At 71.1% G+C, this 57,671-nt stretch carries 44 protein-coding genes and 1 pseudogene (1 of these 45 running past the window's edge); 33 read left to right on the top strand and 12 right to left on the bottom strand.

What is annotated here, in order from left to right; translation table 11 throughout:
- Positions 1-415, bottom strand: the 5' portion of a protein-coding gene (locus tag ABZ016_RS15575) for a DUF350 domain-containing protein (RefSeq protein WP_003988209.1). The gene continues 8 nt to the left of window position 1, outside the view; the window shows 415 of its 423 coding nt (coding positions 1-415); its start codon is at positions 413-415; its stop codon lies beyond the left edge, outside the window.
- Between the two features lie 206 nt (positions 416-621).
- On the opposite strand from ABZ016_RS15575, the gene ABZ016_RS15570 reads away from it, so the two are divergent.
- Positions 622-1,500, top strand: coding sequence for an oxygenase MpaB family protein (locus ABZ016_RS15570; RefSeq protein ID WP_356917133.1), 879 nt, complete (start codon positions 622-624; stop codon positions 1,498-1,500).
- Between the two features lie 91 nt (positions 1,501-1,591).
- On the top strand, positions 1,592-1,957 hold the full coding sequence (locus ABZ016_RS15565) for a transglycosylase family protein (RefSeq protein WP_356917132.1): 366 nt from the start codon (positions 1,592-1,594) through the stop codon (positions 1,955-1,957).
- 45 nt (positions 1,958-2,002) lie between these two features.
- Here the strand turns inward: ABZ016_RS15565 and ABZ016_RS15560 are convergent, their stop codons facing one another.
- Positions 2,003-2,950, bottom strand: a complete 948-nt coding sequence (locus tag ABZ016_RS15560; protein ID WP_356917131.1) for a methionyl-tRNA formyltransferase — start codon at positions 2,948-2,950, stop codon at positions 2,003-2,005.
- Between the two features lie 196 nt (positions 2,951-3,146).
- On the opposite strand from ABZ016_RS15560, the gene ABZ016_RS15555 reads away from it, so the two are divergent.
- The 8 genes from ABZ016_RS15555 (at position 3,147) to ABZ016_RS15520 (ending at position 23,242) form a co-directional block, all read left to right on the top strand.
- On the top strand, positions 3,147-4,502 hold the full coding sequence (locus tag ABZ016_RS15555) for a lysine N(6)-hydroxylase/L-ornithine N(5)-oxygenase family protein (protein WP_356917130.1): 1,356 nt from the start codon (positions 3,147-3,149) through the stop codon (positions 4,500-4,502).
- A gap of 92 nt (positions 4,503-4,594) precedes the next feature.
- A complete protein-coding gene (locus ABZ016_RS15550) occupies positions 4,595-5,653 on the top strand; it encodes an iron ABC transporter permease (RefSeq protein ID WP_356917129.1) in 1,059 nt (352 codons plus the stop codon).
- Complete coding sequence (locus ABZ016_RS15545) at positions 5,650-6,753, top strand: iron ABC transporter permease (RefSeq protein ID WP_356917128.1); 1,104 nt, start codon at positions 5,650-5,652, stop codon at positions 6,751-6,753. The genes ABZ016_RS15550 and ABZ016_RS15545 overlap by 4 nt, the downstream gene beginning before the upstream one ends.
- A 40-nt stretch (positions 6,754-6,793) precedes the next feature.
- Positions 6,794-7,657, top strand: a complete 864-nt coding sequence (locus ABZ016_RS15540) for an ABC transporter ATP-binding protein (protein ID WP_356917127.1) — start codon at positions 6,794-6,796, stop codon at positions 7,655-7,657.
- 91 nt (positions 7,658-7,748) lie between these two features.
- Complete coding sequence (locus tag ABZ016_RS15535) at positions 7,749-8,807, top strand: iron-siderophore ABC transporter substrate-binding protein (RefSeq protein ID WP_356917126.1); 1,059 nt, start codon at positions 7,749-7,751, stop codon at positions 8,805-8,807.
- Positions 8,808-8,809: 2 nt separating this feature from the next.
- Complete coding sequence (locus ABZ016_RS15530; RefSeq protein WP_356917125.1) at positions 8,810-10,597, top strand: ABC transporter ATP-binding protein; 1,788 nt, start codon at positions 8,810-8,812, stop codon at positions 10,595-10,597.
- 59 nt (positions 10,598-10,656) lie between these two features.
- Positions 10,657-21,555: an amino acid adenylation domain-containing protein gene (locus tag ABZ016_RS15525; RefSeq protein ID WP_356917124.1), complete on the top strand. Its 10,899-nt coding sequence runs from the start codon at positions 10,657-10,659 to the stop codon at positions 21,553-21,555.
- Complete coding sequence (locus tag ABZ016_RS15520; protein WP_356917123.1) at positions 21,542-23,242, top strand: ABC transporter ATP-binding protein; 1,701 nt, start codon at positions 21,542-21,544, stop codon at positions 23,240-23,242. The genes ABZ016_RS15525 and ABZ016_RS15520 overlap by 14 nt, the downstream gene beginning before the upstream one ends.
- Before the next feature lie 3 nt (positions 23,243-23,245).
- Here ABZ016_RS15520 and ABZ016_RS15515 read toward each other — a convergent pair whose 3' ends face one another.
- A complete protein-coding gene (locus ABZ016_RS15515; protein WP_356917122.1) occupies positions 23,246-24,346 on the bottom strand; it encodes an alpha/beta hydrolase-fold protein in 1,101 nt (366 codons plus the stop codon).
- Positions 24,347-24,439: 93 nt separating this feature from the next.
- Here ABZ016_RS15515 and ABZ016_RS15510 point away from each other — a divergent pair, with 93 nt between their 5' ends.
- Positions 24,440-24,640, top strand: coding sequence for an MbtH family protein (locus ABZ016_RS15510; RefSeq protein WP_356917121.1), 201 nt, complete (start codon positions 24,440-24,442; stop codon positions 24,638-24,640).
- Between the two features lies 1 nt (position 24,641).
- Here ABZ016_RS15510 and ABZ016_RS15505 read toward each other — a convergent pair whose 3' ends face one another.
- Positions 24,642-25,619 carry a D-glycerate dehydrogenase gene (locus ABZ016_RS15505; protein ID WP_356917120.1) on the bottom strand — a complete coding sequence of 326 codons (978 nt, stop codon included), beginning with the start codon at positions 25,617-25,619 and terminating at the stop codon, positions 24,642-24,644.
- Between the two features lie 98 nt (positions 25,620-25,717).
- Positions 25,718-26,635 (bottom strand): nitrogen assimilation transcriptional regulator NAC, encoded by a 918-nt coding sequence (nac, locus tag ABZ016_RS15500; protein WP_356917119.1) that lies wholly within the window; start codon positions 26,633-26,635, stop codon positions 25,718-25,720.
- A 274-nt stretch (positions 26,636-26,909) separates the two neighbouring features.
- Here nac and ABZ016_RS15495 point away from each other — a divergent pair, with 274 nt between their 5' ends.
- From ABZ016_RS15495 to ABZ016_RS15470, 6 genes are all read left to right on the top strand, one after another.
- On the top strand, positions 26,910-27,698 hold the full coding sequence (locus ABZ016_RS15495; RefSeq protein WP_356917118.1) for a 5-oxoprolinase subunit PxpA: 789 nt from the start codon (positions 26,910-26,912) through the stop codon (positions 27,696-27,698).
- Positions 27,695-28,408: an allophanate hydrolase subunit 1 gene (locus ABZ016_RS15490; protein ID WP_356917117.1), complete on the top strand. Its 714-nt coding sequence runs from the start codon at positions 27,695-27,697 to the stop codon at positions 28,406-28,408. Before ABZ016_RS15495 ends, ABZ016_RS15490 begins: the two co-directional genes overlap by 4 nt.
- Positions 28,401-29,390, top strand: coding sequence for a biotin-dependent carboxyltransferase family protein (locus tag ABZ016_RS15485; protein WP_356917116.1), 990 nt, complete (start codon positions 28,401-28,403; stop codon positions 29,388-29,390). The genes ABZ016_RS15490 and ABZ016_RS15485 overlap by 8 nt, the downstream gene beginning before the upstream one ends.
- A 73-nt stretch (positions 29,391-29,463) precedes the next feature.
- A complete protein-coding gene (locus ABZ016_RS15480; RefSeq protein WP_356917115.1) occupies positions 29,464-30,774 on the top strand; it encodes an MFS transporter in 1,311 nt (436 codons plus the stop codon).
- Positions 30,775-30,806: 32 nt separating this feature from the next.
- Positions 30,807-31,550 carry an SDR family oxidoreductase gene (locus tag ABZ016_RS15475; RefSeq protein WP_356917114.1) on the top strand — a complete coding sequence of 248 codons (744 nt, stop codon included), beginning with the start codon at positions 30,807-30,809 and terminating at the stop codon, positions 31,548-31,550.
- A gap of 4 nt (positions 31,551-31,554) precedes the next feature.
- Positions 31,555-32,790: an aspartate transaminase gene (locus tag ABZ016_RS15470; RefSeq protein ID WP_356917113.1), complete on the top strand. Its 1,236-nt coding sequence runs from the start codon at positions 31,555-31,557 to the stop codon at positions 32,788-32,790.
- On the opposite strand, the gene ABZ016_RS15465 is transcribed toward ABZ016_RS15470, so the two are convergent.
- On the bottom strand, positions 32,774-33,970 hold the full coding sequence (locus tag ABZ016_RS15465) for an IS110 family transposase (protein WP_356917112.1): 1,197 nt from the start codon (positions 33,968-33,970) through the stop codon (positions 32,774-32,776). The genes ABZ016_RS15470 and ABZ016_RS15465 overlap by 17 nt on opposite strands.
- Positions 33,971-34,203: 233 nt before the next feature.
- Here ABZ016_RS15465 and ABZ016_RS15460 point away from each other — a divergent pair, with 233 nt between their 5' ends.
- From ABZ016_RS15460 to ABZ016_RS15445, 4 genes are all read left to right on the top strand, one after another.
- Positions 34,204-34,878, top strand: coding sequence for a 4-carboxy-4-hydroxy-2-oxoadipate aldolase/oxaloacetate decarboxylase (locus ABZ016_RS15460; RefSeq protein WP_356917111.1), 675 nt, complete (start codon positions 34,204-34,206; stop codon positions 34,876-34,878).
- Positions 34,879-35,053: 175 nt separating this feature from the next.
- Positions 35,054-35,899 (top strand): LLM class flavin-dependent oxidoreductase, encoded by an 846-nt coding sequence (locus tag ABZ016_RS15455; RefSeq protein ID WP_356917110.1) that lies wholly within the window; start codon positions 35,054-35,056, stop codon positions 35,897-35,899.
- A gap of 215 nt (positions 35,900-36,114) precedes the next feature.
- The gene (locus ABZ016_RS15450) at positions 36,115-36,903 is read left to right on the top strand and encodes a hypothetical protein (RefSeq protein ID WP_356917109.1); all 789 of its coding nucleotides are present in this window, start codon (positions 36,115-36,117) and stop codon (positions 36,901-36,903) included.
- A 26-nt stretch (positions 36,904-36,929) separates the two neighbouring features.
- Positions 36,930-38,711: a PQQ-binding-like beta-propeller repeat protein gene (locus ABZ016_RS15445; RefSeq protein ID WP_356917108.1), complete on the top strand. Its 1,782-nt coding sequence runs from the start codon at positions 36,930-36,932 to the stop codon at positions 38,709-38,711.
- Positions 38,712-38,730: 19 nt separating this feature from the next.
- Here ABZ016_RS15445 and ABZ016_RS15440 read toward each other — a convergent pair.
- The 3 genes and pseudogenes from ABZ016_RS15440 to ABZ016_RS15430 form a co-directional block, all read right to left on the bottom strand.
- Positions 38,731-39,254 (bottom strand): annotated as a pseudogene (locus ABZ016_RS15440) (acyl-CoA thioesterase domain-containing protein); the annotation flags it as partial.
- 12 nt (positions 39,255-39,266) lie between these two features.
- Positions 39,267-39,596 carry an AzlD domain-containing protein gene (locus ABZ016_RS15435; protein ID WP_356917107.1) on the bottom strand — a complete coding sequence of 110 codons (330 nt, stop codon included), beginning with the start codon at positions 39,594-39,596 and terminating at the stop codon, positions 39,267-39,269.
- Positions 39,589-40,281 carry an AzlC family ABC transporter permease gene (locus tag ABZ016_RS15430; RefSeq protein WP_356917106.1) on the bottom strand — a complete coding sequence of 231 codons (693 nt, stop codon included), beginning with the start codon at positions 40,279-40,281 and terminating at the stop codon, positions 39,589-39,591. Before ABZ016_RS15430 ends, ABZ016_RS15435 begins: the two co-directional genes overlap by 8 nt.
- Before the next feature lie 268 nt (positions 40,282-40,549).
- On the opposite strand from ABZ016_RS15430, the gene ABZ016_RS15425 reads away from it, so the two are divergent.
- Genes ABZ016_RS15425 through ABZ016_RS15415 form a run of 3 tightly spaced genes read left to right on the top strand, consistent with a single transcriptional unit; the run spans position 40,550 to position 46,050 of the window.
- A complete protein-coding gene (locus tag ABZ016_RS15425; RefSeq protein ID WP_356917105.1) occupies positions 40,550-42,871 on the top strand; it encodes a Tat pathway signal sequence domain protein in 2,322 nt (773 codons plus the stop codon).
- Between the two features lie 24 nt (positions 42,872-42,895).
- On the top strand, positions 42,896-44,785 hold the full coding sequence (locus ABZ016_RS15420) for a glycoside hydrolase family 97 catalytic domain-containing protein (protein WP_356917104.1): 1,890 nt from the start codon (positions 42,896-42,898) through the stop codon (positions 44,783-44,785).
- A gap of 32 nt (positions 44,786-44,817) precedes the next feature.
- Complete coding sequence (locus tag ABZ016_RS15415) at positions 44,818-46,050, top strand: glycoside hydrolase family 88 protein (protein WP_356917103.1); 1,233 nt, start codon at positions 44,818-44,820, stop codon at positions 46,048-46,050.
- Between the two features lie 13 nt (positions 46,051-46,063).
- On the opposite strand, the gene ABZ016_RS15410 is transcribed toward ABZ016_RS15415, so the two are convergent.
- Positions 46,064-47,341 carry an alginate lyase family protein gene (locus ABZ016_RS15410; protein ID WP_356917102.1) on the bottom strand — a complete coding sequence of 426 codons (1,278 nt, stop codon included), beginning with the start codon at positions 47,339-47,341 and terminating at the stop codon, positions 46,064-46,066.
- Positions 47,342-47,537: 196 nt separating this feature from the next.
- Here ABZ016_RS15410 and ABZ016_RS15405 point away from each other — a divergent pair, with 196 nt between their 5' ends.
- The gene (locus tag ABZ016_RS15405; RefSeq protein WP_356917101.1) at positions 47,538-48,275 is read left to right on the top strand and encodes an NAD(P)H-binding protein; all 738 of its coding nucleotides are present in this window, start codon (positions 47,538-47,540) and stop codon (positions 48,273-48,275) included.
- Between the two features lie 10 nt (positions 48,276-48,285).
- Here ABZ016_RS15405 and sigJ read toward each other — a convergent pair whose 3' ends face one another.
- Together sigJ and ABZ016_RS15395 are read right to left on the bottom strand one after the other, a co-directional pair.
- Positions 48,286-49,200: an RNA polymerase sigma factor SigJ gene (sigJ, locus tag ABZ016_RS15400; RefSeq protein ID WP_356917100.1), complete on the bottom strand. Its 915-nt coding sequence runs from the start codon at positions 49,198-49,200 to the stop codon at positions 48,286-48,288.
- 115 nt (positions 49,201-49,315) lie between these two features.
- Positions 49,316-50,995 (bottom strand): NAD-dependent malic enzyme, encoded by a 1,680-nt coding sequence (locus tag ABZ016_RS15395; protein ID WP_356917099.1) that lies wholly within the window; start codon positions 50,993-50,995, stop codon positions 49,316-49,318.
- Positions 50,996-51,155: 160 nt separating this feature from the next.
- Here ABZ016_RS15395 and ABZ016_RS15390 point away from each other — a divergent pair, with 160 nt between their 5' ends.
- The 8 genes from ABZ016_RS15390 (at position 51,156) to hypA (ending at position 57,637) form a co-directional block, all read left to right on the top strand.
- Positions 51,156-52,730: a hypothetical protein gene (locus ABZ016_RS15390; RefSeq protein WP_356917098.1), complete on the top strand. Its 1,575-nt coding sequence runs from the start codon at positions 51,156-51,158 to the stop codon at positions 52,728-52,730.
- 1 nt (position 52,731) lies between these two features.
- Positions 52,732-53,820 (top strand): hydrogenase expression protein HypE, encoded by a 1,089-nt coding sequence (locus tag ABZ016_RS15385; RefSeq protein ID WP_356917097.1) that lies wholly within the window; start codon positions 52,732-52,734, stop codon positions 53,818-53,820.
- 64 nt (positions 53,821-53,884) lie between these two features.
- Complete coding sequence (locus ABZ016_RS15380) at positions 53,885-55,678, top strand: nickel-dependent hydrogenase large subunit (RefSeq protein ID WP_356917096.1); 1,794 nt, start codon at positions 53,885-53,887, stop codon at positions 55,676-55,678.
- Positions 55,671-56,213: a NifU family protein gene (locus tag ABZ016_RS15375; protein ID WP_356917095.1), complete on the top strand. Its 543-nt coding sequence runs from the start codon at positions 55,671-55,673 to the stop codon at positions 56,211-56,213. The genes ABZ016_RS15380 and ABZ016_RS15375 overlap by 8 nt, the downstream gene beginning before the upstream one ends.
- Positions 56,210-56,806: a DUF5947 family protein gene (locus ABZ016_RS15370; RefSeq protein ID WP_356917094.1), complete on the top strand. Its 597-nt coding sequence runs from the start codon at positions 56,210-56,212 to the stop codon at positions 56,804-56,806. The genes ABZ016_RS15375 and ABZ016_RS15370 overlap by 4 nt, the downstream gene beginning before the upstream one ends.
- A 42-nt stretch (positions 56,807-56,848) precedes the next feature.
- On the top strand, positions 56,849-57,055 hold the full coding sequence (locus ABZ016_RS15365; RefSeq protein ID WP_356917093.1) for a hypothetical protein: 207 nt from the start codon (positions 56,849-56,851) through the stop codon (positions 57,053-57,055).
- Positions 57,056-57,078: 23 nt separating this feature from the next.
- Positions 57,079-57,273 (top strand): hypothetical protein, encoded by a 195-nt coding sequence (locus tag ABZ016_RS15360; RefSeq protein ID WP_356917092.1) that lies wholly within the window; start codon positions 57,079-57,081, stop codon positions 57,271-57,273.
- 7 nt (positions 57,274-57,280) lie between these two features.
- Positions 57,281-57,637: a hydrogenase maturation nickel metallochaperone HypA gene (gene hypA, locus ABZ016_RS15355; RefSeq protein ID WP_356917091.1), complete on the top strand. Its 357-nt coding sequence runs from the start codon at positions 57,281-57,283 to the stop codon at positions 57,635-57,637.
- The last annotated feature ends 34 nt before the right edge of the window (positions 57,638-57,671 follow it).

Here is a 57,671-nt window from a genome sequence, read left to right as displayed (position 1 = left end):
TGGAAGCCGAGAGGATGGCCGACACGGCGAGATTGCAGGACGCCGTCACCCAGACCGCGGGGTGCGGCTCCGGCTCGACCAGGGCCGCGCCCAGGCGCCCCGGCGTGATCAGGTCCACCACCAGGAACGCCACCGCCATCATCACCAGACCCAGCAGACCGAACGCCGCGGTCGAGACCAGCCCCTTGCCGAAGTCCTCGTACGTCGTCCAGATGGACGTGAAGACGATGCCGCCGATCCCGAGCAGCGCGGAGCTGAGCACCATGGCGGCGTTGCGGTTGCGCTCCTCCCATATCTGCCGGCCGAGCTTTCCGGGCGTCAGCACGTCGACCAGGACGATGCCGAGGACCAGCAGGACCAGCCCCAGCCCGCCATAAGCGGTGGCCCTGCCAAGCCCGTTGACGATGTCGCTCATGGGTGCGCGGCTCCGTAGCGTGAGAGATCGTGAGTGATCGCGGTCAAGGAGAAGCAAAATGTAACGCACCTGATCGTCGCCCTGGCCGGGCCCCTGGCAGCTCGGGACCCCGGATGTGCGTGGGAACGCCTGCGTGAGGGGAACCGGGTCAGAAGAGCAGTCACATGCGGGCTGAACCCCGCCGTCGCCCAGGTCAGGAGGGCGCCATGACCAGGAGAATCGTTCCGGCAGGCGGCCCCTCGCTGCGTGACCGGCTCGGCAACGAGATCTTCTCCCGTGTGGCGGGCCCGGACGGCACGGAGAACCGAACGCGGATCCACGGCACACCCGGCCCACGCTGGTTCGGCCCCGAGCGGCCCGTCAGGCGGGTGCACGGGGACGCCGCGATGTTCATCGGCGGCCTGTCGGCCCTGCTGCTCCAGTCGCTCCATCCACTGGCCATGGCCGCCGTGGCCGGGCACTCGGGCTTCCGCGGAGATCCGTGGGGACGGCTGCAGCGGACCAGTACCTTCCTGGCGACCACCACCTACGGGCCCGCCCGGAGCGCTCAGGAGGCCTGCCACCGCGTGCGGGCCGTCCACGAGACGGTGCGCGGCACGACCGCCGACGGTCAGCCCTACTCCGCCGCCGACCCCCACCTGCTGTGCTGGGTGCACGTCGCCGAGACCGACAGTTTCCTGCGCGCCCATCAGCGTTACGGGGCGCATCCGCTCGACGACGAGGAATGCGACGGCTACGTGGCAGACATGGCGCGGGTCGCCACGGCGCTCGGCGTCCCGGACCCGCCGGCGGACGTCGCCGAACTCACCGCGCGCCTGGCCGCCTACCGCGGCGAGCTGCGCGCCACCGGGGAAGCGCGCAGCTCGGCCCGCTTCCTGCTGCTGAATCCACCGGTCCCGTTCCTCGCCCGCATCCCGTACGGCGTCATCGCCGCCAACGCCGTGTCCCTCCTGCCGCTCTGGGCCTCGCGTGCCCTGTGGCTGCCGCGGCTCCCCGCACTTGAGGGCCCGTGCGTGCGCCCGCTCGGCTCGGCGGTGACCGCGGGGATCCGCTGGGCCCTGACACCGTCCCGCGAGGCGGCATAGCGCCGGTGTCCGCCTGGACGGTGCAGCCTTTTGGCCCAGTAGTCCTCGCTCTCAAATCGCCACTGGTACAAGGCGGTGCAACGGTCTATCTATGATCTCGTCACAGAACGCTGAAACGATCAGTACGCGCGACGGCCGCCGACACAGGCTGAGTCCGGCACTCGTCCTGCTGGTGACCGCCGCGATATTGGGTGTTGCCACCAGAGCCGAGGCCCTGCCGCCTGCTCCGTCCGCGACCGACTGGGACGCCATCGCAGAGTGCGAGTCCAGTGGCAACTGGAAGGCGAACACCGGCAACGGCCACTACGGCGGGCTGCAGTTCACCCAGTCCAGCTGGGTCGCCGCCGGTGGACGGAAGTACGCCCCGCGCGCCGACCTGGCCACCCGCAAGGAACAGATCGCCGTCGCCGAACGTCTCGCCGCCTTGCAGGGAATGTCCGCATGGTCCTGCGCGTGAGTGCGCGCTGACCCGCGAACACTCCCGGCCCGCCGCCTCCGCCGCTCAGGGACGGCTGGTGAGGTAACCGCCCATGGAAGTGAAGTACTCCGTCGCGCCCAACTCCCGGCCGTCCTCCGTCCGTACGCGTGTGATGGCCAGGCCGTGGTTGCGGCCGGTGCGGGCGTCGGCCCCCGCGACGACGACCACACCGTCGCCCTCCCGATAGAAGATGCGGCCGGGCGTGCCGCCGTAGCGGCCCTCGGACACCACGGCGGCGAGGACCTCGAGTCGCTTGCCCTTGTGGAAGGTGTAGGCGCTGGGGTACGGCTCGGACTGGGCGCGGACCAGTCGCTGGAGGTCCTCCGCCGGCCAGGCCCAGTCGATGCGGCTGTCCTCGAGGGACCGCTTGTGGAAGAAGCTGGCCTGCGACCGGTCCTGCGCGGTGAACTCCGTCCGCCCCTCGGCGATGAGGGCGAGCGCGCCGGTGGTGACCGGGGCGATGAGGTCGACGGTCTTGTGGAAGAGGTCGGTGGCGGTGTCCGCCGGCCCGACCGGCACCGCCTCCTGCCGGACGATGTCGCCGGCGTCGAGTTCGTCGTTCATCATGTGCGCCGTGACGCCGACTTCGGTCTCGCCGTTGATCAGTGCCCAGATCAGCGGGGAGAAGCCGGCGTACTTCGGCAGCAGCGAGTCGTGCACGTTCAGGGTGCCGTGGCGCGGCAGGCCGAAGATGCGCGGCGGGATCCAGGTGCGCCAGTTGTTCGCCACGATGATGTCCGGGTCGGCCTCCTTGAGGCGCCGGAACAACTCGTCGTCATCCGGACGGTTGCGGATCACCACCGGGACGCCGTGTTCCTCCGCGAGGTCGGCGACGGAGTCGTTCCAGATCTTCTCGTACGCGTGCTCGCTCTTGGGGTGTGTCACCACGAGGACCACGTCGTGTTCGGAGTTCAGGAGGGCTTGCAGGGTGCGATGCCCCCAGGTCTGGTAGCCGAACATGACGACCCGCATGGGCTTCCTCCTCGAGGCAGGGATGAACCGAGGGCAAGTAAAGCAAGGCTAGCCTTAGTACACAACAGCCCCTTGTGGCCGCGCACTTGAGAGCTTAGGCTCACCTAAGTTTCTCGGTCTGCCGCTCCGTCGGCGTGCCCGCTCCGCGTACTTTCCCCACGCCTGACAGGCGACTGCCCCGCACGATGGGAGAGACATGTCACGGGTTCTTCCTGGTGACGCAACACCGGTACACGACCTCATCGGCATCGGCTTCGGGCCGTCCAATGTGGCCATGGCGATCGCCGTCGGCGAGCACAACGCACGGGTCGGAAGGCAGGAGGTGATCACCGCCCGCTTCTTCGAGCAGCAGCCCTCCTTCGGCTGGCACCGCGGCATGCTCATCGACGACGCGACCATGCAGGTGTCCTTCCTCAAGGACCTGGTGACGCTCCGGAACCCGGCCAGCGAGTTCAGCTTCCTCTGCTATCTGAAGAGCAAGGGGCGGCTGGTCGACTTCATCAACCACAAGAACCTCTTCCCGCTGCGGGTGGAGTTCCACGACTACTTCGAGTGGGCCGCGGCCCAGGTCGAGGGCATGGTCTCCTACGGTCACGAGGTCGTCGGCGTCACGCCGGTCGTCCGCGACGGTGCCGTGGAGCACCTGGAGGTGACGGTCCGGTCGGGGGAGGGGCTCATGGTCCACCGGGCCCGCAATCTCGTCATCGGTACCGGCCTGCGTCCCCTCATGCCGGAGGGCGTGGAGCGCGGCGACCGTGTCTGGCACAACTCCGAACTCCTGGCGAGGGTCGGTGAACTGGAGGGCACCGCGCCCTCCCGGTTCGTCGTCGTGGGCGCGGGTCAGAGCGCCGCCGAGAACGTCGCCTACCTGCACCGCCGCTTCCCCGAGGCCGAGATCTGCGCGGTCTTCTCCCGCTACGGCTACAGCCCCGCCGACGACAGCAGCTTCGCCAACCGGATCTTCGACCCCGCCGCGGTCGACGAGTACTTCGCGGCGCCCGAGAACGTCAAACGCCGGCTCATGGACTACCACGGCAACACGAACTACTCCGTGGTGGACATCGACCTGATCGACGACCTGTACCGGCAGATGTACCGGGAGCAGGTCCTCGGCACCGAGCGGCTCCGCTTCCTCAACGTGTCACGGCTCACCGACGTCAAGGAGACGCCGGACAAGGTCCGTGCCACCGTGACCTCCCTCGTCACGGGCGACGAGACACCGCTCGACGCGGACGTCGTGGTCTTCGCCACCGGCTACAGCCCCGTCGACCCGCTCGGGCTCCTCGGCGAGGTCGCCGACCACTGCCTACGGGACGACGCGGGCCGCGTCCGCGTCGAGCGCGACTACCGCATCGCGACCGACCCGGGCCTGCACTGCGGCATCTATCTGCAGGGCGGCACCGAGCACACCCACGGCATCACGTCGTCCCTGCTGTCCAACACCGCCGTCAGGGTCGGCGAGATCCTGGACTCGCTGCTCGACCGGAGCCTCAAGTCCGCCGCTGCCGAGGCCCGGACGGTGGCCGACGGGACGGGCAGCACCGCCCGATAGCCCGCCTGCTTGCGGCGAGCCTCCAACAGGCCTGAGCGTAGGCGACGTTGGAGCTCATTCCTTCCAGAGTCAAAGGGACAACGTACGTCGACATGGGCACGACCGCAGTCGAGCGCCCCGCGCTCAAGGCCACCACACCGGCCCGTCGGCGACGGGTTGTGGGTCTGTGCACGCTGGTGGTGATCCTCGTGATCGCCGGAGCGGTGTCGCTGGCCGTCGGCGCGCGCGCCTTGAGCCCCGCCGAGGTGTGGCACGGGCTCTTCGCCGCACCCGACTCCGACGGGCAGCACACCGAGATCAGGCTCATCGTCCAGACCGTACGGGTGCCCCGGACGGTGCTCGCGATCGTGGCGGGCATCGCCCTGGGGGTCGGCGGGGCGTTGATCCAGGGGTACACGCGCAACCCGATCGCCGACACGGGTCTGCTGGGGGTGAACACCGGGGCCTCGTTCGCCGTGGTGTCGGTGATCGCGCTGTTCGGACTCACCGACCCGTTCCAGTACGTCTGGTTCGCCTTCCTGGGGGCAGCGGCGGCCGGTGTCGTCGTGTTCGGGCTGGCGAGCATCGGCAGGGGGGCCGGCAACCCGCTGACGCTCGCCCTGGCCGGGCAAGGGGTCGCGGTGTTCCTCGCGGCGATGACCACGGCGGTCGCGCTGTCGGACAAGGAGTCCCTGAACGCGCTGCGCTTCTGGCACGCGGGCTCGGTGGCCGGCGTCGGCTTCGACGTCATCTGGCCGGTGACCGGTTTCATCGGGGCCGGGCTGGCGTTGGCGCTGACCACGCTGCCCGCCATCAACCTCCTCAACCTGGGTGACGACGTGGCCCGGGGTCTCGGGGTCAACATCGCCCTGAGCCGGACCGTCGGCATCACCGCCATCACGCTGCTGGCGGGGGCGGCGACGGCGGCCTGCGGGCCCATCGCGTTCCTCGGGCTCATGGTCGCGCACGTGGCACGCCATCTGACGGGGCCGGACTACCGCTGGCTGGTGCCGTACGCCGGACTGCTCGGCGCCGTCGTCCTGCTGGTCTGCGACATCGTCGGCCGGCAGGTGGTGCGGCCGGGCGAGCTGGACGCGGGTGTCCTCGTCGCCCTCCTGGGCGCCCCGTTCTTCGCGGCGCTGGTGTGGCGCGGAAAGTTCAAGAACGTATGAACGGGATGGGTGTGAAGCCGAACGGAGCGGGTGTGAAGCCGAACGGGGCGGACGTGAGGGCAACGGTCGCTCCGGGCCTGCGGTTCGCGGGTGTGTCGTTCGTCTGGCGGCCCTGGATCGTCCTCGTCACCCTGCTGCTGGCGGCGGCGGCCTTCCTGGTGTTCTGCCTGTCCATCGGCGTCGGCGACTTCCCCATCGGACTGCCCCAGGTGATCGCCACACTCCTCGGCCGGGGAGAGCAGGTCGACGAGTTCGTCATCATGGACCTGCGGATGCCGCGGGCCCTGGCCGGGCTCGTCGTCGGCGTCGCGCTGGGGGTGTCCGGGGCGATCACACAGTCCGTCGCACGCAATCCGCTGGCCAGCCCCGACATTCTCGGGATCACCGGGGGCGCCGGTGCGGTCGCCGTGTTCCTGGTGACGGTGTCCGGCGGGGCCGCCTCGGCGATCGTCGACTCCGTGGGCCTGTCCGCGGCGGCGCTCGCGGGCGGGCTGGGCACGGGGCTGCTGGTGTACTTCCTGGCGTGGCGGCGCGGGATCGACGGTCTCCGGCTCATCCTCATCGGCATCTCGGTGAGCGCCGTGATGGAGGCGATCACGACCTGGCTCCTGGTCACGGCCGACATCAGGGACGTGGCCCGGGCTCAGGCGTGGCTGGTCGGCTCGCTGGACGACCGTTCCTGGGACGAGGTCCGCATCGCGATCTGGGGCACGCTCGTCCTCCTCGTGGTCGTGGCGTGTGCCGCCTTCCAGTTCAGGCCGATGCACCTCGGGGACGACGTCGCGGCGGGTCTGGGCGTCCGGTACACGCGGGTGCGCGCGGTTCTGTTGCTGTGCGCGGTGCTGCTGGCCGGTGTGGCGGTGAGCGCGGCCGGCCCGGTCCCGTTCGTCGCCCTGGTGGCGCCGCAGGTGGCCATGCGGCTGGCGAGGTGCCCGACGCCGCCGATGGTGGCGTCCGGTGTGATGGGAGCCCTGCTGCTGATCGGCGCGGACCTGATCGCGCGCACGGCGCTGCCGATCAGCCTCCCGGTCGGAGTGGTCACCGCCGTGATCGGCGGCCCCTTCCTCGTCTATCTGCTGGTGCGGGCGAACCTCAGATAGCCGGTGCAAAAGATCAGGAAGTACGAACGGAGGGGGACTTGTGGGCGCTCAGCACACAACAATCGAGACGGGGCCCGAAGTCGTCGAGGCCGCACGGCTGGCGGCCGAGGGCGTCACGGTCGGGTACGGCGCCCGGACGGTCATCGAGGATCTCGACGTGGCGATCCCGTCGGGAGTCGTCACCACGATCATCGGTCCCAACGGCTGTGGGAAGTCGACCCTGTTGCGGACCCTGTCACGGCTGCTCAAGCCCGCCAGGGGCACAGTCGTGCTGGACGGCGACGACATCGGCAGGCTCCGGACCAGGGACGTGGCGAAGAAGCTCGGCCTGCTGCCGCAGGCGCCGGTCGCGCCGGACGGGCTGACGGTGTCGGACCTGGTCGCCAGGGGCCGCCATCCGCATCAGAGCTGGCTGCGGCAGTGGTCGTCGGACGACGCCGCCGTCGTGGAGCGCGCGCTGGCCATGACCGGGGTGTCCGACCTCGGCGACCGCCCGGTGGACTCCCTGTCCGGGGGACAGCGTCAACGCGTCTGGATCTCCATGACGTTGGCCCAGGGCACCGACCTGCTGCTGCTGGACGAGCCGACCACCTACCTGGACCTGGCGCACGCGATCGACGTGCTCGACCTGGTGGACGACCTGCACGAGTCGGGGTGCACCGTGGTCATGGTGCTGCACGACCTCAACCTGGCCGTGCGCTACAGCGACAACCTCGTGGTGATGAGGGACGGTTCGATCCTGGCGCAGGGACACCCGCGCGACGTGATCACCGCCGAGCTGCTGCACGAGGCGTTCGGACTGCGCGCCCAGGTGATCGACGACCCGGTCGGCGACCGGCCGCTCATCGTGCCCATCGGCCGCACTCACGTTCAACTGCCGCAGATCGCACCAATGTTGGAATAGTTAGGCTAGGCTAACCTCATCCGCTCACGCTAAGGTTTGCCTGCCCTTAGACGGGGGTGCAGTGGACAGCGCGAAAGCAAGGGGAAAGCGGATGCTCCTCACCAGAACGACGCGGACGAAGCCCTGGCGGCGGTGGGCGGCCGTCCTGTCCGCCGCCACGCTCGGCGTCGGTCTCCTCGCGGGATGCGGCTCCGACTCGTCCGACTCCGCGGACAAGGCGAGCGGCGGCAACTCCACCGCCGCCGGTGGCGCGTTCCCGGTCACGGTGGAGCACGCGTTCGGATCCACGGAGATCACCAAGGCCCCCGAACGGGTCGTCACCGTCGGCTACACGGACGACCAGACCGTCCTCGCGTTCGGCATCAAGCCGGTCGGCATGGTCGACCAGTACCCGAACCCGGCGGGCAAGAGCCCCGACATCAACACCCAGTGGCCCTGGGTGAAGGACAAGTGGGGCAGCACCCGGCCCGAGGTCGTCATGAAGAACGGTGACTCAGGCCCCAACTACGAGAAGATCGCCGCCCTGCGCCCCGACCTCATCATCGCGGTCTACTCCGAGGTCGACCGGTCCGCCTACGACAAGCTCTCCAGGATCGCTCCGACCGTGGGCCGCACCAAGGCCGAGAAGGAGCCTTTCAGTGCGCCCTGGCAGGACAACGCCCTGCAGATCGCCAAGGCCCTCGGCAAGGCACAGGAGGGCGAGAAGATGATCGCGGACGTGCAGGACCAGCTCGCCACGGCCAAGAAGGAACACCCCGCTTTCGGCAAGGAAACCGCCGTCGCGCTGTCCTGGTACGAGAACTCGGTGGCGCCGTTCACCTCCACCGACGTGCGCGGCCGGTTGGTGTCGGGCATCGGCTTCCAGTACCGGACCGAGATCGACAAGGTCGCGGACGGCAGCTTCTACACCAAGCTCTCGCCCGAACGCATCGACCTGGTCGACGTCGACCGCATCTTCGTCATCAACGACAAGGCGGACACGACGGCGCTGAAGAAGTTCAAGCTGTTCACCAACCTGGACGCGGTCAAGAACGGCAAGGTGTCCTACCTGCTGGACAGCGAGGGCCCGGCCGTCGGCGCGGCCATCTCGCAGGGCACCCTGCTGTCCATGCCGTACGCGATCGACGAGCTCGTCAAGTCGGTCGGCTAGGTGTGAGCGTCACCGACACGCGCGTCGCCCCGGCGACCCTGCGCACGGCGACCGGACGCGAGGCCACCCGATGGGTCGCGGCGCACTGCCGCGAAGCGCCCTGGCTGACGGTCGCCACCGTGCTCACCACGGTGGCCGGGTCGGCGCTTCAGGTCCTCCCCGTGCTCCTGCTCGGCCGTGTCGTCGACGGGGTCGTCGCGGGCGCCTCCCGATCCGTCCTGGTCACGATCGGGGCGCTGATGGTGGCAGCGGCCCTGCTCGGCGCGGCGGCCATCGCGGTCTCGACCTACCTGATCGGGCGACTGGGCGCGGACCTGCTCGCGCGACTGCGGGAAGGCGCCGTCCGGGCGGTGCTCGGGATGCCGAGCGCGCGGGTCGAGCAGGTCGGCCGGGGAGACGTCCTCTCCCGGGTCGGCGACGACGTGGCCGTCATCTCCAAGGGCATCCGTACCGCTGTCCCCACGGTGTTCTCGGCAGGCGTGCTGGTCGTCGTCGCCACGGTCGGCATGTTCGGGCTGGACTGGCGGCTCGGCCTGGCCGGCGCCGGCGCGCTGCCCGCGTACGCGCTGGCCCTGCGCTGGTACCTCCCCCGGTCCGCTCCGCTCTACCGGAAGCAGCGGGCCGCCCAGGCCGATCGGGCACAGGCCCTGATCAGCGGCCTGAACGGCATCGACACGGTCCGGGCCTACCGCCTCGAGGGCGCCTTCCGGGAGAAGGTCACCCAGGAGTCGTGGCGGGTGCGCGACCTCGGCATCGAGGTGTTCCGGTTCTTCGGCCGGTTCGTCGGCAGGGAGAACCGCGCCGAGTTCATCGGGCTCTCCCTGATCCTCCTGGTGGGATACGCCCTGCTGGAGGCCGACGCCGCGAGCCTCGGCGAGGTGTCGGCGGCCCCGCTGCTGTTCCACCGGCTGTTCGTCCCGCTCGGCGCCATCATGTTCACCTTCGACGAGGCACAGAAGTCGGGCGCGAGCCTGACCCGGCTCGTCGGGGTGCTGACGGAGCCCACCGAGGACCGGCTGGTCGGCGACGAGACCGTCGAGCCTGCGGACGCCGGCCCGTACCCGGTGACGGTCGAAGGACTGACGTTCCGCTACCCCGGCGGCGCGGAGCCGGTGCTACGGGACGTCAGCCTGACGATCCCGGCCGGCGGCTCGCTCGCGCTGGTGGGGGCGACGGGCGCGGGCAAGACGACCCTGGCCGCGCTGATCGCGGGCATCGGCACCCCGCAGGCCGGATCGGTGCGCGTCGGGTCGACCGACCTCGCCGCTCAGGACGAGGCCGGGGCGCGCGCCTTGGTCAGCATCCTGACGCAGGAGACCCACGTGTTCTCCGGCCCGCTCGCCGACGACCTGCGGCTGGCCGCACCGGAGGCGACCGACGCCGAACTGAAGGACGCGCTGCGCACGGTAGGGGCGGACGGGTGGGTCGACGCACTGCCCGACGGACTGAACACCACGGTCGGCGAGGGCGGGGAGCGCCTGGATGTCACCAAGGTCGCCCAGATCGCCCTGGCCCGGCTGGTGCTGGGCCGCGCGCCGGTCGTGGTGCTCGACGAGTCGACGGCGGAGGCGGGCAGTGAGGGAGCCGCCGAGCTGGAACGGGCCGTGCTGGCCGCCTGCTCGGGCCGCACCACGTTGTTCGTGGCCCACCGGCTGACCCAGGCCATGGCGGCGGACCGGATCGCGGTGCTGGACGCGGGACGTGTGGTGGAGCAGGGAACGCACGAGGAACTGGTGGCACTGGGCGGCCGGTACGCACGACTGTGGCGCGCCTGGCGAGAGGGCAGTTGAGCAACCCCCGAAGTGAGTCGGTCCGGCTCTCCCACGGTGGAAGGAACGCGGAGTCTTCGATGATGCAACCGAGCGCTCGTCACGTACTGCTGTCCCCCGGGCAACTGGCCGCCGTACGCCGGCGAACCGGCGATCATTCCGACCGGACCATCGCCGAGGCGTCCGCCATCGGACTGTCCTACTGGGCGACCGGCATCGGCCCCGACGGCATCGACCTCACGCCCGGCACCCTCTTCACCGAGGTCCTCGGGTGGGTCGGCAACGGCGGCGACGGACCCGGAGGCTGGGAGGTCGGTGCCGACGGCCGGAGCATCACCGTGCCGGACGGGATCGCGCTCGCCGACGCGCAGCTCGCACTGGACGACCTGGCGGACTTCCCGGACCGGCCCCTCGGGACCATCGGCCCGGCCGGCGAGGCGGCGAGGCTCGCGGCCCTGGCCGAGTGGAACGACACCCGGGCCGACCGGGTCCGCCCGACCCTCGTGGAGATGTTCCACCAGCAGGCGCGGTCCAGGCCGGACGCCATCGCGGTCGTCGACGAGCGGCGAACACTGACTTACCGTCAGACTGCTGAGCTCGCAGGACAGCTGGCCCACCATCTGATCGGACGAGGGCTCACCGCCGAACAGGTCGTCGGCATCTCCCTGGGCCGCTCCGCCGAGATGGTGGTCGGACTCCTCGCCGTGCTCCAGGCCGGCTGCGCGTTCGTGCCGCTCGACCCCCAGTGGCCCGCCGCACGCCGGGCCGTCGTCATCGAGGACGCCCGGGTCGTGGCGCAGCTCGGCGACTCGGGCGGGCACGACCCGGACGAACCGGAAGCCGTGACCGTCGACCTGGAGGACTGGAGGTTCGGCTCGTACCCGACCGAAGGCCCCGAGGTCACCGTCCACGGCGACTCCCTGGCGTACGTGATCTTCACGTCCGGGTCGACCGGGCGGCCCAAGGGGGCGATGATCCGGCACGCCGCGATCAGCGAACGCCTGCTGTGGCAGGTCCACGAGATCCTGGGCTTCGGCCACGACGACGCGTCCCTGTTCAAGGCGCCGCTGTCCTTCGACATCTCCATCAACGAGATCTTCCTGCCGCTGGTGAGCGGCGCCCGGCTGGTGGTGCTGCGGCCCGGCGGCGAACGCGACCCGCACCACCTGCTGAGCGTGATCGCCGAGCAGCGCGTCACCTTCACCTACCTGGTGTCGTCCATGCTGGACGTGCTGCTGGAGATCGCCGGCGACTCCGGGAAGCTGAACAGTCTGCGGCACGTGTGGTGCGGCGGCGAGGTACTGACCCCGGAGCTGTACGAGCGGTTCCGCGCCAGGCTCGACATCCCCATGTACCACGGCTACGGCCCGGCCGAGACGACGATCGGCGTCAGCCACGTCATCTACCGGGGAGCGGCGGAACGCCTGTCCACGTCGATCGGCAAGGCCAATCCCAACACCCAGCTGTACGTACTGGACGACGAGTTGCGCCCCGTCCCGGTCGGAGCCGGTGGCGAACTCTACGTCGGCGGATTCCTCCTCGGTCGCGGATACGTGGGCGCTCCCGGCCTGACGGCCTCCCGGTTCGTGGCGAACCCCTTCGCCGACGACGGCTCCCGGCTGTACCGCACCGGAGACCTCGCGCGGTTCGCCCCGGACGGATCACTGGACTTCCTCGGACGGGCCGACAACCAGATCAAGATCCGCGGCATGCGGCTGGAGATCGAGGACGTCGAGATCGGTCTGGCGGAGCACCCCGGCGTACGGCACACCTGCGTCGTCGCGAAGAAGAACACGGCGGGCGGCACCTACCTCGTGGGGTACGTCATCCCGGCCGCCGGACGCGAGGACCTGCGCGCGGACGAGGTCAAGACGTGGGCCGCCGCCCACATGGTCGAGTACATGGTGCCCGCCCACATCGTCGTCATGACGGAGTTCCCGCTCACCGCGAACGGCAAGCTCGACCGGAACGCCCTGCCCGAGCCCACCACCACAGCCGGCGAGCTGAGCCGGCCCGCGACCGAGAACGAGCGCGCGGTCGCCGCCGCGGTCGCGGCGGTGCTGCGACTCGAAGAGGTCGGTGCCGACCAGGACTTCTTCCAGCTCGGCGGAGACAGCATCCTGGCGATCTCGCTGCTCAGCGCGTTGCGCGACACCGGCCTCCACGTCACGGCACGGCAGATCTTCACCCACGGCACGGTGCGGGCGCTGGCGGCGGTGGCGAGCCGCGAGGACACCGCCACGATGGACCACCGCGACGTCGCCACCGGTCCCGTCGTCGGCTCACCCGTCGTGCAGTGGCTGGGCGAGACCACGGACGCGATCGACGGCTTCGTCCAGTCGGTCGTCCTGAACACCCCGGCGGACCTGACCGCCGGCGCCCTCGACGAGATCCTCACCGCGCTGCTGCGCCGGCACGACATGCTGAGGGCCAGGCTGGTGCGCGGCGACCGCTTCGGCTTCGACATACCGGAGGCCGACCGAGCCGCCGCGCCGTGGCAGGAGAGCGACCGGCCGCTCGACGAGTGCCTCGCACGCGCCACCGACGAGCTCGACCCGACGAACGGTGTGATGCTGCGTGCCGTCTGGCGCCGCGCGGCACGGCAACTGGTCCTGGTCGCCCACCATGTGGTGATCGACGGCGTGTCCTGGCGGATCCTGATGGAGGACCTGGCCACGGCGTGGCGGCAGCTCACCTCGGGCACACCGGTCGAACTGCCCGCGGTGGGCACGTCGTTCCGGCGCTGGACGCAGCTGCTGGAGCGTGCGGCGTTCGACGCGGACAGCTCCTTCTACCGGCGTCCCCTGCCGGGAGCCGACGAACCGCTCGGCAGACGTGCCCTCTCCGCGGCCGACACCGTCGCAACGGAACGGACCCGCACCGTCTCGGTCGGCCCGGACGTCACGGCCGCCCTGCTGGGCGAGATCCCCGCCAAGTTCCACGCGGGCGTCAACGACGTCCTGCTGACCGCGCTCGCCGTCACCCTGGCCCGCCGGCGCCGCGACCTCGGGCAGGCGCAGACCTTCGCGCACATCGAGCTCGAAGGCCACGGCCGCGAGGCGCGATTCGTGGCGGACTCCGCCGGCTATGAACCAGAACTGTCCCGGACCGTGGGCTGGTTCACCACCTTGTTCCCGGTCATCGTGGATCCCGGTGCGGCGGCCGACCTCACGGCCCCCGAGTACCTGGCCGCCGCGCTCAAGAGGGTCAAGGAAGATCTCGCCGAGGTACCGGACAACGGCGTCTTCTACGGCGCCCTGCGCTACCTGACGCACACCGAGTTCGACGCGCCGGCCCCGCAGGTCCTCTTCAACTACCTCGGCCGCTTCGACGCGGGCACCTCGGGGGACTGGCGACCCGCGCGCACCACCGGCCAGCTGGGCGAGAAGCGCGACCCGCGCATGCGTCTGCCACGCCCCCTGGAGTTCAACGCCATCGCCGAACCCGCCGCCTCGGGCGGGTACGAACTGGTCACCACCATCTCCTGGCCCGACGGCATGTTCTCCGACGAGGACGTCGCGGCCCTCGCCGGCTACTTCCGGGCGGCCCTGACCGGACTGGCCGCACTCGACCAGGGCGGCCACACGCCCAGCGACTTCCCCCTGGTGCCACTCACCCAGGCCGATGTCGACGACCTGGACGGCCCGGCACTGCGCGACGTCCTGCCGTTGACCCCGCTGCAGGAGGGCCTCTACTTCCACTCGGTCTTCGACGACGACTCCGCGGGCGCCTACGTCGAGCAGCAACTCCTCACCCTGGACGGCGAGGTGGACGCCGACCGGCTCGCGGCCGCGGCCACCCGCCTGTTCACCCTGTACCCGAACCTGGCCGCGCGGTTCGTGGCGCTCGCCGACGGCCGCGTGGTCTCCGTGCTGGAGAGCGGTGCCGAGGCGCCCTTCACCACACTGGACCGCCCGGGCATCACCGACGCCGAGCTGCGCGACCTCGCGGAGCGGGACCGCCGCGCCGGATTCGACCTGGCCACCGGCCCGCTGATGCGGTACATACTCGTGCGCGCCGGCTCCGGCCGCGACGTCCTGGTGCAGACCGTGCACCACATCATCGCCGACGGCTGGTCCGTGCCGCCGATACTGCGCGCGCTGCTGGCCGAGTACCACGCGCCGGGAACGGTGCACCCGACCGGTGGCTTCTCCGACTACGTCCGCCGGCTCGCCGGACGGGACCACGACGAGAGCGACCGCGTCTGGCGCGAGCAACTCGCCGACCTGCCCCGCCCCTCGCTGGTCGCCGAGGGACACACCCCCTCCGACCGTTTCACCGAGACCGCCGTGCAGCCGGAGGACGACGTCGACGCCGCAGCCCGGTCGGCCGGAGTACCGCTGAGCGTCGCCGTGCACAGCGCCTGGGCGGTGACCCTCGGTGGCGTTCTGCACAGCACCGACGTGGTCTTCGGCTCGACCGTGTCCGGACGCGACGCCGATGTGCCCGGCATCGAGGACATGGTGGGTCTGTTCATCAACACGATCCCCGTGCGGGCCGCCTGGACCGGCACGACCACAGGGGGCGACCTGCTCGCAGCCGTGCGGGACCATCAGAGCGCGGTGCTGCCGCACCAGCACGTCTCCCTGGCGAGGATCGGCCGTCAGGCCGACGCCGGCCCCCTCTTCGACACCCTGGTGGTGTTCGACCTCGCGACGGACACCGGCGCTCTGCGGCGGCCCGGCGACACTCTCGTCATCACCGGCATCGAGAACGAGGGCGCCCCCCACTACCCCTTGACGCTGGTGGTGGAGCGCGCACCCGACGGCCGTCCCTGCTTCAACCTGATCTACGACGGTGAGCTGCTGCGCGAGGCGAGCGCCCGGACCCTCCTGCGCACGTTCTGCTCGACCCTCACCGGCCTCCTCACCCGGCCGGACGCCCTGGTCGACGACCTGGCACGCGGGAGCGAACGACCGCCCGCGCACGTCACGCCCACAACCCTGAGCGCCCTGTTCGACGCCGCCGCGCACCGCGACCCGGCGGCCACCGCTGTCACCCAGTGCGGTCTGGACGGTGCCACCCGGTCACTCACGTACGGCGAACTGGCCGAAGCGAAGGACGACTTGGCCTCGACCCTGCGCACGGTCGGTGTCGGGCCGGGCAAGCGGGTCGCCGTCGCCTTCCCGCGCTCCCTGGAGCAGGTCGTCGCCCTGGTCGCCGTCGTCAGCGCGGGCGGCGCGTACGTACCGCTGGACCTGGCCCACCCGGACGAACGGCTGGAGTACATCCTCGCCGACTCCGCCCCGCAGGTCGTCCTCGTCGATCCCGGCCAACGGGACCGCTTCACGGAGCTGCTGGCCCGGGCGGGTGTATCGGCCCGGCTGCTCGTGCCCGGAGACGAACCGCCGACCGGAGAGGCCACTGAGTCCGAGGCGGGCCGGCACGACGCGGCCTACGTGATCTACACGTCGGGATCGACGGGCCGGCCCAAGGGAGTCGTCGTCCCGCACTCCAGCGTGGTGACCCTGCTCGCCAACACCCAGCCCGACATGGGCTTCGGCCCGAACGACGTGTGGGTCCAGTTCCACTCCTTCTCCTTCGACTTCGCGGTCTGGGAGCTGTGGGGCGCCCTGGCGTACGGCGGTGAGCTGCTGGTGCCCGACCACGGGCTCACCCGTTCCCCGGTCGACTTCCACCGGCTGGTCCGGGAGCACGGGGTCACCGTCCTCAACCAGACACCGTCGGCCTTCTACCAGTTCATCGAGGCCGACCGGCATGCCGACGAGCCGCTCACCGCGCTGCGCCGGATCGTCTTCGGCGGTGAGGCCCTGGACCTCGGACGGTTGCGCCACTGGGTCGAGCGGTACGGCACCGCCTCGCCCGAGCTGGTCAACATGTACGGCATCACCGAGACCACCGTCCACGTCACCCACCGAGTGCTGACCGACGAGGACTTCGCCTGCGGCGACGACGTCAGTCCGATCGGCGGCCCGATCCCCGGCCTGGTCACCCATGTGCTCGACGACCGGCTCCGGCCGGTGCCGCCGGGCCGGGTCGGTGCCATCTACGTCGCCGGCGACCAGGTGTCTCTCGGCTACCTGGGCCGGCCCGGGCTCACCGCGGCCCGGTTCGTGGCGAACCCGTTCGTCGGCGACGGCTCCCGCATGTACCACACGGGCGACCTCGCCCGCCGGACCCTCGACGGCGAGCTGGAGTTCATCGGCCGGGCCGACGACCAGGTTCAACTCAAAGGATTCCGGATCGAGTTGGGGGAAGTCGAGTCCGCGATCCGGGAGCTGGACGGTGTGGTCGACGTGGCCGTCACAGTGGCCGACACCGGCGATCACCTGGTCGCCCATGTGGTGGGCCGGGTACCGGGAGATCTCGCGGCCCGGCTGTCGGAGAAACTGCCGGTCCACATGGTCCCGGGCCGAGTGCTGCCGGTCGATGCCCTGCCCCTGACGGTCAACGGCAAGCTGGACCGAAACGCCCTGGCCGAGCACGCCCTCAGGGGCGCGGGGAACCGCGCGACCAGCCCCGACGCGCCCGCAGGCAAAGACGCAACGCTCGCCACACTGATCGGAATCTTCACTCAGACGCTGCCCGGCTCCGAAGCGGACGCCGACACCGACTTCTTCCACGCCGGAGGCGACAGCATCATCGCCATCACGGTCGTGAACAGGGCCCGAACACTCGGCCTGCCGATCGCACCCCGGGACGTGTTCCTGCTCAGGACACCACGCGCCCTCACCGAACACCTGGCGACAAACACCACTCAGCCCGCCGCCCCCGCTCACCGTGAGGAAGGCCCCCTCACCCCGACCCCGATCATCCTGCGCCAGCGCGAACTGGGTGGCTCACTCACTCGATTCGCGCAGGCCAGGGCACTCAAGGCCCCCGAGGGAACCGCCTTCACGGACGCCCAGCACGCCGCGAACGCCCTCGTCGCCACGCACCCCGCCCTACGGCTGCGGCTCAGCACCGAGCACGGCGTATGGGCCCTGCGCACCGAACCCGCTCACCCGGTCACCGTGGCACGGCCGGACACGACCGACGCCACGACGGCGGCGAACGAGGCCGCCGGACGCCTCGACCCCGAGTCCGGGGACGTCGTCGCGTTCTCCTGGCTGGAGCCGACCCGGACCCTGGTGGTCACCGTGCACCACCTCGCCGTCGACTCGGTGTCCTGGCTGATCCTGCTGGACGACCTGACCACCGCCCTGTGCGGGGTGCCCCTGGCACCGCCGACCACGTCCTACGCCGAGTACGCCGAAGCGCTGACGCTGCGGGCCGCCCACGCGCTCGACCACCTCGGGCACTGGGTCAGCACACTCCAGGCGCCTTTGCTGCTGCCCGTCGCCGGCGGTCTGCGTGAGACGACCATCGTCCTCGCGCCCGACGTGAGCGACCGCGTGACCCGTACCGCGCCCGCCGTGCTCGGTGTCGGCCTCACCGAGTTGCTGTGCGGTGCCCTGCGCACCGCACTCACCCGCGTCCAGCAGACGCCCACCGACCTCGCGATCGAGCTGGAGCGGCACGGCCGGGTCCCGCTCCTCGAACACCACGACTACACCCGCACGGTCGGCTGGTTCACCGCGATCGCCCCCGTACGGCTCACCGCGCACACCGACCCCGTCGCGGCGGCGCGCGAGATCTCCGAACGCCAGCCGGACGAGCGCGCACACCTCACGTACGGCATGCTCCGTTACCTCAACCCGCAGACCGCACCGCTGCTCACCGCCCGCCCGCAGGTGCTGTTCAATTACCTCGGCCGGGGCAGCGAGTCCCAGGCACTGCGCCTCACCGGTGGCGACCAGGGCAGCCCGTACGCCGTCGAGGTCAACGCGTGGCTCGACGAGGACACCGGAAGCCTGCACGCGGCCTTCACCCTCGCCGAGGGCGTCCCCGACGAGATCACCGAACACTGGCTCGGTGCCCTGCACGGCCTGGCGGACGCCTCCGCGACGGCCGAGCGCACGGCTCCGGTCACCCCGCTCCAGCGGGGCCTGTTCTTCCAGGCGCAGATGGCGGGTCCGGCCGGACACTACGTCGCACAGAGCTGGTTCACGTTCGACCGGCGCCTGGACACCGACGCCCTGGCCCAGGCGATGGCGTACGTCATCGCCCGGCACCCGGTCGTGGGCGCCGGCTTCAGCACCGGCGAGGACGGAAACCCGGTGCAGGTCCTCGCGCCCGGCCGGCGCGTCGACGTCCGTACGATCGCCCTGTCCACGGAGGCGGAGGTCGACGCCCTGCGCCTGCGCGACCGGGACACGGGATTCGACCCGGCCGAGCCGCCGCTGATCAGGATGACCGTGGTGCGGCTGCCCGACGACCGCGACGGCCTGCTGCTGAGCTACCACCTGCTGCTGTGGGACGGCTGGTCCCGCGAGATCGTGCTGCGGGACCTGTTCGACGCCTATCAGGCTGTCCTCGCGGGCGAGCCGCTGGTTCCGGCACCGGCCACGCCGAGCTTCGAGGACCACGCGCGGGCGCTCCACACCAAGGACCCCGCCGCGTCGGAACGCTTCTGGGCGGAGCACCTGGCCGGGCTCTCCGGCCCGACGCTGCTCGCGGGACCGGCACCGGCCCTCTCCGACGACCTGCCGCGCGCCCTCGTGCACACCCTGTCCGCCGAGAGGTCGGACCTGCTGCGGGAAGCGGCCAGGACGCACGGCGTCACGCTCAACTCGGTGCTGACCGGTGCGTTCGGCCTGCTGCTGGGGGCCCGCACGGGCCGCGGTGACGCCGTGTTCGGCGTGACCGTCTCCGGCCGGGAGGGCGAGGGGCTGTCCGGCATCGTCGGCGTGCTGCTGAACACCGTGCCCATGTGGACCCGGGCCCGGCCGGACGACGCCGTCCGGGAGTACCTGTCGGCCGTGCAGGCGGCCAGGGGGGCGACGATGGAGCACGAGCACCTGGGGCTCGGCGAGATCCAGCGGGCCGGCGGGCACGACACCCTCTTCGACAACCTGTTCGTGCTCCAGAACTTCCTGGACATGGACGCGTTCGCCGAGATGAACGCCCGGCACGGCATCACCTCGGTGCGGGCCGACGACTCCACCCACTATCCGTTCACCTGGGTCGTCACGCCCGGCGACCGGCTCACGGTCAAACTGGAGTACCGCCACGGGGACACCGCGGACGCCCAGTGCCTCCTCGACGACTACCTGCGGGTACTCGAAGACCTGGCGCGGGCGACCGGACCGGTCGGCGCGTTGCGGGGGGTGGGGCCCCGGCCCTCGCCGGGTGAGCGCACGGACGTCGGCACGGACACCGTCGTCGACCGGTTCGACCGGGCGGCCGACCGCGACCCGCGGCGGGTGGCGCTGGTCGCCCACGGCTCGGCCATGTCCTTCGCCGAACTGCGCGACCGCAGCCGCGCGGTGGCGGGTGTGCTCGCCGGGCGTGGCCTCGGTCCCGAGACGACCGTGGGCCTCGCGATCCCGCGCTCCCTGGACTCGATCGTGGCGCTGTTCGCCGTGCTGCGCGTCGGCGCCGCGTACGTGCCGCTGGAGCTGGACCACCCGGACGAGCGGATCGCCGCGATCGTCGAGGACGCCCGCCCGGACGTGATCCTCACGGTGAGCGCGGTGTCGCCGCGGCTGACCGGCGATCTGATCGAACTGGACCGGCCCCTCCCGGCGGCCGAGCCGTTCGTGAGGTTCGCACCGGACGACCCCGACCGGCTGCGTCACCCCGCGTACACGATCTACACCTCCGGCTCGACCGGGAAGCCCAAGGGCGTGGTGACCGAGTACGCCGGTCTCACCAACATGCTGACCAACCATCAGCGCCGCATCTTCGAACCGGTGCTGGCTCAGCACGGGCACCGGGTCTTCCGGATCGCGCACACCGTGTCCTTCGCGTTCGACATGTCGTGGGAAGAGCTGCTGTGGCTGGCCGACGGGCACGAAGTGCACATCTGCGACGAGGAGTTGCGCCGTGACGCGCCCCGCCTCGTCGCGTACTGCCTGGAGCACGGGATCGACGTCGTCAACGTGACGCCGACCTACGCGCAACAGCTGGTCGGCGAGGGGCTGCTGGCCGACCCGGAGCGACGGCCGGCGCTGGTGCTCCTCGGCGGTGAGGCCGTCACCCCGGTGCTGTGGCAGCGGCTCGCGGAGACCGAGGGGACGGTCGGTTACAACCTGTACGGACCGACCGAGTACACCATCAACACCCTGGGCGTCGGCACCTTCGAGTGCCATGACCCGGTGGTGGGCGTGGCCATCGACAACACCGACGTGTACGTGCTGGACCCGTGGCTGCGGCCCGTCCCGGACGGTGTCCCCGGCGAGCTGTACGTGTCGGGCGTCGGCATCGCGCGCGGCTACCTGGGGCAGCCGGGCCAGACCGCGCACCGCTTCGTGGCCTGCCCGTTCGGGGCCCCGGGCGAGCGCATGTACCGCACCGGGGACCTGGTGCTGCGGCGACCCGACGGCAACCTGGCGTACCTGGGCCGCACCGACCAGCAGGTCAAGATCCGGGGTCACCGCGTCGAACCCGGCGAGGTCGAGGCGGTGTTCGCCGCGCACCCGGCGGTGCGGTTCGCCGCCGCGGTCGCCCAGCCCGACCCGCAGGTCGACGGCGCGTACCGGCTGGCCGCCTATCTCGTACTGGAAGACGGGGAGTTGGCGACGGTCGCCGCCGAAGCGGGCTCCGCACTGCCCGACTTCCTGCGGCCGACGCACTACGCCCAGGTCGACAGCATCCCGCTCACGGTCAACGGGAAGGCTGACACGAAGGCGTTGCCGGAGGCCAAGCCGCTGGGCGCGCTCACCACGGCGGGGGAGCGCGGCCCCCGGACCGCGACCGAGACCGTGGTGTGCGAGTTCTTCGCCGAGGCTCTGGACCTGGACGACGACGAGGTGAGCGCGGTGAGCGACTTCGTGTCCCTGGGAGGACACTCCATGCTGGCGGTACGTCTCGTCGGAATGCTCCGCCGCGAGTACGGACCGGTGATCACGATCCGAGACCTCTTCACCCTGCGCACCCCGGAAGCGATGGCCCGCCACCTCGATGACCAGTCCTGACTCGCAGCGGCCCCGCCCGGGGGCCGCCATCCTCCGCACCGCTCTGCGCCGCAACCTCGGTGCCATGGTCTGGGGCACCGTCCTCATGGGCCTCTACCAGGCGGGCGAGACGGCCTTCCCGATCGCGCTCGGCCTGATCGTCGAACACACCATGCGGGACCGGAACCCCGGCTCGCTCGGCCTGTCGATCGCCGCGCTGGCCGTGATCATCACGACCGTGTCGCTGTCCTGGCGGTTCGGGATGCGCGTCCTGCAGAAGGCCAACACGACCGAGGCACACCGCTGGCGGGTGCGGGTCGCCGCCTGCGGACTCCAGCCGGTGGCCCGGGACGTCGACCTCAAGTCGGGGGAGGTGCTGACCATCGCCACCGAGGACGCCGACCAGACCGCCGACATCATCGAGGTGGTGCCGCTGCTCATCAGTTCGCTGGTCGCGGTGGCCGTCGCGGCGGTCGCGCTGGGCCTGGCCGACATCCGGCTCGGTCTGCTGGTCATCGTCGGCACCGGCGCGATCATGTCGGTCCTGAGCGTGCTGTCCAGGCGGATCGGCTCCAGCACGCAGGAACAGCAGGCGCGGGTGGCCCGGGCGGGCGCGAAGGTCGCCGACCTGATCACCGGTCTGCGCCCGCTGCACGGCTTCGGCGGCAACCACGCCGCGTTCCGGTCCTACCGGAACGTCAGCACGGAGGCGAAGCTCCAGGCGATCACCGTCGCCAAGGTGAACGGCGCCTACGCGGGCGCCGCACTGGCCCTCAACGCGGTCCTGGCCGGCGCCGTGACCCTGATGGCCGGCTGGCTGGCGTTCGACGGGCAGATCAACATCGGCGAACTGGTCATGGCCGTGGGACTGGCGCAGTTCATCATGGAACCGCTCAGGCTGTTCTCCGAGATGCCCAAGTACGTGATGATCGCACGCGCCTCCGCCGCGCGGATGGCCCTGGTCCTGACCGCGCCGCCGGTCACCACCCCGGGATCGGAACGCCCCGCCCCGGGCGGGAACCTGGAGCTCGACGGTGTCCGGTACGGAACTCTGCGCGGCCTCAAGTTCCAGGTGCCCGCAGGGGAGTTCGTGGCGGTCGCCGCCTACCGGCCGCGCCTGGCGGCCGACCTCGCGTCGGTCCTGGCCGGGAACGTCCCGCCCGACGCGTACGAGGGAGCGGTACGGGTCGGCGGGCAGGAGCTCGCGGACCTGTCGATCGAGGCGGTGCGTGAGCACATGCTGGTGAACCCGTACGACGGCGAGATCTTCGCCGGCACCCTCCGCACCAACATCGACCCGTCGGGCACCAGCCGGACCGTCCCCGAGGCCGTGGAGGCGTCCATGCTGACGGATGTCGTCGCCCTCCACCGGGAGGGACTCGACTACGGGGTCCGCGACCGCGGCGCCAACCTCTCCGGTGGGCAACGCCAACGGCTGTCCCTGGCCCGGGCGTTGGCGGCCGACACGGACATCCTCGTGCTGCACGACCCGACGACGGCCGTCGACGCGGTCACCGAACAGCTCATCGCACGCCACGTCGCTGAGCTGCGCCGCGGACGCACCACCCTCGTGCTCACCAGCAGCCCGGCCCTCCTGGACGCGGCCGACCGGGTCCTCGTCCTCGACGACGGAGTCATCACGGCCGAGGACACCCACCGGAATCTCCTCGCCACCGACGAGGACTACTGTCTGGCGGTCGCGCGGTGAGTGTCAGCCGAGGGCCCAGGCGACATCCCTGAGCAGGGCGTGCCGCCAGGCCGCCCGGTCGTGGCCGGCAGCCGATCGCGAGACCCGTACGGTCGCGCCGGCCCGTTCCGTCAGGGACTCGGTCAGTTCGCAGTGGGGCAGCATCCGTGTCTCGTGCTCCCCGACATCGAACGCGACCCGCAGGCCGGACAGTTCGGGCTGCCGCCGCAGACGTGCGGCGATGGTTCCGCCCACCGGGCCGCCCAAGGGGTCCGGCAGGTCCATGGCCTCGGGCGTCCACCAGAACGAGCCCGACTGGCAGGCGACACGGGACACCAGGTCCGGGAACTCCAGTGCCGCGTACACCGCGCTCAGCCCGCCGAGGCTCTGCCCGGCGACCACCAGCCGGCCCGGGTCGGCTGGCACGCCGGACTCCGCCACCAGCGGCAACAGCTCGTCCCGCACCGCCTCCCACAGCTCGGGGGCGCACGTGAACTCGGCCGCCCTGTCCTTGGCCGGCAGGAAGACCAGGGTCACCGGGGGCATCTCGCCACTGGCGACGGCGGAGTCGAACGCGGTCATGGCCGGGTGCAGATACAGCCAGTCGTCGCCGTCGAGCAGCAACACCACCGGTCCGCCGCCGCCCACCGGGTGCAGGTGTACGGTCCGCCGTCCGCCGAGCCGTTCACCGGCCCAGCGAATCCGGGTGCGGGGGAGGGGCAGGACGGCATCGGCGCCGACGACCGGCCAGTGCGGTTGCGCCGGGGCGTCCGGGGTCGCGGCGATGGACCGCTCGCCGCCCGCGCCCGCCGGGTTGAACGGGTCGGCGTACGCCCCGTCGTCCGCGAGGAACCGGTAGGTCACCCGCAGCCGCGCGGGCATGTGCACCTCGGCGTACCAGCAGTCCGTGCCGCCCCAGCGGCGCAGCGGAACCGGGCCCGGCCGGCTCTCGAAGTCGACGCTCGCCGCCGACCCGCGCCACAGGAACAGGGTCACCCAGCCACCGTCGTCGTGGGGGATCGACGCGGGCGCCCCCACCGCCGCCCAGAACGTGTCCGTGCCGGGTGCGCCGGGCAGCCCGAACCCGGCGAAGGCGCTCTCCATGTCGGCCGTGACCGGACGCATGAACGTCTCCTTGTGAGAGGGAGGAACGACGGCTAAGCTCCTGTCAATTAGGCCAGGCTAACCTAATGTTGACGTTCCGAGGAGGCACTCAGCATGAGCACCAACCCCTTCGACGACGACGAAGGCCGGTTCCTGGTCCTGGTGAACGAGGAGGGCCAGCACTCCCTCTGGCCGTCCTTCGCCGAGGTGCCCGGGGGCTGGACGATCGTCTTCGGCGAGAACACCCGGGAGGCGTGCCTGGAGTACGTCGAGTCCCACTGGACCGACCTGCGCCCCCGCTCCCTCTCCGCGTAGCTCAGACCCGCACCGCCGGGGTGCCGGGCAGCGGGGTACGGGCCGGGCGTCCGGCGAGGACGTCGAGGATGTTGTCGACCGCCAGGCCGACCATGGCGGCCCGGGTGCTCTCGGTGGCCGACCCGATGTGCGGCAGGGTGACGACGTGCGGCTCCGCCACGAGCGGTGACAGCTCCTCGCCCATCGGCTCACGCTCGAAGACGTCGAGTCCGGCGGAGTGCAGTCGTCCCTCGCGCACCGCGGCCAGCAGAGCCTCCTCGTCGACGACACCACCGCGCGAGGTGCTGACGAGCGTGGCCGTGGGCTTCATGGCGGCCATTTCGCGCTTCGAGACGAGGTGCCGGGTCTCCTCGGTGAGCGGTACGTGCAGCGACACGACGTCGGACTCGGCCAGGAGCGTGGCGAGATCGACCGACGCCGACAGGTCGTCGTCGGACGCGTAGGGGTCGTGGTGGAGGACGCGCATACCGAAGCCCTGGGCCCGGCGGGCCACCGCGCGGCCGATCTGGCCGTAGCCGATCAGTCCGAGCGTGGCCCCGTGGACGTCCAGGCCGAGGTAGTCGTGCATCCGGAACAGGCCCCAGGAGCCGTCCGCGAGGCTCGTCGCGGCGGCGCCGATCCGGCGGCGGGCGGCGAGGATCAGGGCGAAGGTGAGGTCGGCGGTGGTCTCGGCGAGGACCCCCGGGGTGTGCGTGACGACGATGCCGCGCTCCGCGGCGGCCGCGCGGTCGACGTTGTCGAAGCCCATGCTCGCCAGCGCGACGACCCGCAGCGAGGGGCCGGCGGCGTCCATCAGCGCGCCGTCCACCGGGTCGTTGCCCAGGGCGAGGACGCCGCTCACTCCGGGTGCCAGCGCGGCGAGGTCCGGGGGGCCGGGCTTGCCGTCGCCGGGCCAGGCCACCACCTCCGCCGCCCCGGACAGCCGGTCCAGGCCCTTGCCGGGCAGATTCTCACGGGTGGCGAGCACACGCTTCTTCATTCATGTCTCCAGGGCAGCGAATTTCGCAGAAAGCTAGCCGCGACGGCCATCGGAAACAAATAGAGTTTTCGTGTGACGCCATTGCCGTTCCTTATTCTTCATTCTTCGTGCGGCGTCTCGTCGAAAACAGTGATGAGTTCGAGGAACAGGTCGTGCACCGCCAGGGCGGGTTCCGAGAGGGGCTGGTTGTCCGAGGTCACCAATGACAGCTTGACCTGGATCACGGGATTCACGATGCGGCGCACGGACAGGGAACGGACGTCGAGGATGGCGCGCGCCGCCGACCAGGGCAGGACGGTGGCACCGAGGCCCGCGTCGACGGCGTTGACGAGCGTCAGCGCGGACTCCACCTCGCCCACCACGTTCGGCAGCAGCGACGCCTGCTGGAATGCGGCGTCCACCACCTGCCGGATCGTGTGGATGCGGCTGGGCAGCAGCAGCGGCACGTCCTTGAGCTCGTCCAGGTCGACCTCGCCCGCCCCCTGCGTCGCCGTCCCGCCGGGCGCGCCGATCAGGAACAGGTCCTCGGTCCGCAACGGCTCGAACTGCACGCCCCGCAGCGGACCGGCCCCGTAGATGAACGCCATGTCCATCCGGCCGGTCATGATCGCCTCACTGATCACGCCGCCGAAGTTCTCGTTGATGTGCAGCAGGATCTCCGGGTAGCGCTCGCGCACGCTCTTCAGCAGCGGCAGCGCCAGAGCCGCGCCCAGGCTGTACGGCGCGAGCCCCACGGACACGCTGCCGGCGGGCGCCCGTCCGGAGACGGAGACGGCGGCGTGAGCGAGGTCCACCTGCCGCAGGATCAGCTGGGCGTGCCGGTACAGCGCCCGGCCGGCCTCGGTCGGGGCGACGCCGCGTTTGCTGCGGATCAGCAACTGCTGCCCGAACTGCGCCTCCAGCGCGGACAGCTGCTGACTGAGCGCCGGCTGCGCGATGTGCAGGATGTCGGCCGCACGCGTGATGCTCCCCGCATCGATGATCTTGATGAACGAGTAGAGACGCCTGGTGTCCATGCGGGCCTTCCCTCGGAGCGGAGCCTCATCGTAGGGAGCGCCCCGTCCCGAAACCCAGCCTCGGTGAGCCCAGATGTGAGCTCTGTCATATCGGTTCGTGATAACGCCAAAGCGAACATGTATTGGCGGCCACGCGAGTACGGGCTTAAGTTGAGCGGAACATCCAGCCCCGGAACCGCTCGGAAAATCCGAAGTCGAATCGGTTCCCAGGGATCGCGTCTGTTTTTCCGGCTATCACGGCCCTCCTTTCTCATATCTCCCAGCGGAGGACGTCATGACCCACATGGTTGACCTCGTCGCCGATCTCGGCGAGGGCTTCGGTGCCTATTCGATGGGAGACGACGAAGCACTCCTGGAGATGCTGACATCGGCGAACATCGCCTGTGGGTTCCATGCCGGCGATCCGCGCATCATGGACACCACCGTCCGGCACTGCGTGGAGAAGCGGGTGGCCGTCGGCGCCCACCCGAGCTTCCCGGACCTGGTCGGCTTCGGCCGCCGGGCGATGGACCTCACGCCGGAGGAGGTCCGTACCGATGTGCTGTACCAGGTCGGCGCCCTCCAGGCGTTCGCCGTCGCGCACGGCACCCGGGTCCGTCACGTCGCCCCGCACGGACGCCTCGGCAACCTGGTCGCGGTACGCGCCGACTACGCCCGTGCCGTCGTGGACGCCGTCGCCGCCCTGGACGACTCGCTGGTCGTCCTCGCGCAGGACGGTGAGCTGGCCGACGCCGCCCGCGCCCGCGGACTGCGCGTGGGCATCGTCGGTATCGCCGACCGCGCGTACCGCGACGACGGGGCCCTCGTCCCGCGCTCCGAACCGGGAGCGGTGATCCACGACCCGGACGAGATCGCCCGGCGCACCCTGCGGATGGTCACCGAGGGCGTCATCCGCAGCACCGGCGGCAAGGACCTCCCCGTCGGCTGCGACACCGTCCTGCTGCACGGCGACACCCCCGGAGCCATCGCGCTGGCCCGCCGGATCCGCGAACAGCTCCTCGCCGCCGGCGTCCGGATCGCCCCTCTCGACGACGTACTGAGCGGCAAAGGCGCCTCGGCATGAACGGCAACCTCACGATCACGGACTGCGGTGACTCCGCCCTGGTCGCCAAGGCCGTGGGTCTGGACACCGAGGACGCCTGGCGGCTCGTCCACGTCCTGGCCGACGCCCTGGACGCCGTCCGCCTCACCGGAGTCCAGGGCGTCGTGCCCACCTACGACGCCCTGCTCGTGGAGTTCGACTGCACCGACACCGACCACGAGACCGTCCGGCGCGTCCTGTGGCACGAGGCCGCCCGGCTCGGGCCCAAACCCGGCCCGACGACAGCGCCCCGGCACTTCGTCGTCCCCGTCGTCTACGGCGGCGAACACGGACCCGACCTCCCCGAGGTCGCCGCCCGACTCGGCCTGACCGAGAGCGAAGTCGTCGACCTGCACTGCGGATCCGACCTCACCGTGCGCTGCCTCGGCGCCCCCGCCGGCGCGCCGATGATGGACGGGCCCCCCTTCCCGGCGCCGGTGCCGCGGCTGGCCTCGCCCCGCACCCGCGTCGACCCCGGCGTGGTCGCCGTCGCCGGCCGGCAGGCGGTGATCTGCCCGATGCCGTCGCCCGGCGGCTGGCCGCTCCTCGGGCGCACCCCGCTGCGCGTCCTCGACCTGCACAGCGACCCGATCACCCCCTACCGGCCCGGCGACACCTTCCGCTTCGTCCCCATCACCCCGGACCGGTGGAACGACTACGCCGACACCCCGCTGGCGGCCTGCCATGGCTGACACCCTCACCGTCCGCACCGCGGGCATCACCACCGTGCAGGACCTCGGCCGCATCGGCCGCTCACGCTACGGACTGCCCGTGGGCGGAGCCGCCGACCAGCACTCGGCACGCGTCGCCAACGTCCTGTGCGGAAACGACGAACACGCCCCCCTGCTCGAGATCACGGCTCTCGACTTCGCCTGCGTCCCCTCCGCCGACATCCTCGTCGCCGTCACCGGAGCCCCCGCCGACGTGACCGTCGAAGGGTCCGCCCGCCCGATGTGGGAGCCGGTCCCGGTACGCGCCGGCGACACCCTCCGCGTCACCGGCATCCACCAGGGCCTGCGCGTCTACCTGGCCGTGCTCGGCTCCTTCGAAGCCGACTACCTCCAGGGAAGCTGCGCCCCCGACACCATCCTGGGGTTCGGCCCCGCCCTGCGCGACGGCGCCGAACTCCGCCTCCGCAGGACCTGCCCGGCCTTCGACCACCCCTACTCACGCATACCGCTCTTCCGCCTGCGCGCCCCCGTCCCCCCGTTCCCCTCCACCTGGATCATCGACGTCACCGACGGCCCCGACCGGGCCGAGTTCGGGGACACAGCACCCCGCCTGTTCGGCACCCCCTTCACGGTCAGCCCGCAGAGCAATCACATCGGCCTGCGGCTGCGCGGCGACCGCCTGCCCCGCCGCGTCACCCAGGGCGAGATCCTCTCCCGCGGCGTCCCGGTCGGCGCCGTCGAAGTTCCCGCCGGGGACGAACTCCTCGTGCTGCACCGCGGCCGCGGCGTCACGGCCGGCTACCCCGTCCTCGCCGTCGTCACCGCCACCGGCCTGTCCGCACTCGGGCAGGTACGCCCCGGGCAGACCATCCGTTTCCGCCACCGCACTCTCGAACAGGCCGTCACCGCCCACCGCGCGCAGCGAGGCGCCGTCGACGCACTGAGAACCCGCGTCCGCACGGCCTTCGACGCCCTGCGCATCCGCGCTCCCGACGGCGGCTGACAACCCCTTCCCCGCTCACCTGTTCCCGCCCTTCGCCCCTCCACCCCATGTCCTGCACCAGACAGGAGACGCCATGAGCACCGTGGCCGCTCGACCCGTCCCCAACACCGTCGACTCCAGAACCGCCCGGAAGATCACCCTCGCCGGGTGCGTCGGGATCTTCGCCGAGCTCTACGACAACGGCATCTTCGGCTTCATGGCCGGCACCCTCGCCGCCGTCTTCTTCCCCGGCTCCGACAGCGCCATCCAGCTGGTGTTCCTCGGCTACGCCGTCTCCTTCTTCTTCCGCCCCCTCGGCGGCGTCATCTGCGGCCACCTCGGCGACCGCATCGGGCGCCAGCGGATGCTGGTCTTCGTCATCCTGCTCATCAGCGTCGCCACCGCGGCCATCGGTCTGCTGCCCACCTACGCGAGCATCGGCGTCGCGGCGCCCGTCCTGCTGATCCTGCTGCGCGTCGCCCAGGGCTTCTCCGTCGGCGGTGAGGCGTCCGGCGCCATGAGCTTCCTCGCCGAACACGCCCCCGAGGGCAAGCGCGGCCTCTACACCAGCTACGCGCAGATCGCCTCCTTCCTCTCCCTGCTCACCGGCACCCTGATAGCCGCCGCGATGACCAGCGGGCTCGGCGCCGAACGCATGGAGTCCTGGGGCTGGCGCATCCCCTTCCTGCTCGCCGTGCCGCTCGGCATCACCGGCATCTACATCCGCAAGCGCATCAGCGACACCCCCAACTTCAACCGCCTGAAGGAAGAGGGCGGCCTGTCCAGGAACCCCCTCAAGGAGGCCTTCACCTCCGCCGAACACCGCCGCGCCATGCTGCTGGCCCTGTTCATCCCTCTGATGAACGGCTCCGGTTACTACGTCCTGTTCAGCTACATGCCCACCTTCATGACCAACGAGCTGCACTTCGGCCAGGTCCAGGGACTCCTCGTCACCGCCTCCAGCCTGGTCGCGATCTGTATCGCCATCCCCTACATGGGCCGGCTGTCCGACCGGGTCGGCCGCAAGAAGGTCATCGCCGGTGCCGCCATCGCCATGGCCCTGGCGGGCGTGCCCTGTTACCTGCTGATCGGCACCGGGAACGTCGCCCTCGCCGTCGTCGGCGCGTGCCTCATGGCCGTCGTGTTCGCCGGGCACACCGGCGTCATCCACATCCTGCTCGTCGAGCTCTTCCCGACCAGGGTGCGCTACTCCGCCTACGGCCTCGGCTACAACGTCTCCGCCGCGCTCTTCGGCGGCACGGCCCCGCTGCTGATGACCTACCTCATCGCCCGCACCGGCGACGTCCACATGCCGGCCTACTACGCCGTCCTCACCGCCCTCGGCACCCTCGTCGCCGTGTCCCGGGTCAAGGACCGCGCCCATCTGCCCCTGCGCGACGCCTGACCGCCCCCACGCCCAGCAAGGAGCACCCCCGCATGCCCATCTCCGACTACCGCACCGCTCTCGTCACCGGAGCGTCGACCGGCATCGGAGCCGTAGTGGTCGAGCGACTCGCCAAGCGCGGCCTGGAGGTCCACGCCGTGGCACGCAACGCGGATCGCCTCGAAGCCCTCGCCGACGCCACCGGCTGCGTCCCGCACGCCGTCGACATCACCGACACCGAGGCGCTGACCGCAGCGCTGGACGGCCTGGAGATCGACGTCCTCGTCAACAACGCCGGCGTCTCACGCACCGGCAACATCCTCACCGCCGACGAGTTCGCCGTCGACGAGCAGGTCGCCGTCAACATCCAGGCCGTCCTGCACCTGGTGCGCCTGCTCATGCCCGGCATGGTGGAGCGCGACCTCGGCCACATCGTCAACATCAGCTCCATCGCCGGCGTCTACAACTTCGGCGGCAACACCGTCTACCACGCCACCAAGGCGGCCGTGCACACCCTCTCGCGCCAGCTGCGGGTGGACGGCTACGGCCGCCGGATCCGCGTCACCGAGATCTGCCCGGGCCGCGTGGAGACCGAGATCTTCGGCCGCCTGCTCGGCGACATGGAGGAGGCGCAGCGGCGGTTCTACGACGGCTACGAGTCCCTCAAGCCCGAGGACATCGCCGATGCCATCGAGTTCGCCGTCGACACACCGCGGCACGTCAACATAGGCCACGTCGAGATCCTCCCCACGTTCCAGGTCCCCGGCGGCCTCAACTTCGAACGCCGGGAGGGCTGAGCACATGGACACGGCAGAGCGGGTCCGCCGCATCAAGCCCTCGCCCAGCACGGCGGCGGCGCAACGCGTGCGCGAACTCAAGAGTCAGGGGCTCACCATCCTCGACCTGACCGTCGGCGAGCCCGACTTCGACACCCCCGCCCACGTCAAGGCCGCCGCGATCGACGCGATCGAGGCGGGCGAGACCAAGTACACCCCCGTGAACGGCACGCCACGGCTGCGCTCCGCGATCGCCGGGAAGCTCCGGCAGCGGCACGGACTGGAGTACACCGACCGCCAGATCACCGTCGGCGGCGGAGCCAAGCAGGTCATCTTCCTCGCCCTGATGGCCACCCTGGACGCGGGGGACGAGGTCGTCGTCCCGGCACCGTACTGGGTGTCCTATCCGGACATGGTCCTCGCCAACGACGGCACCCCCGTCATCGTCGACTGCCCGGAGGCGGACGGCTTCAAGCTGACGCCCGGCCGCCTCCGCCCGTCACTCACCGAACGCACCCGCTGGGTCGTCCTCAACACCCCCGGCAACCCGACCGGCGCCGCCTACACCCCCGGCGAACTCCAGGCCCTCGCCGAGGTGTTGCTGGACCATCCGAACGTCCGCGTGCTCACCGACGAGATCTACGACGAGATCTGGTACGACAACGGGGACAGCCTGTCCCTCGCGGCGGTGGAACCACGCCTGGCCGACCGGGTCTTCCTCACCAACGGCGTGTCCAAGACGTACGCGATGACCGGGTGGCGCATCGGCTACGGAGCGGGCCCGGCGGACCTGGTGACCGCGATCAACACGCTCCAGTCGCAGAGTTCCTCGTGCCCGTCCTCGGTGAGCCAGGCAGCGGCCGCCGCGGCGCTGACGGGGCCGCAGGACTTCGTACGGGAGACCGTCGACCTCTACCGGGCGCGGCGCGACACCACGGTCAAACTCATCGCCGAGACACCGGGGCTGAGCTGCACCACGCCCAGCGGCGGCTTCTACCTCCTGGTCGACTGCCGGCCGTACATCGGCACGTTCACCCCCGCGGGCGTCCGGATCGAGAACGACGAGGACTTCGCACGCCACCTCCTGGAGAGCCGGCAGGTGGCGGTCATCCACGGAGCCGCGTACGGCGCCCCCGGCTACTTCCGTATCTCGTTCGCCACCTCCACGGAGCTCCTCACCGAAGCCTGCGCACGCATCGCAGCCGCCTGCGCCACCCTGTCCGAAAGGCTTCCCAATGCTGATGTCAAGCCGCTGCCGTGACTGGTGGTGTGGCTTGGTAGCACGCTCCGTCGCGGATCATGGCCCACAGGACGTTGACACGGCGGCGGGCGAGCGCCAACAGCGCCTGCTTGTGTCCCTTGCCTTCGGCGCGCTTGCGCGCGTAGTACGCCTTCGAGGCCGGGCAGCTCTTCAGGCTCGACAGGGCCGAGAGATACATGGCGTTGAGCAGTCCGCGGTGGAATCGACGGGGTCTGCGGAGGTTCCCGCTGACGCGGCCGGAGTCTCGTGGTGCCGGGGCCAGACCGGCGTAGCCGGCGAGCCGGTCGGCGGTCCCGAAGGCATCCATGTCGCCGCCGGTCGCAGCGATGAAAACGGCGCCCATCTGCTTGCCCATGCCGGGCAGGCTGAGGATCACCTCGGCGTGCGGGTGCTCGCGAAACCGGGCCTCGATCAGGGCGTCGACTTCCCCGATCTCCTCGTGGAGGGCCATCACCCCCTTCGCCAGCCGCACGACCATGGCTGCGGCCAGTTGCTCGCCCGGCAGGGCGGTGTGCTGGGCCTCGGCGGCCTCCACGGCCGTCCTGGCAAGCGCGGCGGCATCGCGAACCTTGCGGTTGCGCAGCCATGTCTCGATGCGCCTGGCTCCGCTTCGCCGGATCGCTGCCGGAGTCTGGTAGCCCGTCAGCAGCAGGACCGGGCCCTTGTTCGTCAGGTCCAGCGCCCGCTCCAACGCCGGGAAGATCTCCAGCAGCTGAGCGCGGAGCCTGTTGATCTGGCGGGTGCGGTCGGCCACCAGATCAGTGCGGCGGGTGGTCAGGGTGCGCAGGTCAACGGCGATTTCGTCACCGGGCCTCAGCAGGCCCAGGTCGCGGCGCATGCGGGCCTGATCGGCGATGACGAAGGCATCCTTGGCGTCCGTCTTCGCCTCGCCACGGTAGGAGGCAGAGGCCCGATGCACAGTCAGGCCGGTGACATAGACCATCGGCTGGTCGTGGCTGAGCAGGAGGCCGATCAGCAGGGCGGCGCCGCCGTGGTTCAGGTCGACCGCCCACAGAACGTTCCGGTCGAGGGCCAGGACGTCCCCGATCAGTTCCAGGAGGACCGTTTCGTCGTTCAGGACCCGGCGGGACAGCAGCCGTTCACCGTCCGTGTTGATCACCACGCAGTGATCGTGTTCCTTGCTGATGTCCACTCCGGCCCATATCTGGGGCACGGTCACCTCCGCCGGTTTGTCGTGCTCTTGAAGCCCAGCAGACGACCTCGCCGACGTTGCCCTACACAGCGATCAAGTCGCATCTCCCAATTGGCGGTCGAGTCGTCGCGGGGCTCCGGGCGGCCAAGCCTTTCCAGCCATCTCACGGCGCCGCCATGACAGCCATACCCAGAGCCCCTGGGTCCCGCTGATCTTACGAGTGACCAGTTCGAACCCACCATCAAGAAAGTAGGGCCGTCATGATCCGCGTCAGCACCAAGTTCGACCGCCCCGACCCGGAACTCGTCGAGCGTCTCGGCGCCTACTCCTCGGCGACCATCCACGAGGCACAGGGCAGGCTCGGGGCGCTGGACTCGTCCATCAAACCGGTCGACCACCGCATGTCCCTGTGCGGCCCGGCCTTCACGGTCCAGTGCGCGCCCCGCGACAACCTGATGCTCCAGACCGCCATCGCCTACGCCCGCCCGGGCGACGTCGTCGTGGTGTCCGGGGGCGCCTACACCGAGGCCGGTTCCTTCGGTGACGTCCTCGCCAACGCCTGCCGGTCCAAGGGGCTCGCGGGACTCGTCACCGACACGGGAGTCCGGGACACCGAGGACCTCCGGGCGCTCGGCTTCCCGGTGTTCTCGCACAGCGTCTGCATCAAGGGCACCGTCAAGGAGACCGTCGGACCGATGTGCGAGCCGATCACCGTCGGCGGACAGCTCGTCCGCCCCGGCGACGTGATCCGTGCCGACGCCGACGGCGTGGTCGTCGTCCGCCGGGAGGACGCCGCAGAGGTGGCGACGGCGTCCCAGGAACGGGTCGACGCCGAGACCGGCTACATCGCCGCGTACCGGGCGGGCCGGACCGTGATCGACATCTGCAACCTCGAACCGCTGCTCGCGGCGAAGGGCCTGGTGATCGAGGACTAGCGAGCCGCCGCCGGCGAAATCGGGTTGTCCCGCGAACTCGGGCCGCCCTAGGGTGAGGTGACTTCGACGAGACGCTCCCCCGAAGTACGCCGCAGAGCGGGAGCGTCCCACCTCGCTGAGGTGCCGAAGGGGCGGCAGCTGTCCTTGTCGACCCTTCCCTTCGGAGGTCTCTCCCATGAACGTCGGTATCGGCCTGCCCATCAGCGACCCCGCCACCCTGCTCACCTGGGCCCGGCGCGCCGACGCCGGGCCCTTCAGCACGCTCGGCCTGCTCGACCGGCTCGTCTACGACAACCCCGAACCCCTGGTCGCGCTCGCCGTCCTGGCCGGCGCCACCTCCCGGATCCGCGTCCAGACCGAGGTGCTGCTCGCTCCCTTGCGCGACACCGCGCTCCTGGCCAAGCAGGCCGCCACCCTGGACCGGATGACCGGCGGGCGCCTGGTCCTCGGTCTGGGCATCGGCGGCCGGGACGACGACCACCACGTCGCGGGCGTCGACCAGGCCACCCGGGGCCGCCGCCTCGACCAGCAGATGGCGGTGATGCGCCGCCTGTGGTCCGGCGAGGCCTACGGCGACGGTGTCGGCCCGATCGGTCCGGCGCCCGCCCGGCCCGACGGCCCGGAGGTGCTCTTCGGCGGGTTCAAGCCCGCCGCGATCGAACGCGTGGCGCGCTGGGGCGACGGCTTTCTCGCCGCCGCCGCTCCCTCCTGGGCAGGCGGCCTGTTCGACACCGCGCGCCGGTTCTGGAAGGAGTACGGCCGCGACGGCGCACCCCGCCTCGTCGCGCAGGTCAACGTCGCGCTCGGCCCTGAGGACGTGATTGACGAAGCCCGGGCCAGCATGCACGCGTACTACACCTTCACCGGCATGGCCGATCGCATGGTGGCCGGAATGCTCACCACGCCGGTCCAGGTCCGCGACGCGATCACCGCCTTCGCCGACCTCGGCGCGGACGAGGTCATGCTCTACTGCTACGGCCTCGACCCGGACCAGGTGGACCGCTTCGCCGACGTCCTGTGACGACGCGAGGTCTGTGACCGGCCCTGGTGCCAAGCCGGGCCGGCTCCTCCTATGATCCTGCTCTCGACTGCAGCTGACTCGCGGTCAGAACGGACTCGTCGCTCACTGGGGGAGAGTTGAGGAACCGGACCACGCTGCGCGCACGTACCCGGCCTCGTACGCAGGGGCAGAAGCCGCCCGACACTCCTGAGCCGTGGTGGAAGAGGCACACCAGGTTGCTCTGGCTCGGTGCGGGCATCCCGGTCATCGGCGCGGTGCTGACCGCACTCGTCCTGCAGTCGCTCGGTCTGAGCGGCGAGTCCGAGCCGAGCCCCGCGCCGGGCGGGGCAGGCGCGTCCCCGCGCGGCCCTGCGGCGGCGCCGTTCCTCGTGACCGCACGGCAGGAGAGCGAGGCGGGGTGCACGGCTCTGCCACGCCGGGTGTCCTCGCCCCGGGACCGGGCGGAACTCGTGGCCGGTGGCGACGCGCAAGCCGTCATCCGGCGCAACCAGGGCGCGCGGGCAGACGAACTGACCGTCGGTCTCACGATCGAAGGGGGTGCGAGTTCGCTGACCATCACGTCCATCGACATCGAGCCGAAGTCACCTCGCGCGGCCGCTCCGCTCGCCGGAACGCTGGTGTGCGAGCCGAACGCCGGGGGAGAGCCGAAGATCCAGCTGTTCGCGGACATGGACACTCCGGCGCCCGTCTTCCGCACCGGGAAGAACTCCACGAAGAGGTACTTCAAGGAGAAGGTCATCACGCTGGAACCGGGAGAGCAGGTCAACCTGTCGGCGACGTTCCAGGCCGAGCGGGGCTACCGCGCCTTCGGCCTGTCCGTCCGTTACGTCCGGGACGGAAAGGACGGCACGGTTCCCGTTCCCGCCCCACGAGGGGGACGGTACGCGGTGACCGGCTACGCCGCGCGCTACGGGGCTGTCTACGCGGGATCCCCCGGTGGCGTCTACCGCCAGGTCGAGGACCCCCGGCCCTGCCCGTGGCATCCCGAGACACAAGGATGCTGACCGATCGCGAGAAACGGGGGAGCGCAATGGTCTCGACGAGTGCTCGCAGAGTCCGGCACGCCGGATGCGGAATCCTGCTCGGTGTCAGCCTCCTGGCCCTCGCGGCCGGGGACGGCGGAACGTCCGGAAGACCGCTTGAACGCCCCAACACGCTGGAAGTGGCCTGGTCCTTCCAGACCCCCGTCAGGGCACTGGACGTCTCGGACCTTCCCGCAGTGCTGAACGACAGGATGCTGGCGATCCCGCAGGGCAAGACGGTCAGTGTCGTGGACACCCGCACCGGCCGCCTCCTCTCCACCCTGCGCAGTTCCGCCCGGACGTTCACACCAGGGGGTTTCTCCGACGGCGTGCTGCTCGCCGTGGAACAAGGGCACGACAGGCGGAACTCGGCGTCGGCGTACGACCCCGCGACCGGACGGAGACTGTGGCACAGGACCCCGAGCCCGGCCGCGCGGCAGGGAAAGGGCGACGCCTGGCTGACGACAGCTCCGCTCCTGCTGGATTCCGGAGCTGTCTTCTGGGCGGGCGACGGCCGCCTCGTGGGCCTCGCGCCGCGGACAGGAGCGATCCGCTGGACCAAACGGATCCCCGCGCTCACACCCTGCGAGAAGTCCGAGCTCGGCAACTCCGCTTCGCCCAACGCCGCCGCAACGGCGGACCGCGTCGTCCTGCTCGAGCGCTGCCCGGGCCGGCCCGCGGAACTCCAGGTGATGGACCCCGAGAACGGGCGATTCGACTGGAAGAAGAAGCTGGGGCGCTGGCGTGAGTCCGTCCGGCTCAGCGCCGTCCGGGACGCGATCGGTGTGACCGTCGACGACGAGCTCCGGGTCTTCACGGAGGCGGGCGAGGAACTGCTGCGCCGGAAGGAGGGCCGGACCTCCGAACTGTGGCCCGTGGGAGAGGACGGCGGGGTGGTGTACCTCTCGGAACTCCACTACGGCGTCAAGTCGGATCCCGGATCGCTGCGTTCGCGAACGCTCCTCGCCGTACGGGCGGACAGCGGGAGGACCTTGTGGAAGCGTTCCCAGGGCCGTACGGGCAACGACGATCTGGCCGGTGACGTGCTCGCCGCTGAATCGGACGCCGACGGCGGTTACGCGGGGGACCTTCGCTGGTCCGTCGGGGACGCGCGTCTTCGCGGGCCGGGCGCGAGCAGCCTGACGGACGCCGAGGGCAGGCGAAGCACCCGCGTCCCCTGGCCGGTGGCCGGGACGTTCGTGGGCCTGAGCGGACAACTGATCGTCGTCCGCAGCGAAGAGAGGGACGGCACCCGGTACACCGCACTGCGGCCCGGCCACCGCGCCGTGGACGCGGAGCGGCCCGCCGCGCTCGGTGGAGCGCGACGGCAGGACTGGCCGGACGCCTGCCGGCTCGTCGGGGCCGGGCTTCGCTCGGAACTCGGCCGGGACTACGTCGAACTGCCCGTGGCGTCGAGCCGTACCGTGCTGGGCGTCAGGCTGCGCCACCCGAGCGTGTGCCGCTTCGCCAGGGAGTCCGGATCCGCGGACGACGTCTTTTCCGTCACCGTCCGATGGGTGGCAGCGGACCCGGAGGCCGCGCGCACCTACACGACGAGTGTCATTCCCTGGGGGTGCAATCCCTGGCTGGGACGCGGGTGCACGACGGCCGAGATCACGCAGCCGCGGCGCGGCGTCTATCTGTACACCTACAGGGTCAACTTGGAACAGGACCGTGTCGCCCACGCGACGGTGGTCTCCGGCCGATACGTCTTCGGTGTCAGCGCGGGCAACGACAAGCCGGAGATGAGACGGCTGGTCCGCCGCGTGGCGATGCATCTGTCCCGGTGACGGCGACCGGGTCGGTGACCGGCCGGACGGTGAGGATCTGCTGGGCGTGCCCGACGGGGCCGGTGACGTCGTGCAGGACGGTGCTCGTGACGCCCTGGCCGGTGGGGCCGAAGACGACGGTGGTGTCGAGACCCGTCCAACGGCCTTCTGGGCGCCGATGGAGGTGGACGGTGAGGTCGACGTTCGGGTACATCCACGCGCTGGGCGGCCGGCGTACGGCGATGCCGTTGGCCGTGTCGACGAGCGCGAGGTACGACGCGAGCGGGCTCGCCGTCTGCCCGGCCACCAGATCGAGGCCGGTGCAGACCCACGCCGTCGAGCGGCCCGGTTGAGGGTCTCCACCCGGATCTCGCACTCGTCGAGGGCGAGCCGACCGAGGATGTCGAAGCTGATCCGCGACAGGGCCGGGCCGGCGTCCGACCGGGCGGACAGCCGGCGTTCGAGGGCGTGGACGACGAGGCCGGCGAGCGGGCTGAAGTGCTGCTCGTCCGGGTCCCAGGCGCCGCTCGCATGGGCGGTGGGTTGGTAGCGGTCGGCGTCGACGGGTGGTTCCGCTCAGCCGGTGAACACGGTGCTGGCCAGGGCCACATGGACGGCCGTGCCCGCGAGGATGCTGAGCAGGGCGTTGCGGCGCCACAGATGCAGGCCGACGGTGACGGCCAGGGCGATGAGCGGGGCCAGGGCGCGCGCGTCGGTGACGCGCAGGTCGCGCAGGCAGTAGACGGCCAGGATCACCATGACGCCGGCGGGCATCCGGGTGCTGAGGTACCGCACGGTGGTGCTGGCCCGCAGCGGGGCGAGCGCGGCGAAGGGCAGAGCGCGCAGGGACCAGGTGACGGCGGCGGTGACGAGGATCGCGACGACGGCGTAGCCGGTGTCAGACATGGACGGGCTTCCTCCCGGTGACGAGGTGGCGTGCCAGGAGCCCGGCGGTGAACAGGGCGAAGGCGGCCAGGAGCATCTGGTGCGGGAGGAGAAGCCGGGCCGCCAGCGCGCAGAGCAGCGCGAGTACGGGGGTGGGCAGGTCGCCGCGCAGTTCGCGGACGGCGTCGAGGGCCAGCACGGTGAACAGGGCCGTCAGGGCGAAGTCCAGGCCTGTGACACCGTCGGGAACGAGGGAGCCGAGCAGAGCCCCCGCGGTCGCGCTGCCCGCCCAGTACAGGTGCATGAAGCACTGCAGCCACAGGATGCGCGGGCTCGACCAGTCGCGGGCCTGCTCGGTGGCGGTCAGCGCGTAGGCCTCGTCGGTGAGCGCGAAGGTGCTGTACGTCTTGGCGAGCCGGCCGCGCACCCGGTGCAGGGGGAAGGAGAGCGCGTAGAAGACGTGGCGGGCCTGCACCAGGAAGGCGGCCACGGCGATGGACGCCAGCGGTGCCACCGCGGTGACCATGCCGATGAGCAGGAACTCGAACGAGCCGCCGTAGATCAGCGCCGCCGACAGTCCGGCCCACCACCAGTCCAGCCCCGACCGGACGACGAGTGCCCCGAAGGCCAGACCGAGCGGGAGCATTCCGAGGCCGACGGATGCTCCGTCCTGGAAGGCGGCCCGCGCCGCGGAACTTATTCGCATGTCGACATTTTAGAAAAGTCGCGTGCTCATTTGGTTGCTGAATCTGCCTCGATGATCGCCCTGTGAGCAATGAAGAGTTGCAGATTGCGCGCATGGCGACATTTTATTTCTGCCCCCGTCCAGCTACGTCTCCAGGAGCCCCGCCCCTGCGATACATCGGATGAGTGAGTAACTTCCGTTGCCCTCTGGGTCATTGACAGCCCAACGAACCCTGCTACGTTCCCCGATACACCCGATGTATCGGGGAACGTCAGCTCTGGAGGACTCGATGACCTCAGGACCGGAGCACCACTCGACCGTCGCCCGCAGAGCCGTGCTCGGCACCGCGCTGGGCGGCGCGGCAGCGGCCGCCCTGCCCGGGACGGCCCAGGCCGAAGAACCCTCACGGACGGCGCCGCCCGCACTCGACGAGAAGCGCGCACGCCCCTGGAAGCTCCGCGACACCATGACCACCGACGGCGCCTGGGCGACGTTCCTGCGCCGACAGGACCTGCTCTGGACCAGACTGCCGACCCGCTGGTACGAGGGCCCGTTCCTCGGTGACGGGCTGCTCGGCAGCATGATCTACCAGGAGCCCGGCGCCAACCGGATCCGCTTCACCGTCCAGCACGGACGGGTCCAGGACCACCGCCCGGAGTTCGGCAGCGGCTGGGGTACCTGCCGTCTGCCGGTCGGGCACCTCACGCTCGATCCGGTCGGCACCATCACCGCGGTCGACTGGCGGCTCAGCCTGTGGAACGCCGAACTCACCGGCACCGTCACGACCAGCGCCGGCACGCTCACCCTGTCCGCGCTCATCCACGACGAGGTACTCGCCGTCAAAGTGCGGGCCTCCGGTGACGAGCGCGCCGTGTGGACCTTCCACCCCGAGGAGGCCGTCAGCCCCCGGAAGATCCAGGAAGGCCCGCCCGAGGGCTACACCCCCAACCCGCCCTGGACCACCCGGACCACCTCCGACGGCACCGAACAGGTGCTCCAGCCGCTCACCGGCGGCCAGACCGCCACCGCCTACCGGCGCGACGGCGACGAACTGCTGCTCAGCGTCGGGCACAGCGCGCCCTCCACGACCGCGGCCGAGGCCGACTCACTGCGCACCCTGCGGCGCGCCGGGTCGCACAGCACCCTCAGGAAGCGGCACACCAGATGGTGGCACGCCTTCTACCAGAAGAGCTTCGTCTCGTTCCCCGACCAGCGGCTGCAGAGCTTCCACTGGATCCAGCTGTACAAGGTCGCCTCCGCCAGCCGCGCCGGCGGCCCCGTCATGGCCACCTCGGGGCCCTGGCTGGAGCCCACCCCCTGGCCCGCCGTCTGGTGGAACCTCAATGTCCAGCTGGAGTACTGGCTCATCCACGGCTCCAACCACCTGGAACTGGACTCGCTCGCCACCACCCTGCGCCAGAACCAGGAACAGCTCATCGCCAACGTCCCCGCCACCTACCGCGGGGACAGCTCCGGCGTGGGCCGCAGCTCCGACATGTTCGCCAACCGGAGCGTGGGCCGCCCCGGCACCGGCGCCGAGGTCGGCGACCTCACCTGGGCGCTGCACAACGTGTGGCTGTCCTACCGGCACTCCATGGACAAGACCCTGCTGCGCGACACCGTCTTCCCAGTGCTGCGCCGGGCGATCAACTACTACCTGCACTTCCTCACGCCGGGCAGCGACGGCAAGCTCCACCTGCCCAGCACGCTCTCGCCCGAGTACCCCGTCGTGCCACCGCAGGACACCAACTACGACCTGGCGCTGATCCGCTGGGGCTGCCGGACGCTCATCGAGTCCGCCGAACTGCTGGGCATCGACGACGAGTCGAAACCGCGCTGGCAGGAGGTGCTGGCCAAGCTCACCCCGTACCCGGTCGACGACAACGGCTTCATGATCGGAGCCGACACCCCGTACGCGCAGTCCCACCGTCACTACTCGCACCTGCTGATGGTCTACCCGCTGTACCTCGTCAACTGGGACCAGCCCGAGAGCCGCGACCTGATCACCAAGTCGATCGTCCACTGGCACGCGCTGACCGGCGCCCACCGCGGCTACAGCTACACCGGGGCCGCCTCGATGTACGCCATGACCGGCGACGGCGACACGGCGATCAGCTACCTGCGGAAGTTCTTCGACCCCACCACCCGCTACCCCTGCCAGGCCAACACCCATTACACCGAGGCCGGCCCCGTCATCGAGACGCCGCTGTCCGCCTCGCAGTCCCTGCACGACATGTTCTGCCAGAGCTGGGGCGGTGTGATCCGTGTCTTCCCGGCCGTCCCCACCGCATGGGCGGACGTCACCCTGCACGACTTCCGCACCCAGGGCGCCTTCCTGGTCAGTGCCGTACGCCAGAAGGGGACCACCCGGTTCGTCCGCGTCAGGAGCCTGGCGGGCGAGCCGCTGAAGCTCAGGCACGGCATCGGCGGCCGGCTCACCGCCCTGCTCGACGACGGCACCCCGGCCCGCACCCGCGACCTGGGCGACGGAATCCTCGCCATCGACCTGCCCAAGGGCCGCGAGGTGCTCGTCCACTCCGGCTCCCGCCCCGACCTCGTCATCGCGCCCGTCGCCGTGAGCGAACCGGGCCCGGCCTGGGGACTGCCGTAACGCCACACACCTCGGAGGGTTCTCATGGCTGTTCCGATCAGATCCGCGGTCGCCGCGCTGTGCACGGCGCTGGCGGCCACACTCCTCACGACCGCCCCTGCCCGAGCCGAGAAGCAGGAGCACACCTGGGCGGTGTCCGCCGCCGCGCACGCGCTCCGGGCACGGATATCCCTGGACGACAGCACCGGCGCGCTGAACCTGTCGGTGACCCGCGACGGCCGCACGGTCATCGAGCCGTCACCCGTCGGCATCGTCACCGAACAGGCCGACTTCAGCAGGGGCCTGCGCTTCCTGCGCCGCACGAGCCGGACCGTCGAGGAGCGGTACCGCACCACGTCCGGCAAACGACTGGACAGACGGGTCCGCATGAACGAGACCCGGCTGTCCTTCGCCGACCCCGCCGGCGCCCGGCTCGACCTGCTCGTCCGGGCCTCCGCCGACGGCATCGCCTACCGCTACGTCCTGCCCGCCGCGCACGGCGACGTGCTCGGCGAGACCTCCGCCTTCCATCTGCCGCCGGACGCGCGCGCCTGGCTGGGCACCTACCGGGCCGACAACGAGGGCCAGTTCACCGAGTACACCGCCGCCACGGCCCCCACCGGCAGGTACTCGGACCAGGCCCTGTTCGAGACGAGCGGCGGCTACACCCTGCTTGCCGAGTCCGACCTCACCGGCCGCTACTCCGGCGCCCGGCTCGCCCATGACCAGGGCAGCGGCACCTACCGCATCGAACTCGCCGACGCCCGGGTGAAGACCGACGGCCCCCTCGCCACCCCCTGGCGGGCCGTGGTCACCGGCGACCTGGCCACCGTCACCCGCTCCACCTTCACCGACGACCTCGCACCCCCGTCCGAGGTCGCCGACACCTCCTGGATCAAGCCCGGCACCGTGCTGTGGACCTGGCTCGCCGGCGGCCGGGAGGCCGGGCAGAGCCTCGCCGCGCAGAAGGCCTACGTCGACTACGCCGCCGAACGGAACTGGCCCTACGAGGCCGTGGACGCGGGCTGGTACTTCAAGCCCGGTGAGTGGGACGTCACGGACCCCGACTGGCAGACCCGGAGCTGGCTGCCCGAACTCACCGCGTACGCACGCGCCAAGGGCGTCGGCATCATCGTCTGGATCCACCAGCGCGAACTCGACACAGCCGAGGAACGCGCCCGGTGGCTGCCCACCCTGGAACGGTGGGGCGTCAAGGGCGTCAAGATCGACTTCATGGACTCCGAGGCGCAACCGACGCTGAAGTGGTACGACGCCGTCCTCGCGGACACCGCCGCCCACCACCTCATGGTCGACTTCCACGGCTCCACGATCCCCAAGGGCATCCAGCGCACCTGGCCCCACGTCATGACCCTGGAAGGCGTCGCCGGTGAGGAGAAGCGGAACAACACCGCCGCCCACCTCACCACCCTGCCCTTCACCCGCAACGTCATCGGCTCCATGGACTTCACCCCCGGCGCCTTCCAGCGCGTCGGGCTGCGTCCCAACTCCGACGCGGCCGAGGCCGGTCTCGCCGTCGCCTACGAGTCGGGCCTGCAGATGTTCGCCGGCACCCCCGAGTCGTACGGCGCCCGCCCGTTCGCCCGGGACTTCCTCGACCAGGTCCCGGCCGCCTGGGACGACACCCGGCTGCTCGCCGGCCGGCCCGGGCAGGAAGCCGTGCTCGCCCGCCGCAGCGGTGACCGCTGGTTCCTGGGCGGGGTGTACGCCGGCGCCGCCCGTACGGCCGAGGTTCCGCTGACCATCGGCCCGGGGCGGTGGCTGGTCGAGACGATCCAGGACGGCGCCGGCGAGCTCGTCCGGAACCGGAAGGTGCTGCGTGGCGGCGACACCTTCACCGTGGACGTGGTCGCGGGCGGCGGCTTTGCCGGGATCGCCTGCCCCTGGCGCGTGGGACTCACCACCTGCCATCGCTGACGACGCTCATCCCATCGTTCGGAAGGACCGACATGAGTGTTTCCCGGCGCACTGTGCTGGCCACGGCAGCCGGTGCCGCGGCACCGGCTGCTTCGTCCGCACCGGCCGCGGCCGCGGTCACGGCTCCCGGCCGGGCACCGGCACCCACCCTGCGGGGACTCCGCGCGGCGGCCGACTACGCCGTCGAGAAGGTCGGCGCCGTCGCGCCGGGCGTGACCGCCTTCCCCGTCGGCACGAAGTTCGAGAAGTGGGTCTACTCGCAGAACGGCGGCTGGGTCGGCGGGTTCTGGCCGGGCACGCTGTGGATGGCGTGGCTGCACAGCGGGGACGACACCTTCCGCGCCCAGGCACTCGCCTCGGCGCGGAAGCTGGCCCCTCGCCAGGACGACACCAGCACGCACGACCTCGGGTTCCTCTTCTACCCGTCCTGGGTCACCGCCTGGCGGCTCACGGGCGACGAGGAGTGGCGGGCGGGCGCCCTGCGGGCAGCCGACTCGCTGAGCCGGAGGTACAACCCGCGCGGGCGCTTCATCCGGGCGTGGGGAGCGCTGGACGACCCCAAGAACGCCGGCCGGGTCATCATCGACACGATGATGAACCTCGACCTGCTGGCCTTCGCGACCGCTCAGACCGGCGACGAGAAGTACCTGGACATCGCCGTGCAGCACGCCAAGACCGCACAGCGCGTCTTCCCGCGCCCGGACGGATCGACCCCGCATGTCTACGACTTCGACCCGGAGAGCGGCGCGCCGCTCGGCCCGGGCACCGTGCAGGGGTACAGCCCCACGTCGTGCTGGTCGCGCGGGCAGGCGTGGGGGCTGTACGGGTTCACCACGATGTACCGGCGGACCGGGAACCGGGACTTCCTGGCCACCGCCCGCAGACTCGCGGACCACGCGGTCGCGGCCCTGACCCCGGACCACGTCCCGGTGTGGGACTACCGCGCGCCGCAGCGGCCTCACGACATCAAGGACGCGTCGGCCGGGGCGATCATGGCCTGCGGGCTCCTCGACCTGTCCGCCGCGACCGGTCGGCAGGCCTACCGCGAGGTGGCCCTGCGGCTGCTCACCGCACTGGCGGAGACGTGCCTGACGAGGAACTCGGCCCGGGCGGAGGCGGCGGTGGCCCGCTGCACCCGCAACCGCCCGGCCGAGGACGGCATCGAGATCTCCCTTCCGTACGCCGACTACTACCTGCTGGAGGGAATCCTGCGCGTACTGCGGCCGCGGGAGGTCGACCGGGCGATCGACCTCTCCACGGTCTGACCGGCTGGGCCGGTCAGCCCGCGATGGAGTCCAGTTGTTCCGCCGCCGGGCGCAGCGCCCACAGGTCGCCGCCCGGCGGCTCCTCCAGCAACGGAACGGCCTTCCGCGCCCGGCTGTCTCCGGCGTCGGCGGCAGCGTGGACGACATCGGTCGCCGCGTACCGGTCGAACTCGAGCTCGGGATGCGGCCAGGCGGCGGCGCCCGTCGCGGCGGGCAGCAGATAGTCGACCGCCTTGAACAGGCTCTGTCCCTCGGGCCCCTGGTAGGCCCACAGATCCACCCCGAGGTGCCGGCCGAGGGCCGCCAGCCGGGCGTGGGCGACCAGAGTGAAGGCCGAATAGTGCCAGCTCCTGGTGCGGGTCAGCTCCTGGGGCTGGCTGCCGTCGGACGCGATCTGCGGCACGATGCGCTTGTGCCGGGCGTCGAGGACCGTGCGGCGGGCCAGTCCCCTGTCACCGGTCGCGTAGGCGAGTCCGGCGAGCAGCAGGTCGTAGAAGGTGCCGTGGTTGTTGGTGGCCGCGGCCTCCTGCTTGCCGAAGTCGCTGTTCCTGAGCCAGTCGCGGAAGGCGGTGTTCCATCTCGTCATGCCCGTGCGGTCCTTCGCCGTCCAGCCCGGGGCGCCGGTCTCCAGGAGGGCGAGTGCGTCGAGGACGCCGGTGTACGACTGGGAGAAGTCGATGATGCCGATGGCCCGGCCGTCGTACTTGCACGGGATGAACTGCGCGTGGTTCAGGTTCGGGTTCATCCGCGTGGCCGGATCGAGGAACCAGGTGCGCAGCACCTGCCCGGCCTTCCGGGCGTACCGCCGCTCGCCCGAGTAGTACCAGGCGAGCGAGAGGTCGTACACGGAGTCGAAGGTCTTCTCGACGTCCTGCCGGTCGGTGCCGGAGTCGACCTCGGGGTTGCGCTCGCCGTCGCGTTGCACGTAGGGACAGCCCCACGGGTTGTCCGCCGTCGGTGTCCGGGAGGGCCACCAGTACGGCGCCTGGCTGAGGTAGTCATGGACGTCACCGCCGGGAGCGGGCCTGGGTTTGTCGACGACGGTCCAGGGCCCCTGGTCCAGCCACCGGTCGGCGCGCGTCCGCAAGGTCCGGACGGCACGGCGGAGTTGCGGGTCGCCGTGGTCCAGCCTGGTCTTCGTCCGCTGCAGACGGGCGCCGTCCAGCACGGCGGTGTCCGGGATCCGGTACGCGGGGCGCGCCTCGGTCCGGGCGGAGGCGACCGGCACGACTCCCGTGAGGAGCGCGGCGACGGCCAGTACCAGGGCGCCTAATCGAGTTCCTGTACTCACGATCCACTCCTGTTCATGTCTATGAACAATGTTCAGGTGCGTGGCAACGTGAGCATGTCATAAAAGCCGCCGATGGAGTGCCGGCGGAGTGACTTTCCGGCCCGGCTGTCACAGACCCGGGCCCTGCCCTGTCTCTCTGGTGAGTCAGCTGCATGTCGGCTCATCCATCCCAGCTCATCAGCGAACGGAGACAGAGATGAAGATCGTGGTCGTCGGCGGTACGGGGCTCATCGGCTCCCAGGTGGTCGCGCTGCTGCGCGGCAGGGGGCACGAGGCCGTGGCCGCCTCCCCCTCCACGGGTGTCGACACCCTCACCGGACAGGGCCTGGCCGAGGCGCTCACAGGCGCCGACGTGGTCGTGGACGTGTCGAACTCGCCGTCCTTCGACACCGGGCCGGCGCTGGACTTCTTCACCCGCTCGGCCCGGAACCTGTTCGCCGCCGAGAAGGAGAAGGGCGTCCGGCACCACGTCACGCTGTCCATCGTCGGCGTCGACCAGGTGCCCGGCTACGGCTACTACGAGGCCAAGGTCGCACAGGAGAAGGCCGTGCGCGGCGGCGGCGTGCCCTACAGCATCGTGCGCGCCACCCAGTTCTTCGAGTTCGTCGCCCTGGTGATGAACATGTCCACCGAGGGTACGGAGGTGCGTCTGCCGTCCACGCGGCTGCGTCCGATCGCCTCCGCCGACGTCGCCGCGGCCGTAGCCGAGGCGGCCCAGGGCGAGCCGTCGAACGGCGTCCGGAACATCGCGGGACCCGAGGTGCACGGGCTCGACCGCCTCGGTGAGATCACCCTGGCGGCCAGGCCGGACGGCCGCACCGTCGTCACGGACGAGACCGCCGGCCTGTTCGCGGGCATGCCCGACGTGCTCACCGGCGACGACACCGCGCACCTCGCGGCCACCCGCTACGAGGAGTGGCTGAAGAGGAACTGACCCGGGAGGGCTACGGGCGGCCGGTGACCCGGCGTGCCGACCGCTCGTACGCCCTCAGCTTCTCCGGCGTCAGCACCCAGTAGAGCCCGTCGATGCCGTCGGGTCCCACGGTGACGCTCACCAGGGCGACGGCCCTCCCGTCCTGGACGAGCAGCACGCTGGGCCGCCCGTTGGCCTCGACGATGCCGTACTCGGCCCCGGGGAAGAACTTCCTGGCGAAAGCGGTGACCCTGGCCACCCGCCCGGCCCCGGCGATCTCCAGCCGGGCCACACCGCGCATGCCGTTGCCGTCCGCGTAGGCGACGACGTCGGCCGACAGCACGTTCTCCAGCGCGTCGACGTCGCCGTGCCGCGCGGCGGCGACGAAGGCCTCGAGCAGGCGCCGGTGCTGTGCCGTGTCGACGGGTTCCCGGCGCTCGGCGGACAGGCGCCTGCGGGCCCGGCTGACGATCTGCCGCGTGTTGGCCTGGCTCAGCCGGAGCATGTCCGCGATCTCGTCGTAGGCGTAGTCGAACGCCTCCCGCAGCACGTAGGCGGCGCGTTCCACGGGGTTCAGCCGCTGCAAGACCAGCAGCACGGCCAGCTCCAGCGCCTCGCCCCGTTCCGCGCCGACCTGCGGATCGACACCGGTGTCCACGGGTTCCGGAAGCCATGGCCCGACATACGTCTCACGGCGGACCCGCGCCGACCGGGCCACGTTGACCGCCAGACGCGTGGTGATCCTCGCCAGGAACGCGCCCGGGTCGAGCACCGCGCTCCGGTCGGCGCCCTGCCAGCGCACCCACACGTCCTGCACCACGTCCTCGGCCTCGGACACACTGCCCAGCACGCGGTAGGCGATGCCGAACAGCCGTGGCCGCAACCGCTCGAACGCGTCCGCGGCGGCGTCCAGCGCGTCGCCGGTGAGGGGTTGCCCCTGGTCCATGCTGCCGATGCCTCCGCGGGTCGACCGTCGTGCTTCAGACAGTACGTCCCGCGACGTGCCCGCACCTGACGCGGCACTAGGCCCCGCGACGCCGGCATGATCCAGACGACAGGCCCTAGTCCTCGTACCGCGGTGTCCACTGCGCCTCGGCGATCGCCTCGCGCAGTTCCTCCTCCGTCGCCCGCGGGGCGACTCCGTCCTCGACGGCGGCGAGCGCCGCGGCCAGGGCGATCTCCCGGGCGGACTCGCGCATCCCGCTCAGTGGCGGCAGCAGCGGTACCGGCACGTCGTCGCCGTCCGCCGCGCGTACCGCGCAGCGCGCGACGGCACGGGCGGCGGCGACCAGCATGCGGTCGGTGACGCGGGTCGCGCGGCTCGCGCTCACCGCGAGGCCCATGGCCGGGAAGACGTACACGTTGTTCGACTGGGCGACCGGCACCTCGCGCCCGTCCACCGTGAGCGGCGGGAAGGGCGAACCGGTGGCGATCAGCGCCCGGCCGTCGGTCCACCGGGTGAGGTCCGCGGGATCGGCCTCGGAGTGCGAGGTGGGGTTGGAGAGCGGGAAGACGACGGGCCGTTCGCAGGTGGCGGCCAGCTGCCGCACGATCTCCTCGGTGAACGCGCCATGAGCCGTCGACAGCCCGATCAGCGCCGTCGGCGCGACCCGGCGCACCGCCTCGGCGAGGCCGGTGCCGTCCCAGTCGGTCACCTCACCGTCGTCCCGCGCGAACATCCGCTGCTGCGGCGTCAGTTCACCGCGTGAGCGCACCAGGAGGCCGTCCACGTCCAGGATCCAGAACCGTGCCGTGGCCTCGTCCTCCGACAGTCCCTCGTCGATCATGCCCGTCCGGATCATGTCGGCGACCCCGATGGCGGCCGACCCCGCCCCCAGGATCACCACGCGCTGCTCGGTCAACGGGGTGCCGGCCACGTCCGCCGCGGTGGACAGGGCGCCCAGCGTGACGGCCGCGGTGCCCTGGATGTCGTCGTTGAACGTGAGCAGCCGGTCCCGGTAGCGCGCCAGGATCGGATGGGCGTGGGCCGTGGCGAAGTCCTCCCACTGGAGCAGCGTTCCGGGCAGCTCCGCCTCCACCGCCGACACGAAGGCCTCGATCATCTCGTCGTACTCGGCCCCGGTCAGCCTGCGGTCACGCCGGCCCAGGTAGCGCGGATTGTTGAGCAGGTCCTCGTTGTCGGTGCCGACGTCCAGCAGGATCGGCAGGGTGCGGGCGGGATGGATGCCGCCGATCGCCGTGTAGAGGCTGAGCTTGCCGATGGGGATGCCCATGCCGCCGACGCCCTGGTCGCCCAGGCCGAGGATGCGCTGCCCGTCGGTGACGACGATGACGTCCACGTCCTGGCGCCCGTGCGGGCGGTTGCGCAGGATGTCCCGGAAGCGGTGCCGGTCCTCCCACGTCAGGAACAGACCGCGCGGCCGCCGGTAGATCTCGCTGAAACGCCGGCACGCCTCACCCACCGTCGGCGTGTAGACGACCGGCAGCAGCTCCTCCAGGTGCTCGGTGACCAGACGGTAGAAGAGCACCTCGTTCGTGTCCTGCAACTGGCGCAGGTAGATGTGCCGGTTGAGCGGCTTGTCGTAGCCGTGGAACGCCTCGTAGGCGCGGGCGACCTGCTCGTCCAGGGTCTCCACGGCGGGCGGCAGCAGCCCGTCGAGCCCGAGCTCCGCGCGCTCCTTCCGGGTGAAGGCGGTGCCCTTGTTGACCAGCGGGTCGGCCAGGGTCGTCACGGCGGGGCTGTCGGTGCTGCGGGGGCGGTGGGTCATCGAGTGGTCCATGGTGTGACGTCTTCCCTCGACCGGCCGGTTCGTGCCACCACCCTTCCACCCGCGTCGGACCCGAACGGCCCAATGACACTGCGCCGGAGGAGGCGAGGGGGGATGAGCGGTGTGACCGTGGTGGAAGGGATGCGCGTGCACACCCGGACGAGGAGGCGCGATGGCGGAGGGACTGGCCGAGGGCGGCACGACGTGCGCCGCCACGAGGAGCGGCGCGGAGCGCGTTGCCACGGACGGTGGCACGAGTCTGCCGCAGGACCGTTCCCCGGACGCCTTCGAACAGGTGAGTGCCGTCGCCGACGCCGTCCTCTACGAGGGCTACCTCCTCTACCCCTACCGCCGGTCCTCCGCCAAGAACCGTGTCCGATGGCAGTTCGGGGTGCTGTTCCCGCGGGACTGGGTGGAGGCCGACGGCCCCGTCGTCCCCGGTGTGTCCGGCTCCGCCGACTCCTGGTACCAGCGGACCGAGTGCCTGCTGCGGTCCGGACAGCCCGGCGACGCGTCCGTACGGGTGCGGATCCGCTACCTCCAGATGCAGCACAAGCAGGTGGAGGAGGCGGGCCCGGACGGCCGGCACCATGCCGTGCCGTCGCTGCGCACCGGCGACGGCACGACGCATCTGACCTTCGACGAGGCCGTGCCGCGCGCATGCGAGGTCGACGTCCCGCTCGACGAGCTCCTTCGGCACGGACGCACCGTTGCCGTGGGCGCCGCGGCCGGTGTGGACGTCGAACCCCTGCCCGCGGACGCGGGACGGATCGTGCGACGCCGCGACGAGGTGCGGGCCGACACCACCGTCACCGCCGAGCGACTCCGCGACGACCTCTTCCGGCTGCGCGTGCGCACCGCCAACAGCGGGCCCGCACCGCGGTCGACGACCACCCGCGACGAGGCACTGCGCCGGGCGCTCATCGCCACCCACACCCTCGTCGGCGGAGACGGCGTGGAGTTCGTCTCGCTGATCGACCCGCCGGCCGACCTCGTGGCGCTCGCCCGCTCGTGCCGGAACGAGTTCACCTTCCCCGTCCTCGGCGGGCAGGCCGAGGACGACGCGGACATCATCCTGTCCGCGCCGATCATCCTGCCCGACCACCCCCAGGTGGCCCCCGAGAGCCCGGGCGACCTCCACGACGCCGCCGAGATCGACGAGATCCTCACCCTGCGCACGATGCTGCTGACCGACGAGGAGAAACGCGAGGCGCGGGCCACCGACCCGAGGGCGGCCGCGATCCTCGACCGGGTCGACACCATGCCGCAGGAGGTCTTCGAACGGCTGCACGGCGCCGTCCGGTCGCTGGCACCGGTCATCCCGGCGAGCCCGGCCTCCCCCGAGCGCCCCGCGTGGTGGCAGGAGGGCGCCGACGACGGTTTGTCGCCGTCCACCGACACCGTGCTCGTCGACGGCGTGCGCCTCGGCGGCGGCAGCCGGGTCCGGCTCCGGCCCCGAGGACGGGGCGCCGACGCCCAGGACATGTTCCTGGCCGGCCGCACCGCCCGGGTCGCCGCCGTCTTCCACGACGTGGACGGCAGCGTGCACCTCGCCGTCACCCTCGACGACGACCCCGCGGCCGAACTGCACACCTGGTACGGGCGCTTCCACTACTTCCGGCCCGACGAGCTCGAACCGCTCGAGCCCGCCGGAGACCCGGACGAGCCGTCGGCACCGGCTCCCGCCGCAGCCGAGGAGGCGCGGCACACGAACGACTCCGATACCCCCGCAGCGGAGGCCGAGTGACATGACAACAAACAGCAGTACTGCCGAGGTAAGCAAAGAACCCAGCCGCGCCGAGGACCGTCAGGGCTTCGACGAGATCACCATCCTGTGGATCTCCGAGGGCATGAGCTGCGACGGCGACACGGTCTCCCTGACCGCCGCCGGCCAGCCCTCCATCGAGGACCTGGTCCTCGGCCTGATCCCGGGCCTGCCGAAGGTGAACCTGGTCAACAAGGTGCTCTCCCCGAGCCTGGGCGGTGAGGACTTCCTCGCCCCCTACCGGGCGGCCGCACGCGGCGATCTGGAGCCGTTCATCCTCGTCATCGAGGGCTCGATCCCCAACCAGAACATCATCGAGGGCGACGGCTACTGGACGTCGTTCGGCAACGACCCGGAGACCGGCGAGCCGCAGACCCTGAACTGGTGGATCGACCAACTGGCCCCCAAGGCCTGGGCGGTGGTGGCCGCGGGCACCTGCGCCACCTTCGGCGGCATCCACGCCATGTCCGGCAACCCGACCGGCTGCATGGGCCTCGCCGACTACCTGGGCTGGGACTACACCTCCCAGGGCGGCCTGCCCGTCGTCAACGTGCCCGGCTGCCCGATCCAGCCCGAGAACTTCATGGAGACCCTGGTCTGGGTCCTCTACCACGCGGCCGGTTCCGCGCCCCCGCCGCCGCTGGACCACATGCTGCGCCCGCAGTGGCTGTTCGGGAAGACCGTCCACGAGGGCTGCGACCGCGGCTCCTACTACGAGCAGGCCAGCTTCGCGAAGGACTACAACTCGCCCAAGTGCCTGGTCAAGACGGGCTGCTGGGGGCCGGTCGTCAACTGCAACGTGCCCAAGCGCGGCTGGATGGCCGGTATCGGCGGCTGCCCGAACGTCGGCGGTATCTGCATCGGCTGCACGATGCCCGGCTTCCCCGACGCGTTCATGCCGTTCATGGACGAGCCCCCCGGCGGCACCCTGTCGTCCCTGGCCATCAAGCCGTACGGCGCGGTCATCCGCCGCCTGCGCGGCATGACCAACGAACTGGTGAACCACGAGCCCAGGTGGCGTCACAACAAGCGCAAGCTGACCAGCGGCTACGACCCGCACTGGCGGTCCTGATGACGTCCCGCCGGCACCGCCCGACCCACCGTCCGAACACCGACAGCGAGGGACAGTACCGCAGATGACCACAACCGAGGCCCGGCCCACGGAGCGCAAGACTCCACAGCTCGTGGACATGTCCTGGGACCCGATCACCCGGATCATCGGGAACCTGGGCATCTACACGAAGATCGACTTCGCCAACCGGGAAGTCGTGGAATGCCACAGCACCTCGTCGCTGTTCCGCGGCTACTCGGTGTTCATGAAGGGCAAGGACCCGCGCGACGCCGGGTTCATCACGTCCCGGATCTGCGGCATCTGCGGCGACAACCACACCACCTGCTCCGACTACGCGCAGCAGATGGCCTACGGCGTCAAGCCGCCCCCGCTGGCCGACTACATCGTCAACCTCGGCGAAGCGGCGGAGTACATCTTCGACCACACGATCTTCCAGGACAACCTGGTCTTCGTGGACTTCTGCGAGGCGATGGTCAAGTCCACCAACCCCAGTCTCCTGGCCCGCGCCGAGCGCACCGACGCGCCCCGCGGCGAGATCCACGGCTACCGCACCATCGCCGAGATCATGCGGGCCTTCAACCCCTTCGAGGGCGAGGTCTACAAAGAGGCCCTGAAGGTCAGCCGCATCACTCGCGAGATGTTCTGCCTGATGGAAGGGCGGCACGTCCACCCGTCCACGCTGTACCCGGGCGGCGTCGGCACGATGCCGCAGCCGACCGCCTTCACGGACTACCTCAGCCGGCTCATGCGGGTCATCGACTTCGTGAAGAAGGCCGTCGCCATGAACGACGACGTCTTCGACTTCTTCTACGAGGCGCTGCCCGGCTACGAGGAGGTCGGCCGCCGCCGCATCCTGCTGGGCTGCTGGGGCGCCTTCCAGGACCCCAGGACCGTCGACTACCGCTACGAGACGATGAACACCTGGGGCAAACAGATGTACGTCACCCCGGGCGTCATCGTCGACGGCGAACTCGTCACCAACAACCTCGTCGACATCAACCTCGGCCTGCGCATCCTGCTGGGCAGCTCCTACTACGAGGACTGGGTCAACGAGCAGCCGTTCGTCACCCACGACCCGCTCGGCAACCCCGTCGACATGCGCCACCCGTGGAACCAGACCACCGTCCCGGTGCCGCAGAAGCGCGACTTCGACGGCAAGTACAGCTGGGTCATGAGCCCCCGCTGGCTCGACCCTCGGACGGGGGACCACCTCGCCCTCGACACCGGCGGCGGCCCGCTCGCCCGCCTGTGGTCGACCGCGCTGAGCGGCCTGGTGGACACCCCGTACGTCAAGTCCACCGGCCACAGCGTGCGCATCTCCCTGCCCAAGGGCGAGTCGCTCCCGGAGACGACCCTGGAGTGGCGCATCCCGAAGTGGAGCAACACCATCGAACGCGACCGCGCCCGGCCGTACTTCGTCGCCTACGCGGCCGCGATGGCCCTCCAGTTCCTCGAGGAGGCCATGGGCTTCGTGCGGGCGGGCGAGACCAAGGTGTTCGAGAACTACGAGGTACCCGACGAGGCGATCGGCTGCGGCTTCCACGAGGCGGTGCGCGGTGTCCTCTCCCACCACCTGGTGATCAAGGACAAGAAGATCGCCAACTACCACCCGTACCCGCCCACCCCCTGGAACGCCAGCCCCCGCGACATGTACGGCACCCCCGGCCCGTACGAGGACGCCGTCCAGGGCCAGCCCATCTTCGAGGAGAACGGGCCGGACGACTTCAAGGGCGTCGACATCATGCGCACCGTCCGCAGCTTCGACCCCTGTCTGCCGTGCGGTGTGCACATGTACGTCGGCAAGGGCAAGACGCTGACCACCCTGCACTCGCCGACGTACGGGGCGAACCATGGCTGAGGCCGCCGCCCCGGAACGGCTGGCGGACCCGGACGTCGAGGCCCGGCTCGCCCGGCTCGACGAGGTGCTGGACGGGCTCGAGCCCGTCCCCGGGCCCGCCACGGAGGCGGTGCGGCTGCTCACCGAGGTCTACGGTGAGGCCCTGGCGCGCGTCCTGGACCACGCCGACGAGCGTCTGGCCGGGAGCCTCGCCGAGGACGAGCTGCTGGGGCACCTGCTGGTTCTGCACGACATCCACCCCGAGCCCGCCGAGCGCCGGGCGGCCCGCGCGGTCGAACGGCTGCGGCCCGCCGTGCAGGAGCGCGGCGGCGACGTGGAGTGGGCCGGAGTGGAAGGGGAGGTCGGCCGGGTGCGCCTGAAGACGGGCGGCGGGTGCGGATCCGGCTGCGGTGACGGAGGTGCCCAGGTCACCGACGCGGTCCGGGAGGCCGTCCTCGCCGTGGCGCCGGAGCTGACGGCGGTGGAACCGCTGCCGACGACGCCGGCCCCCGCGTTCGTACCGCTGACCACGCTGACGCACCGGGGCGCAGGGTGACCACCGAAGGCGCCCTGGCCCGCCTCATCCGCTCGTCGGCCGACCGCACCGCGGCGGCCCGGACGGAGGTGTGCGACCTGTGCGCCGCGCCCGTCGCCGACGAACACGCCCACCTCTACGACACCGGGCAGGACGAGGTCCGCTGTGTGTGCGGCCCCTGCTCGGTGCTGTTCGCGGGGGCCGGGGCGGGTGCCGGCCAGTACCGTCTCGTGCCCCGGCGCCGGGTCCGGCTGCCCGCCGTCGACACGGCGGTGCTGGGCGTACCGGTGGGCCTGGTCTTCTTCGTGCCCCGGGCGGACGGCACCGTCACCGCCCAGGGCCCGAGCCCCGCCGGGGCCATGCGGTGGGAGGTGGACGCGGCCGCCTGGAAGCAGCTGGCCGGGACGTGTCCGCAGCTCGCCGGCGTGGAACCCGAGGTGGAGGCACTGCTGGTGAACACCGTCCACGGCCTCGACCACCACTGGATCGCGCCGATCGACGACTGCTACCGGATGATCGCCGTCGTCCGCCGGGAGTGGCGCGGCCTGTCCGGCGGCGGCCGGATCTGGCCGGCCGTCGAGCAGTTCTTCGAGGACCTCACCGAGCGGTCATGAGCACGCACTCCGCAGGTCGGAGGCGAGGAAGGAGAGCACCCCATGGGCAACATCAGAGTGGGCCGGCCCCAGGCGAAACCCGACACCCCCGTGCACGTCACCGGCATGCACCAGGGCAACAGGGGCCGGTACGAGGAGCAGAAGGGCCACCACGAGGACGGCACCGCAGACGCGCGCCGCTCCACCGGGATCCACTGGAAGCGGCATGACGCCCTCGTGGAGACCATGCCGAACATCTCGCCAGGATGACGAAGAGCAGGGAGTCCCCGCACATGAAGGTCCAACGAGTACGCAGACGCGTCACCCGCAGGCGCGGCAGGAGCGGACAGCGGGTGCTGATGGCCGAGGCCGCCCTGATGGGCGGCGTGGCCTTGGCGCTGCTGGCCTGGGAGCTGCCCAGCCTGCGGCGCGAGGTGCGGATCTGGCGGATGGCCGGCGGTTTCCGCGCCGGCCACCGCTATCCGTGAGCAGCCCGTGCACGAACTGTCGATCGCGACCGCGATCATCGAGCGGGCCGACGAGCTGGCCCGGGCGGACGGGGCCGAGGCGGTCTCGGCCGTGACCGTCCGGGTCGGCGAGCTGGCGGGCGTCGTCCCCGACGCCCTGGACTTCGCCTTCGAGGTGGCCCGTGACGGCACCGCCCTCGCCGGGGCCCGGCTCGTGGTCGAGCAGATCCCGGCGCGGGCCTGGTGCACCCCGTGCGCCGAGGAGTTCGCGGTGGGCACACCCCCCTTCTTCTGGTGTCCCCGCTGTGACCAGCCCTCCAGTGACCTGCGCAGCGGCCGGGAACTGGAGATCGCCGGGATCGAGGCGTCACCGGCCTCGGCATGACGTGAGCGGGCCCCGCCGGCGCACCGGCGGGGCC

It is taken from the genome of Streptomyces sp. NPDC006372, assembly GCF_040612515.1.
Lineage (GTDB): Bacteria > Actinomycetota > Actinomycetes > Streptomycetales > Streptomycetaceae > Streptomyces.
This window is presented reverse-complemented; position numbering and strand designations above follow the sequence as displayed.

Bases quoted from the DNA above. Each gene is read 5' to 3' on its own strand.
- ABZ016_RS15490 (WP_356917117.1), top strand. From the start codon at position 27,695: ATGAACGGCAACCTCACGATCACGGACTGCGGTGACTCCGCCCTGGTC.
- sigJ (WP_356917100.1), bottom strand. From the start codon at position 49,200: ATGGACCAGGGGCAACCCCTCACCGGCGACGCGCTGGACGCCGCCGCG.
- ABZ016_RS15480 (WP_356917115.1), top strand. From the start codon at position 29,464: ATGAGCACCGTGGCCGCTCGACCCGTCCCCAACACCGTCGACTCCAGA.
- ABZ016_RS15510 (WP_356917121.1), top strand. From the start codon at position 24,440: ATGAGCACCAACCCCTTCGACGACGACGAAGGCCGGTTCCTGGTCCTG.
- ABZ016_RS15375 (WP_356917095.1), top strand. From the start codon at position 55,671: ATGGCTGAGGCCGCCGCCCCGGAACGGCTGGCGGACCCGGACGTCGAG.
- ABZ016_RS15475 (WP_356917114.1), top strand. From the start codon at position 30,807: ATGCCCATCTCCGACTACCGCACCGCTCTCGTCACCGGAGCGTCGACC.
- ABZ016_RS15525 (WP_356917124.1), top strand. From the start codon at position 10,657: ATGATGCAACCGAGCGCTCGTCACGTACTGCTGTCCCCCGGGCAACTG.
- ABZ016_RS15520 (WP_356917123.1), top strand. From the start codon at position 21,542: ATGACCAGTCCTGACTCGCAGCGGCCCCGCCCGGGGGCCGCCATCCTC.
- ABZ016_RS15395 (WP_356917099.1), bottom strand. From the start codon at position 50,995: ATGGACCACTCGATGACCCACCGCCCCCGCAGCACCGACAGCCCCGCC.
- ABZ016_RS15435 (WP_356917107.1), bottom strand. From the start codon at position 39,596: ATGTCTGACACCGGCTACGCCGTCGTCGCGATCCTCGTCACCGCCGCC.
- ABZ016_RS15485 (WP_356917116.1), top strand. From the start codon at position 28,401: ATGGCTGACACCCTCACCGTCCGCACCGCGGGCATCACCACCGTGCAG.
- ABZ016_RS15515 (WP_356917122.1), bottom strand. From the start codon at position 24,346: ATGCGTCCGGTCACGGCCGACATGGAGAGCGCCTTCGCCGGGTTCGGG.
- ABZ016_RS15545 (WP_356917128.1), top strand. From the start codon at position 5,650: ATGAACGGGATGGGTGTGAAGCCGAACGGAGCGGGTGTGAAGCCGAAC.
- ABZ016_RS15380 (WP_356917096.1), top strand. From the start codon at position 53,885: ATGACCACAACCGAGGCCCGGCCCACGGAGCGCAAGACTCCACAGCTC.
- ABZ016_RS15445 (WP_356917108.1), top strand. From the start codon at position 36,930: ATGGTCTCGACGAGTGCTCGCAGAGTCCGGCACGCCGGATGCGGAATC.
- ABZ016_RS15570 (WP_356917133.1), top strand. From the start codon at position 622: ATGACCAGGAGAATCGTTCCGGCAGGCGGCCCCTCGCTGCGTGACCGG.
- ABZ016_RS15425 (WP_356917105.1), top strand. From the start codon at position 40,550: ATGACCTCAGGACCGGAGCACCACTCGACCGTCGCCCGCAGAGCCGTG.
- ABZ016_RS15460 (WP_356917111.1), top strand. From the start codon at position 34,204: ATGATCCGCGTCAGCACCAAGTTCGACCGCCCCGACCCGGAACTCGTC.
- ABZ016_RS15470 (WP_356917113.1), top strand. From the start codon at position 31,555: ATGGACACGGCAGAGCGGGTCCGCCGCATCAAGCCCTCGCCCAGCACG.
- nac (WP_356917119.1), bottom strand. From the start codon at position 26,635: ATGGACACCAGGCGTCTCTACTCGTTCATCAAGATCATCGATGCGGGG.
- ABZ016_RS15535 (WP_356917126.1), top strand. From the start codon at position 7,749: ATGCTCCTCACCAGAACGACGCGGACGAAGCCCTGGCGGCGGTGGGCG.
- ABZ016_RS15430 (WP_356917106.1), bottom strand. From the start codon at position 40,281: ATGCGAATAAGTTCCGCGGCGCGGGCCGCCTTCCAGGACGGAGCATCC.
- ABZ016_RS15390 (WP_356917098.1), top strand. From the start codon at position 51,156: ATGGCGGAGGGACTGGCCGAGGGCGGCACGACGTGCGCCGCCACGAGG.
- ABZ016_RS15415 (WP_356917103.1), top strand. From the start codon at position 44,818: ATGAGTGTTTCCCGGCGCACTGTGCTGGCCACGGCAGCCGGTGCCGCG.
- ABZ016_RS15385 (WP_356917097.1), top strand. From the start codon at position 52,732: ATGACAACAAACAGCAGTACTGCCGAGGTAAGCAAAGAACCCAGCCGC.
- ABZ016_RS15360 (WP_356917092.1), top strand. From the start codon at position 57,079: ATGAAGGTCCAACGAGTACGCAGACGCGTCACCCGCAGGCGCGGCAGG.
- ABZ016_RS15455 (WP_356917110.1), top strand. From the start codon at position 35,054: ATGAACGTCGGTATCGGCCTGCCCATCAGCGACCCCGCCACCCTGCTC.
- ABZ016_RS15405 (WP_356917101.1), top strand. From the start codon at position 47,538: ATGAAGATCGTGGTCGTCGGCGGTACGGGGCTCATCGGCTCCCAGGTG.
- ABZ016_RS15365 (WP_356917093.1), top strand. From the start codon at position 56,849: ATGGGCAACATCAGAGTGGGCCGGCCCCAGGCGAAACCCGACACCCCC.
- ABZ016_RS15555 (WP_356917130.1), top strand. From the start codon at position 3,147: ATGTCACGGGTTCTTCCTGGTGACGCAACACCGGTACACGACCTCATC.
- ABZ016_RS15560 (WP_356917131.1), bottom strand. From the start codon at position 2,950: ATGCGGGTCGTCATGTTCGGCTACCAGACCTGGGGGCATCGCACCCTG.
- ABZ016_RS15495 (WP_356917118.1), top strand. From the start codon at position 26,910: ATGACCCACATGGTTGACCTCGTCGCCGATCTCGGCGAGGGCTTCGGT.
- ABZ016_RS15420 (WP_356917104.1), top strand. From the start codon at position 42,896: ATGGCTGTTCCGATCAGATCCGCGGTCGCCGCGCTGTGCACGGCGCTG.
- ABZ016_RS15505 (WP_356917120.1), bottom strand. From the start codon at position 25,619: ATGAAGAAGCGTGTGCTCGCCACCCGTGAGAATCTGCCCGGCAAGGGC.
- ABZ016_RS15550 (WP_356917129.1), top strand. From the start codon at position 4,595: ATGGGCACGACCGCAGTCGAGCGCCCCGCGCTCAAGGCCACCACACCG.
- ABZ016_RS15565 (WP_356917132.1), top strand. From the start codon at position 1,592: ATGATCTCGTCACAGAACGCTGAAACGATCAGTACGCGCGACGGCCGC.